This is a genomic window from Pseudomonas sp. 05N432, from assembly GCF_056396945.1.
On record NZ_JBFTMM010000026.1, the window covers coordinates 1 to 57,321 of the forward strand.

Sequence of the window (57,321 nt, forward strand, 5' to 3'; positions counted from 1 at the left end):
TCTTCCAGGTGAGTGAAGTGCGAGTTCGCCGGGTCTTGGCAGTTGTGCATGTAGTCTTTGATGTCGACGATGATCGCGTCTTCAAGTTTGGTGGTGAAGTAGTGCTCTTGGGTGCCGGCAGCCGAGGTGCGGTACCACTTGATTTCGATAGAAGTCAGACGCTCGCCGGAAGTCAGGGCAGCCAGCAGCAGTGGCGAGGACTTGTCGAAAACCTTGGTGATTTTTACTGGCTTGTGAACGCGCTGGCCGGTTGGTTGGCCGGACTGCGGGTCACGCGGGATGATCACTTCGTGTTGGAAACCCTGAACCATGACCTGGTCTTCGTGACCTTCCTGGTAGGTGTTGCCAACCGAATCAGCGGTGAATGCACCGGCGGTGATCAGGCCTTGTTTGGTGCCAGTGATGGACATATACGCTGGTGTAGCCATGGATGCTCTCCTTGCTAAATAAATGAGGGTGCCCGGGAGGCGAGATCGCCCGGTGGGTACTCCTACACATCAAGCTTCGTGCCATATAGTACATTTCGTATATAAATCAATGAGATATACGATGTCAGTGTCGGACGCACCCTTTTTTGCTGTAGGAAAAGTCGCTAAAGTGCGCAAGAAGTTGCGCAGTACTGCGCAACTTCTTGCGCACTTGGCTGCAGACCTTGTATGGCGTGGCCTGGAGCAGGAATGGTGGGTGTTTTTCAGAAGGTGAGTGCGCAACTTCTTGCGCATAGAGGCATTGCGCCATTAAGAGCATTTCCATAAAAAGCGCCGGTAGGCATTAGCAGCTAATCGCTGTTCTTTGTCCCTAACTCTAAATTGTGGAATCGGGCTTTTATAACCATCGCTACGCGATTGCGGTTTGGATCTTGAAATCAGCTGGTTCCAAGAGAGGTCCAGCTATCGGCTATAAACGGACGTTCACCTAGGTCTGCTATCGGTTAAAGTCGAGGAGGGGCTCAGGTTTTCGGGCACAATAAAGCGAAGCAAGAACATGAGCGATAAACATGAATCACGAGCTTTGGCTGGAGCCGGATGGCTGCCAAACGTTTTGTCTAGGTGGCGTTCACGGTAATGATGCTCGTACGCTTCTTCACGCCGACGCCAAGCTTGTTTGGGAGGTCGAAGCCGAAAGTCATTTCGAAGCGATGACTCAATACTATGCGTATATGAGCTGGGGAAATACCTGACTGACTTTCCCGAGCAGGACAAAACCTCCTATCGAGAGTTAGGTTGGGAATATTAACCACGGCCTAGGCAGACGGGGGCTGAAGGTCTGCTTTCGGCCGATTCTGTTGAAAAAGTCGAAGCTGCCCGGCTCAACCTGTACTGAGCTTGGTAAACGTCCGTTTTGCACGTCGCTACGTAAAATCCAAGCCGATATTCCTTTTCGTAAAGTGCGGATTTAAATCTCAGGTGGGCATTTTTCAGTCGCCGAAACTGCTGGCGACTTTTTCAACAGTATCGGCCAAAAGAAGACATTCGCAGTTATCTGCAAAACCAGGAGTGATTCACCACTAAAGTCTGTTTGCTAATCGCGACCACTTTTTAGGTGTCTGTACTGATGGGACTTGCGCACCCCCAGAGAGAGACTGACGATGACGGCCGCCGCATTGGCGATGCATCCAGCGATGTGGACATAGCCCCAATGTCCGGTGCTCGCCGAAACAAAATGATTGATCCCGAGAAAAAAAAGACAAAACACCGGTTGCGGTAATCAAGCTGTCCAAGTATTCGATTGGGCGTGTTCGCAGTTCATTAATAAGGAATAACGCGAAAAACATATCGAAGAAAGCAATCTCCCGCTGCCAGCCACTCGCCAACGGCCATGCTGTGCCGTCGGCCATGAACTCGGGCGCGATCAAGTGTGCGATGGCGCTGACGAAGGCACCGGTTGAATCCACAGCCGATTCGGGATCCTGCCAACGTCCGCGATGGGTTGCAATTTGCCAGTCAAAGGTGGCCGCTACCGCCCCCAGTGCGGTCTTGTCACTGAATCTCGTAGCAGTTGCCGAAGGCTGCTTCCGCAGGCCCCACGGTGTCGGTACCGGGCACCTCCTCCGGCAGTTGCAACTGACTGGGGCGCTAGGACTCATRCAAATATCTGCACCGACAGCGAAATTATCGCCGACCACGACGAAGGACAAGGTCCTCTGATTTTGTAGCCTCATGGGATGATGCAAGGAGGCATCATCCCGAGGTAGCGCGACTCAGAGTTGAGACTCTTCCTTCACCTGCTGGCGATTCTTGTCCGCCCGCTGGCCATTGTTAATCGCTTCTATCGTGTGTCAGCGGGTAACGCAGATGACCCGTGGAGTGCCTGCTATTGAGCTTCATCATGAGGCTCGGATTTGTATCGAAATCCAGGCGTGATTCAAAGAAACCCTAGAGCGGGGATGGGACGATACCTCTGAGTTCAGCTTTTTGGGCGCCGTATAGGGGGCTAAGGGTAACCTTCTGTATCGCTGGCATCGTGCGCTCTAAGGCGGTCGGCCTACACCTCATGCCTGTGCAGTGGCGTTTTTGTCTGCCTTGCCTTTATAAGTGCCCAGTGTAACTGTACGATTCGCCGCCTCCGCGCCTAGCGCGCTAAAACGTGGAATGAGCCCAGTTGAGGCTGGTAAGTAACGGTAGCCTTAGCCGCCATTGATTTGGTCGGCTGCGCAGGAGGCTACGCCGACGTCATCCGTTTGCCTGACCGATCACATTCATTTCAGTGTATATCAGGCATCAGCCCCCTCGGTTTAACGAACTCAATTGGATCAATACTGGGCAGGAAGCAATTAAATGCCAAACGGCAACGCAATCATTGTCGGCGTTAACCCAAGGGAAGCCAACCTAAAGCGAAAGCTTCGCGAGCACTTACATTCATTAGGCTTCACCAAGACTGCTGAAGGTGCTTTGCGAGCCCCGGGAAATAGCAAGGATGCAATCCGAACGTTGCACAGTGCTCAGCGAGAAGAGCGCCTAATCGCCAGCGAAAACTTCGTTACCAGGGTTGGTGGAAAACTGCTGCAATATTTTGCGTCAGGAACGGATGTACAGCCGGAAAAAATTTCTCCGGTGTTGGAGAGGGTTTCGTCTGGTACCTGGCAAAGCGACCTTTTCAGACTCGCTTCGATGTCATGGTCCGTCCCAGTATCCAGCGGTTTCGGTCGGCGCCTGCGTTATCTCGTTTGGGACCAAAGCAATGGGAAGCTTATGGGGATCATTGCGGTCGGCGATCCGGTTTTCAACCTTGGCGTAAGAGACAAATTCATAGGTTGGAACTCGGAAGATCGCGGCGCCAGGCTTGTCAATCTCATGGATGCTTACGTACTCGGCGCAATCCCGCCTTACAACGCTTTGCTTGGTGGAAAGTTGATCGCCTGCCTACTCCGCAGCCGCGATATCTACAATGATTTCGCCAAAACCTACGGAGCCTCGACCGGCATTATCTCGCAGAAACAAAAGAAGGCTCGCTTGCTTTCCATCATCACGACATCATCGATGGGGCGATCCTCGGTTTATAACCGACTCAAGCTAAACGGGACTGAGTATCTTAAGTCGATTGGCTATACGGGCGGCTGGGGACATTTTCACATTCCCGACTGGCTGTTCATGGAATTGCGGGACTACCTACGCCATATCGATCATACCTATGCAGATCAGCATGCCTATGGTCAGGGCCCCAATTGGCGGTTACGGACCACTCGGGCCGCCCTGCTAGCACTGGGGTTTAAAGATGATTTGATGCGACACGGGATCCAGCGCGAAGTTTTTATATGTCAAATTGCCTCCAACGCGACTAAAATTTTGCAGACTGGAAAAGGCAAGCCGGAGATCAGTTCGCTTTTATCGGTGAGAGACATTGCCGATATGGCGTTGGATCGCTGGGTAATACCGCGAGCAAACAGCACTCCGGATTTTAAGTATTGGAGGCCCAACGATCTCATTGAGTTGTTTGGCAGCCAAGCGGAAGGCCTTAGAGCCCAAGTAGAGCGAACCGAAGCGCTCGGTAAACGTACGGGAACCAGAGCCTAGGCACGTAGGGAGATGTGCATTGGACTACGCGTTTAACAAACTGGCGAACAAGGTTGAATCTGCTGATCAGGCTACAGGCCTGGACCTGTACGCGTGCCCATGCTGCAAAGCGATGATGAGTCATCACGCTGGGACCATCCGAAAGAAATACTTCGCCCACTGGCCCGGGTGGGGAACGCCTGAATGCGAAAATTTTTCACCGGGTCAGCAGACACAAAACATCCAAAGTGGTGTTTTTTCTGCGCTGACGAAACGGCGAATGGATCTGCGGCTGATCATTCCAAAGGAGCAAGGCCGTACCGGATGGTATTTTGAACTCGTGTTGCCGTCGTGCCGTGCGTGCGACGCCACTGTCACGGTGGATGTGGGGGGGCGCCTTCAGCCGATCAACATGCGTGGCATGACTGACGGCTTTCGGATCATGGCCGAGCTGTCGACGGAAAATTATCGAATAGTATCCTTTGATGGCAACCCTGATCCTCTTTTTAAAGAGGGCGTGGAGAGGGAGTGCCTAGGATTTCCATCTTTTGGTGCTGCTGCCTTTACTGCCTCAGGACGCGGAGAGGCTCGCGGGTTTCCTAGAGCTCAGGAGCTCAGAGGCTCAGAGACCTATGCGTTGCTGTGGAAGGAGCCTGAGGCACCCGATTTTCCGAATGAGCTAGTTCTCGACTGGCTTGTTGGCAGGCAAGGCTGGCACCACGCGCTCGTTACCCTCCCTGATAGGCCCTCAACAGAATGCTCACAGTGGCTTCAGTCCTTTACTGGATTGATCGTCCACCCGCCCGTGCCTTACATCATCCCCATTTGGCCGTTTCTCACGCGAAACTCCAGCGTCCACACCATTGAATATGCTGAATCATCGGTGGTTTTGCTTTCGGCTCACATGATGCCTATGAGGCTGCACGACCAGGGGCCGACGATGCAAGCGTTTGGTGGAAGTGATCGCCTTTCCGCTACAGKGGTCGATCGCTCGCCAGCGCTCTTTGCTTTGACACCGGAAAGAACGGAGCACTTCCGTGTGGGCAAGAATGAGTACCAAGATCTTCAAAGGATCTTTATCCGTGCCCCTTCGCTAGGACGTAACCAAAGAATACCTACCGTAGAGGCCATATTTAGGGAGCGGGATGGGGCATGTTTGGTAGTCCCGATTTATCAGAAGAGATGCAAGACGCTGCTCGCGGCCGTCCGAGCTCAAGAACTGTCGCTTGGTTACCTCGCGATGCCTCCTGGTATTGAAGGACTGCTTATTGCTGAAAGTCCCTCTGAGCGCCGCGAAGTTGATCTCTCATCCGGCCTAGTTCCAGCTTCCCATAATCAGCATCAGCGCCTCCTTCCACTTGAGGTGCAGGCATCTGTCATCTGCTATCTGACTGACCCAGAGTGCCATATCGACCTGGACTTCGGCGGATTCGGGCGACTACGCCTATACGGCGAACAATCCTCATCTATTGCTGAGAAGATGTTGTTGACTCTAGGCCCTAGCTTAAGGGCTAGGGTTCTCAGTTTTATGTGTCAGTTGCAAGTAAGCACGCCGATGCTCGAGTCTGCGGATGATCATTCGCTGGTTCGTGCTTTCTCTGTGGTGAGGCTGCAACCGGAACTTATCCCGCATCACCGTACGTTAGCGACGAAGATCCTAGCTTGCGGTTTTGAACTTAACATTTAGGAGTAGGTGTCTCGCCATGAGTTACCAATATGGCCAGGAGGCAAGGGATCGTATCTCAGCGCTCGGGCAGGCAGCGGTTGCTAACTTCATCGATGAAGTTCCTCTAGCGTTTCGCAAACCGTTTTACGACCGTCAGCCGGCTATGCCCGGTTTTAGGCGAGGTACGCCACCCGAGTTCAAAAAGAAGCAAGAGCGTCTGGTTGGCCATCTTGTTCACACACAGTTAGGTTCGAAAGGGGATGCCGACTGGAAGCTATTTGCCGCCCTGTGGTTGGCATGGGCGAAAAACCGGTTGGGTGTTGATTTTCCCGTGAATGATGACCCCTTTCTCACACCAGGTTCGGGGTTAGCCTTCCTGAAGAGTCTGGCGGATCAGTTTCCTGATAGTCCGAGAGAGACAGTCGAGCGCCTATTCTGCTTCAGCGGATTTGCGGATCACGCAGACGCGCTAGTTGCGTTGGGGAATTTCCACCCGGCATCGACCCTTGCCCGTGATCGCATGATCAATGAGCTACCCGGGCGTCTGGATAAGATTGAGGACTACATTGAAATCGCAGAGCCGGCGGCAGAAGAGACGGCGGAGCGGATTGACCAATTTGAGTCCGAATTAGGATCTCTGACCAAAAGAATCGAGCTGGTTGCTTCTAGCGTAAGTGATGCTGACAGTGATGTGAGTGGTTTGCGGACCTCGCTCGACGAAGTAGCTGCGAGCGTTGAGACACTCGAAAAATCGGTCCAATCTCTGGACGCTGCTGGAAAGCAGGCTTCTGAATCAATCTCTGCCTTCAACAGTCGTGCTGAATCTCTCGAACAAAACCTAGAGGCGCTTTCGGTCAAGGCAGAAAAATGGCATGAATTCTTCGCTGAGATTTCGGAACTAAAAGAGGTAATTGATCAGATCCGTCTGCATGAAGACGGTTGGACCAAGACTGCCAATGCGATTGATGTGTTGGCCGAGCGTTTGGATGCGCTGGAAGCCAATCTTTCGAAAGCAGGCGACGGCTCCTCTAAAAAATATCAGGCCCTGATTTTTGAAACGGAGCCACAGGGGCCGCTCGTTGAAATCAACTCTCTTGAGACCGCCTGTGAAACGATTGCCTGGAACCTTCAGGCGTGCGGGATTTTAAAGGGTGTCGCGACCAATACTGCTCGTCAGATTTTAGCAGCGCTCACCACCGGACAGTTGATCCAATTTTCGGGCTCGATTGCCGACTTGGTGGCGGATTCTGTCGCGGCCGCTGTGGGTGGCCCAAAGTTTCATGAGTGGCGAGTGCCTGTCGGCCTCATTTCAGATGAGGTTGCAACTGACTGCCTTGAAGTCGCTGAAGATTCGTCGGGTTGTTTGCTCATCAAGGGCGCCAACCGTTCAGCATTTGAAATTTACGGAACAGCGATTCGTGACGTCGTCGTGCGCCGTCAGTATTCCATCTTGCTCTATCGTCGCCTCGCTCTGATCGCCTCTTGGACACAAGGGCCTGCTGCATTTTCTGATGGTGGCACTCTTGCCGAACTAGGTCCTGTTTTTGATACCGACTCTTTCCGTATGCGGGGAGGAGTTGCCAGTTTGCCAGGGCTGAAGTTTGGTCATCTCATGTGCGGTTCTTGGGACCAACTCCCAGGCTTTGACGAGGATTTGCCACCAGCGCCTGTTATGGAATTGAAAGACGGTCTTCGGGAGGCAGGATTTTCTCCCGGCAATCTTTGGCTAAGAAGTGCAGAGCGCGCCTTTGTGCGTCTGAGAACATTTCCAGGCGCAAGTGCAGAGGAAGATCTACATTCTCTGCTGAGGTTTTGGGCACTGCCTTGGGCAAAGGCAACTGCGGGACCAGCCGACGACATAGCTCGATTAGCCGATCAAGTGCTCGCAGGTATGCAAAGTGAAGTTGCGCTTATTGAGGGCATCTAGATGAAGTGGCAGGCGATGTCCCGAGATGAAGCCCTAAAAGTTCTCGCGGTAAGCATCGGATGCAAAGTCTCTGGCGAAGGGCTTCGCATTGCCGCGATATCAGAATGTTTGCGAGCTGCATCATATCTTTGCTCCGCCCCGGTCGAAGGATACGGAGCCTGGAAGTCTGCGGCGTCCCTTAGCTTAACCAGCATGGTCCGCCGGCGCTTGAGCTCGATTTGGCCAGAATTGGCCGAGGAAGGTGATACTCCACATGGAGTGATGACTGTCCTTAACAGTCTAGGCGACGTTGGAGATCTGGCGAAGGTTGAGGGCAGCAGATGGCTCACATCGCCAGCTCGAGGTGTCAGAGCCGCAGATAACACGGCAGTTGTAATTGGAGGTGGCCCGTCTCAGACATTTCCTCGTTCAGTTCAGTTGATATCCAGCGGCAGGGTGCGCCTTGTAGATGCGAGATCCTGTGAGGGTTGGATTGATATTTGTGACGCTCACGAATGGATTGGCGCTCCTATGGAGGGACTGGAAGCATGGTCTGCCCGGGTGCTCGCAGCGGCAAGGGGCCGGCTAGCTGATGCTCCGGGTGAATTGAACGAAGTTTCAATTTATTCGACCGGTAGATGGGCCCAACTCGCGACGATGCCGAGCGCAGAGGGGATCTTTCTCTCCAAGTGCCAGACTGGACCGATGCTCTCTTATTTTATTGGCAATTTTTTTCGCGGTCGTCTTCGGAAAATGGCGTCTTTGGATTCTCAGGAGGCCAGGCGTCTTAGTTTTCAACTAGACATACAAGCTGGATGCCCGATGAAGGTCGAGGCTAAGACTTCGCATGGGTTCACAAAGCTTCAATTGTGGCGGCGACTACCGCGAGAAGAGGAAAAAACGCTTTTGCTTGGTTGGCAAATACCAAGCCCAGAAGGTGCGCACCCAGGCGTCACCTCCCACGTTTTACCTACAGAAATGCTACCCATTGTGCGCAGCGCGCTCGACGGGCTTGGCGTCGTTTTGCATCAGCGCTGAAGCGCGAAGGAGGGATCTGATGAGCGTCACGTCGATGATGGCTGAAGCAACTGGTGTCCATGAGACAACAAAAAGCTTGGCCGATAGCTTGAGACAATACATTGAGGCCCAATACCACATCAGGGATGAGGGACTTGTCAGAGAGCGCAAGGCGCTTCTGCAGGCAGATGGCACTGTGGCTCAAACCCCTTATGTGGAAGCGACCGCCGTCTATAAAATTGGCGCTCCATACAACAGTTTGCCTATTCCCAAAACCGCTGCCGATGTACTGACACAGCTATCGGCTATGGGCTTGGGACTTTACCCGCTGCCGTATGAGCACCAATCTCAGGCGCTCGTCTCGTTCTTGGGGGGGGACGCAAATGACCTTGTGATCGCGACTGGTACAGGCTCGGGTAAGACCGAGAGCTTTCTTATGCCCGTCATAGGGAAACTCGCAATTGAGGGCGAGGAAAGGCCAGAGTCCGCTGCGATGCCCGGCTGCAGAGCATTGCTGCTGTATCCGATGAACGCCTTGGTCAATGATCAGTTGGCACGTATTCGTCGTATGCTTGGAAATCGAGATGCATCAGCAATCATCTCCAAAGGGCGGAAATCGCCTGTACGTTTCGGTAGTTATACGGGACGCACTCCGTATCCAGGTCCCCGATCGCCCGGTCGTGATGAGCGCCTTATTAAGCCTCTCTTTGAAGAGTTCTATAAGAAGGTAGGGAGCGTACCGGCAGTTAAAAGCGAACTTGATCGGATCGGCCGGTGGCCGAGTAAGGATCTCGATGCGTTCTACGCAGAAGACACTGTCAAGATCAAAACAAACACCGCAGGAAAGCAAACTGCCTCAAATAATTGGAGAGGAAGGCTGAAAACTCAGCCAKATGACCGTGAGCTCATGACCCGCGATGAAGTTCAAACGCGCTGTCCTGAATTGCTGGTCACGAACTACTCCATGCTCGAATACATGCTTATGCGACCGATTGAGCGAGATATTTTCGACCAAACGAAGGAATGGTTGAAAAAAGACTCCCGAAACGAATTCATACTCGTCCTTGATGAAGCCCACATGTATCGTGGCGCTGGTGGGGCTGAGGTCGCCCTTCTAATCCGTCGACTGTGCGCCCGCTTGGAAATTCCTCGCGAACGCATGCGTTGTATCCTAACGAGTGCAAGTCTTGGTCGTGACGAAACGGCAGCAGCGGACGGAGAGCGTTTTGCACGCGATTTGACGGGGCTGCCAGAAGACTCTTCACGACGGATTAAAGTTATTCAGGGCACACCTGAGCCACGGTCTACCGAATACACCGTTACTCAAACACAAGTCGACGCATTGGCCGATTTTGATCTGAGTGCGTTCCAGCGATCGGCCGATGATCTCGCAACTGCGGCAAACGCCGCAGCAGTCCTAGCCAAAAGGCTTGACTGGAGTGCCCCTCAGGCAAATGACAAAGCCTCATTTCGCGATTGGCTCTTCAATAGCCTTACTGATTTCGGGCCGCTGGAAAAGCTCATCACATTGGTGTCGGGTAGAGCCGTCCGCTTGGACAAACTGAGCGAGACGCTTTTTCCTGATTACTCTCTGGACAAGGCAGAAAAGGCGACCGATGCGCTACTCGCCTTGGGAAGCCATGCGCAACGACGATCTGACAGCCGTGTACTGTTGCCCACTCGTCTTCACCTATTTCACCGTGGATTGCCAGGGCTACACGCCTGCGTCGACCCTAACTGCACCAGCCGTTTGGCAGTGCACCCTGGCCCTACTATTTTGGGGCGGCTACATACAAAACCTTTGACTCAGTGCGGCTGCGATTCTAATAGCCGTATTTTTGAGCTACTGACGCACCGTGACTGTGGAGCCGCTTTCATTCGAGGCTACGTAAGTGAGAAAATGGAATTCGTGTGGCATCAGCCAAGCGGACCTTTGTCAGAAGGTGGAACCGTTCCGCTCATGCCCATTGAGATTTTTGTTGAGGAAAATGCCCATCCCCGCAGTCGACACAGAGATATGTGGTTGCATATGTCCACGGGCATCCTCACTGATGTCAGCCCGGGTGAGAATACGGGTTACCGAAAAGTACGCATACCTGACAAGCCACCAACCGGCGGCGATCTAACCTTTGATAACTGTCCGGTTTGTATTCGCAGAGTCAGGAGTGCCAAAGGCGACCCCTCGAAAATCATGGACCATGTTACAAAGGGCGAAGCACCGTTCACCACTTTGGTCCGGACTCAAATGGCGCGGCAACCAGCCAGCCGCACTACTGATTCGCGACATCCCAACGGTGGTCGAAAGGTTCTCATATTCTCCGATGGTCGGCAGAAAGCGGCGAGGCTTGCTCGGGATATTCCACGTGACATCGAGCTCGATGTTTTTCGCCAGGCTATAGCACTTGCATGCCAACGGCTTCTCGACAACAAGCAAGATCCTCGACCTACGTCTATGCTCTATCTTGCCTTCCTCCAAATTTTGACTGAACAAGATCTGCCAATATTTGATGGACTAGATGCGAAAAGGATTGAGGAGGTACGTGCAGTTTATGAACGTGATTATGGCCCCGATTATTTGCAAGAAGCGCTTGGTGATGGGAATCCTCCAAGCGACTTTCCAGCTCGGTATCGCATCGCCCTGTTGAAGCTGCTGTGCAGTAACTATTACTCCCTTTCAGGAACCACCGTAGGTTTCGTTGAGCCATCTCAACGGAAGTTCAAAGCGCTGAAAGAAGAGTTGAAAGCGGTGGGTATCGTAATTGGTGACGAGGACGTCCGAGCTCTTGCCGTTGGATGGATTGATTCGCTCCTTCAAGATTTCGCCTTTGACTCGTCGATAGATCCGATACTCCGTTACAAGGCGGCCGGCTTCCCTAAATCCGGCTGGGGTAGCAAGGGTCAATTTGACAAGGAGTTGAGGAGCGCTTTAACCAGTCACCTCGGATGGGCCAGTACAACCTTTGAGTCCGTTGAAACGATTTTCCGCGGTCAACTGGCTGAACAGGTGGATGGTGGTTGGTTCCTGTCCCCTAACTCGTTGAGACTTGTGGTTGATCTCGCGCATGTGTGGACCCGCTGTCCCGATTGCACTTCTCTGATGCCTTTTGCGTTAGCCGGAAAGATCTGTCTGGCGTGCGGCAGTCAAGGCACTACGCCTATCGACCCTTCCAACAGTGAATATGTCAAAGCACGTAAAGGATTTTGGCGCCTCCCGGTACAAGAAGCTCTAGAACCAGATGCTCGACTTTCCAACTTGAACGTCGAGGAGCATACGGCGCAACTTTCGAATCGTGACCGTAGCAAGGTCCACGCAACAACAGAGCTCTACGAGTTGAGATTCCAAGATGTTCTGGTGGGTGAGAAGGACAGACCTATCGATGTATTGAGTTGCACGACAACTATGGAGGTCGGGGTCGACATCGGCTCCCTTGTTGCGGTTGCATTGCGCAACGTTCCCCCTCAGCGCGAGAACTATCAGCAGCGTGCTGGCCGCGCTGGGCGGCGGGGCTCTTCTGTATCTACAGTAGTGACATATTCTCAAAACGGACCGCATGACAGTCACTATTTCTTAAATCCCGCCCACATCGTAGCTGGTCCGCCACGAACTCCTGAGGTCAAAATAGACAACGAAAAAATCGCCCGTAGGCATGTGCACGCGTACCTCATTCAGACGTTTTTCCACGAAGTCATGGCACAGTGCAAAGTTCCAACCGAGAAAACGTCGCTGCTTCTGAAGGCGCTAGGTTTAACGCAGGACTTCTTTTTTGGTGCGAAGGAGACTGGGCTCAATCTCGAAAGCTTTAAAGCTTGGGTATCACGTCGTGTGATTGCGGAAGATGCCGACTTGAAGAGATCAGTGGTTGCTTGGCTTCCCCCAAATCTCGACACTCGGGGCGTTTCGCTCGGTGATTGGCTTGTTGATACTGCTGAAGGGCTTTTGCTGACTTTGCAGGAGCTCTCCGTGCATGCGCCAACACCGGAAACTCTTGATGAGCTCGTTGAAGCGGATGAGGAAGAGGGGGGGGATATAAGTGGCAGTCCAGAACCTAATCTTGAACAAAAGGAACTGCTGGAATTTCTCTTTTTTCATGGTCTGTTACCGAGCTACGCATTTCCCACAAGCCTTTGCAGTTTTCTGGTTGAAAAGCCAGAGCGAGTGAATAACAAATGGGAGATCCGTACCCTTCAGCGGCCACAGCAATCTATCTCCAAGGCCCTGAGTGAATACGCTCCTGGCCGCCTTATCGTGATTGATCGCAAAACTTATCGGTGTGGCGGTGTATTCGCGGATATGCCCGCAGCGGTTGTAGATCGCGCTCGACCACTTTTTGCAAACGCCAAGCTGCACGTTCACTGCAAGGCTTGCTCCTTTGTCAGGGATCCGAATAAAACGGGGGGTAATAGTGGAGCTTGTCCAGTCTGCGATGGGGAGCTCGTGGCAGAGCGCATGATCCTGCCAGAGGTTTTTGGTCCAGAGAAAGCAAAAGAACTGCCCGAAACCGATCGGGATCAAGAGATCACTTACGCGACCATGGCCCAGTTCCCGCAACCCGTGGATCCTGAGGTGTTTAGCTTTACCAATTGCGGTCCCTACGCGAGCTATACGCATGCAATTGACCAAACATTGGTGACAGTCAACCGAGGGAAGGAAGGCTCTGAGTTGGGCGGCTTTTCGGTTTGCATAGATTGTGGTCACGCCTCGGTTTATGACCGGGATGAGGTACTTGGCATACATGATCGGCCCTATTTTCAACAAGGTCCAAAAGGTACGYCGGAGCGCTGTAGCGGGACGTTTGATCGTGTGTTATTGGGGCATGACTTCGACACCGATCTTCTCTTGCTCAGGCTGAAAGTTGCGGATCCGTTAGTCACCAATACAGTAGATTCAATTGTTTTACGGATCCTCGAAGACGCGCTACATACGATCGCTGAGGCACTTCGTCTTGCCGCGAGTCGCCACCGGCAGTTGGACTTAGACCCGGCAGAGTTTGGGTCTGGGTTTCGTATCGAACCTGCGCTCCAAGACAACGCCCGGATGCTGGACGTGTTCTTGTACGACACCCTTTCGGGAGGAGCTGGGTATGCAGAGGTTGTCGCGAGGCACATGCCTGAAATTCTCGAGGACTCTCTTGGTCTTCTGGAGAGTTGTACCTGTGAGACATCATGTACAGAGTGCCTGAACCACTTCCACAACCAACACCTTCAGAACCGACTCGACAGACACTTAGGGGCAATGCTGCTGCGTTATGCTGTTCGAGGCGAAGTACCTGGCTGCTCATCACCGGAAGCGCAAGTCGCAACGTTGTCACAACTTCGCGCAAGCCTTGAATTGAATGGCTATCAATGTTCAGCAGTTGAAAGCAATGAGACCCCGCTGTTGGTGGCCCGCAACGGCCGTCAGGTAGCAATTGGCTGCTATCCTGGGCTGATTGGCACCCCAGAATTTGTACATCCCGTGGTGAAAGCCAAGGGGGTACATAGCTCCCGCGGACTGAATGAGTATCTGCTTCGGTCCAACCTGCCTGACGCCCAACTTATGGTTCAAGCTTTATTTCAGTAATGCTGGGGAGAAAATAAGACCGCGGTGCTTATTTCCGGTAAGTCACAGTTCACCTGTGACTTACCGCTTTTTCTTACGGTGAGCAATTAATCGAAAAATTTTCACAGAGGTGAGGGAAAGCTTTTTAAGTAGACGGCTTGAAGTTTTTTTCTGTAATGTGCTGTGCAATTAGATAACGTATAGAGAAGGAGTTCAGAGTGACTGCCAAAAAGGTGATTTATCTTGATTATAATATTTTCGAAAGCTATCGAGCGAATGACGTAGAAGGCCTTCGTGCAGTGGTAGATGGCCTGAAAGATGAGCACGTCCTTCCTTACAGTCCCGCGCATATGGAGGATTTGGCCTCCTCCTTGGCGTGGCAAGAATTTGGGGAGGATGAAATCAAGGCTGTCCTAGAGCGGTGTGAGGGTAGGCTACAGAATGTCATCGATATCTCAAAAATGGTTGAAGTGTTCCCTGGCCAGGGGCATAAGCCGACCCGAATGGTCGAGGAACATCCAGGAGCTTGCCTGGTTCGGGTCCTAGATCATTTCGACCGGAATAAATTTCTCGAAGTTCGGGAGCGCGAATTACTTGAGCAGATTAAGGCAACCGACGCCAAAGGCGAGCGCTCCACAAGAATGTCCAACCTTCCTGTGGAATTTTTATCGGATCCCGAATATGCCTTACAGCTACAGAAAAAGTTTGAAGCCAGTCGTGAGCTAATGAATAACAAGCAGGAGGCTGGCTTGACGGACTTGAAGTGGCCCAGTATCGCCCGATCACATGCGGTGTTGGAGCATGTGTTTGAGATGCTCATGAACTACCTTGAGGAAGTGCGTTTCAAGCCAGAAAAGGTCAAGAATTCACGCACGCGGATGCATGATGTTACGCATGCGATTTATGCCACCAAAGCAGACGTTTTTGTCACTGGAGATGACCGGCTCTACCATAAGGCACGTGTGGCCTACCACTATCTGGATGTGCCTACCGAGGTTTTGTCTTTGGAGACGTTTATTAAGCGTTACGGTAGCTCGTTGTAACTAATCGAGTTCGGCCTGAAAGCGGCGCTTTACGATTCTCAAGATGGTGAAGCGCCGTTCAAGTCTCGGGCGAACGGAAGCCCGAGGAGAGAGCATGACAAGAGCAGTGGACCTAAGTCATCGCTCCTGAAAATTTCGGTCAAGGCTGATAGAGGACGTAGTCGACTGGGATGGGCGCAACGGTTACGTACGCTCATCAATGCGAATAACTTGGCGGCTTCAACAGAATGCCCTCACATCAACATCAAATATTTACAATGTATGCAATCATTCCGGCTCGACTTATTCAGTAACTACTATCGAATCTCCTTGAAATTTTAAGCTTAGGCCGTCCTCTGCGTTACCGTACGTTGTGCAATAGTCGAATTTTTGACGCCAGTCGTCGCTATCCCATTTTTCATTGAATTCGCTGCGAACATTAAACCCTACAGTTGCCGGGCGATGCTTGCTATGAATGAGTATACGCGCCACTGCCTGGTCGTCGGGGTGCTGAAAGCGCGAACCATCAGTCGAGATAAGCCAGCAGCGACAATTAACACTTTCGATTAGAGCTTTGCATAGATTCCGTCGACTGCCGTGGTGTGGAACTTTGAAGGCAGTTAGTTCAAGAGGTTGACCCGGGGAAATTAATTGGACTGATTCTTTTAAGTCTGTTGAAAATGCGTCCCCAGCTAATAATATCCGTGTATCTTGATATTCCAGTAAAAGGGCAATGCTGCTAGCGTTGGCCGGGCTGTTATCTCTTGCCAGTTGTTGCTCGGCGAGATGTGCAAGCGCTGCCTTGTTTTCTAGTGTCCGAGGAGAGCTAGTGCCCATTCGCTCCAGCCCCTCGCCTGCGGTGCTTTGCTGTGTTTTTTTTAGTGCAGCCTCAACCTCTTTGCGCCATACAGACTTCAACTCACTGAGTCTTCTGGATGTTGGGCCTAGAACCGTCAATCGCATACCACCTTCAAAGTCTCGATGCGGTAGAGGCAGATTACTTTCACAACATACAGGCCCCCCTGCGAATAACTTGTTCCAATTTTGTTTGCCGAGCCAATGGCTTAAACGTTCGCCCTGAACTGCTCCCATGGACTCAAATTCGCCTTGGGGTTTGAGTCCATCTAAATGTGCAAAACCATTGAACCAAAAATCTTTCGCTGTAAAGCCAGGTAGTGGCTCTGCATCTACCAGACAAGACAGCAAGCCGCCAATGTGATCGCGGTCAATATGGGTGACAACTATAAGTTCGAATGATCGTTGATCTTCAGGCAGAGTGCTGATGCGCTCTCGCAACTCCGTTCCCGTTTCCTGGGTGCCCATATCGATCAGCATCTGGTAAGGGGCGTCAGGGGAACCCCAACGCACCCAAATGGCATCGCCCTCACGCGCGGGCAGAAGTTGCAGCGTTAGCATTGTGGTCCTCCTGCAATCGGTCGCATAGGTACGTCGAGCGCCAGTCGACAAATGGCGCACGGTTGCTTAGACGGGATAGGGCTTCGCTGCGAGTTTTACTGTCGCTTTCTTCAGGCCAATAGCGCAACAGATCAAGTAATAGTGAAAAGGTTTCTGTAAATAGGATTCGTTGTTCGCTTGCCTGACATGCGAGTTGCAGCGCCTTGTCGCGCTGCCCTGGAAGTCGTGCCAATTGTGAGGCCAGTAATATCTTGCCATCAGGCAGCCAGCCGAAACGCTTAACCAGCGAATAGAGAAGCCCCAGTTTGTCACCGAGCCGGTCTGCCTTGTAAAGGATCAGCGCTGCCAGGGCAGCACCGGTTGGATCGATGAACTTCGATAGCAAGGTTTCCAGTGCCTTGTTGGCGAGTCGAGTGGCCGATTCAAACTGACCTGCTTCTACCATTCTCTCCATTGCTGAGGCAATGCTACGGGACTGCGAGATTTTGATTTGCACTGGCTCGAACGACGGCTCGGATTGGCGGGTAACATGACAAGTTACCGAAAATCGGTGATCGCCCGCGCTGATAGGAAGGCTCGCTTGCACGGTGCTTCCTGCCCTAAATATCGTAGCCACAGGTACCTGTTCCATCTTTTGTGAGTGACGGAGGATCCAATGGCTCTCCACTTCATATACAGTGACGTCGGGACTGATGTGGACAATCTCCATGTCCGTTTTCACAGTTTGAAGTTGGTGCAATTCGCTTACCGAGCGGAAGTCACTGTCATTCTTAGAAGCCAAGGGCTCAAAAGGCAGATTAGGTTCGAGCTTGATACGGTTCGGATGATTACCGTTTACTTCTGTAACCCTGGTGGTTCGCTTCCCATCCTCCAAAACGGCACTGATTTCGTAAAGCCCGTACGGTAGATCGAAGCTTCGCTGAGTGGTTGCAGGTTGGATCAAAATCAAATCGCTATCGCGGATTTCCACGCGGATCCCTTCACCGCGGTAGTAAAGTTTTGAGTCAATTTCTATCTTCAATACACCTAGCTTTTCTCCTTCAGCAGTCATAGCGGAAGCTCCTTCTCATTGACGGGAGGTTGAAGGTTTAAGCAATCCTCATCGATACTTGGAGGTGAGAGCGTCGTTACTTCAATTGCATAGAGCCCGGCGCGAACCCTAGCTGTAAGTGGCCAGTTTGAATAGCCCTTGTACAGCGTTGAGCCACGGTGTTTAAGGTTGGCAGTATAGTTAGAGTTGTTGTGGCCTGATCGTATAGAGATGGTCAAGTCGACATCAGGGGGTGTAAGGCATTCGTGTAGCACAGCGTTTGTCATTTTGCCGGTGCACTCAACCTCCTGAGTCTTTTCTCCTACGCCGGCCAAAGCCTGCACTGCGTCCGGTAAGTATTGGAGTAAGGTATTGACCGACACTCGCCAAGGTGAGTTGCGCTCCCCCTCAGAGCGCGCTGCGTGGCCCTCTTTAAGTCCCTTCAAAAGTGCATCGCAGAAGAGCGTCAGTCCATTGGTTTTTGCAAAGGCGCTTTGGCCGGGGGATGCAGAAAGAAACAAGGGAGAAGACTTGGCTGAGCCAGTTCGGGCTACATCGCCACCCTTCACGCCTCCGAGAACTCCATATTTTTCAAGTTCCTCGGGCAGGTCGCGGCATACATCGACAAACCAAAACTGAGTCTGGGCAACATCACTCTCTTGATTCATCGCGTCATGCATCCATCTCATATCGACGGCGCCGGTATACGTTTCATAGCGATGCATTGGGTCAGCAAAATCGTTCAATAACAATACAGCGCCATTTTTACTGAACTGCACACCGTGTCCGACGACGTAGACGATAGCAACGTTCTCCTCGTGGCTTCCGGCGGCATCTCTAAAATGAGTAAACATGATGTCTACGTTTTTTCGAGTGGCTTGCCAATTACCCTTGAGGAGAGCTTGAATGCTTGGCACGATGGTTTCATTGGGCGAGGGCGATAACAACACGCGCAAGCTACGCAAGGGAAGATCAGGGCGGTTGTAGCCGTTCATCAACCACGCAGCAAATTCGGATGCGGAGCGAGCAGCGGCTGAAAGTTGGCCGATACGAAACGCGCTGCCTTGAGGGCTGCAGTTTGCGCCACCGCTTAGAAACTCGTATGCACTCACCCCTATCACCAACGCATGGGTTCCGGGCAGGCTTAAATCTTCAGGTATCAATGATGTCATGCTGGCAGCGGACTCCTTGCATTGTGCCGGGCAAAAAGTTGCAGCATAGCAACAAGCCACTATTGGTGCAGGATTTACAAAGCGTGCCAATCCACCGAAGCAGGAGATCCGAAGCAGCAGAATGTTCGGGAAGCGCCTGACAGAGCTTCCTCCCATCAAAGAGGCGGTGGTGACTTACATGATGCGTGCCTCGGATGAGCTCCGTGCCCAGGGTTCGGTATGCAAGAAGATTCGGGTGAGCATCCGTACGGGGATGTTCAATCCGGAGGAGGCAAAGTTTGCCAATGGCGTGGTGGATTTGGACAAGATCAATGGGCGGTGGGGAAGGGGAACACTGCGTGCGGCCAGTGTGCCAAGCAATCCGTATTTGGGGTAATCACTTGGTATGGGGTCGACTCCTTCTGAGAAAGACCCAAGGATAGCAGCGGTAGTGGTGAATTGGTTTAGGGCAAATTCAGGGCCGCCGTGGACCGCAGGACGCCATGAGCAAAGGACGAAAGCACCGTATTTTCTGGCCTGACGCGGTCTGCAGGGACGCAAGAAGGGGGTCGAATCCCTTGCTCAGTTTTACTCCAGCGCAGCGGTCATGGTTGCTGGCTAGTTTGAGAAGTCTTTTGGCGTCATGTCTGGGATGTCAGTCCGGTATGTCATGGATTGGACAGACTTTCGTGTAAAAAATAGCTCTTTCTGGGCTATTTCTACCTTTTTCACTGCTTGATTTTTGCTACAGCAAGGATTGTTTTGTTTTTATCATCCTGAAATATAACGAAATATTATATTAGTCAGTCCAATCCATCATCGGGGCGACGGCAAAGCAGCAGAGCAAATTTCTACGATTGAATCCAGCGTCCAACACACCACACCAGCATCGGACATTTCCTTCAACCCGCATCGGTTCTAGCCGCTTTTCCGCCAGTCACCTCACCATATAGCCTTCCCCAGTCGCTGCAAAATCAGCGGCCGGATGTGGAAGTCCGTTCTATAGCTAAAGGCGCCCAAGCGCCCATAAACACATGTCGGCGTTTTTTTATGCCAACATTGTCGTGTTATGGCGGCTGTGCGCGGGGCACTCCCGAGTGCGCCGGGATCCTTTAGCCCCGGTCTTCCACACCTGCGTACGGCTGCCACCCTCATGTGGAAGTGAGATTGGCGGTTCACTGAATTGCTAAAGGAGCTTCACCCATGAAAAAGATCACCCCCAATCCCCCCGAAACCCCAGCCGTTTCCGACCCCACCACCCACATCTTCACCATCGCCCCCAACGTCGACACCGAAACCCTGCTAATCCACACCTCCGAAACCCTCGCATCCCTGAACGCCATGACCACCGACCTGGCCTTCGAACTCGAAGGTTCGCGCCGCCATGTTGCGTTGGCGATGCAGCAACTGGTGGTACTCAGCGAGTTGTTGGTGAATCGCGCGCTGGAGCACTTCGATACGCCGGACTTGGCGTCCGGGGTTTCCTCGGCTGCTCGTCACTGAGTGCTCACGCGGGTTCATTCACTGGAGGTTTTGCCATGGCTCGATACATGCCGATCACCGGCATTGATTGCACAATTGCGTCGCTGTTGATCGACACCGAAGCGCCGGTCGATGTGCTGCATGACACGGCGGCGTACCGTATTTGCAGCGTGACGCAATTGCTGGAGACGCTTTCCTTGGGCGAGGGGCTTGGTCGTGATGCTTTGCTGTTGCGGGACTTTGCGCGGGTGTTGGTGATTCCGCTGCGCGATGGGTGTGATTTGATGGATGTGGTTGGGAGGCGGTTGCGGAGGTAGAGCAAAGGGGCGGCCGTGAGGTTGCCCCTTTTTGGTTGGGTTTGTCCCGTTCTGTAGCAGTTGTCGAGCCTGCGTCAGGCCTGGGCCGCGTTTGGATGAGGCGGTGGTGAATCAGGGAACGCGTTCCTTCACGCAAACCGCGTACTCAGGATTTGCGAGGACTTTGTCCTCGAACGCAGCCTCGCGGGCTCGGCAGCTGCTACGGGGGTGGTTTTTTCCGTGTTTCAGCTTGGTGTAGATATGTATCGGTGCAGTCAGTGGGGGCGGGTTGGTTTTTTATAATAACCAACTTTATCTGCCCACTTGTTTTTGAAAGTGACCGACAGTCAATCTACGCGCTCATTGGCCTCTTTCATGGCCTGTTCTTTCTTCCGGTTTTTTAAATCTCTTCTGGCAGCCCAAATAAGACCGATGACTGTAACGGCAACAAGGATAATGATTTGTTCAGTAGGCATTTGCTTTCCTTCATAAAGCATTCGTTGGAATAGCGACGTCCCTGAATTCGCATAAGGTTTGTCCATGCTAATCAACGAAAGGAATGCATTTGTTAAGAATGTGTACCTCAGATGTAAAAGAGTGTGATCGGAGGAGGGGGGAATAATTAAAGTGTTACAGAAGTTGTAGAAAGTATGCAGGGGCGGCCATTGCGGTCGCCCCTTGTTTATTTCACGGCTTTATATCGAGCGCTGGTTAACCCGCTTGCTCAATTCCTCGGCGCTTTCCTTGCGCTCCGAGTAGCGGTCGACCAGATCGGGGCGGTCGCGTAGCAGGAGGGTGAATTTCAGCAGTTCTTCCATCACGTCGACCACGCGGTCGTAGAGCGCGGAGGGTTTCATGCGGTTCTGGTCGTCGAACTCCAAGAAGGCCTTCGGCACGGAGGACTGGTTGGGAATGGTGAACATGCGCATCCAGCGCCCCAGCACGCGCAGTTGGTTGACGGTGTTGAACGACTGCGAGCCGCCCGAGACCTGCATCACGGCCAGGGTTTTGCCCTGGGTCGGGCGTACGGCGCCCATCGCCAGCGGCACCCAGTCTATTTGCGCCTTGAACACGGCGGACATCGAGCCGTGGCGTTCCGGCGAGCACCACACCTGGCCTTCGGACCACTGCATCAAGGTCAGCAGTTCCTGGACTTTCGGGTGGTCGCTGGGCGCGTCGTCCGGCAGCGGCAGGCCGGACGGGTTGAAGATCCGCGTTTCGGCGCCGAAGTGTTCCAGCAGCCGGGCCGCTTCTTCCACCAGCAGGCGGCTGAACGAGCGTGGACGGGTCGAGCCGTAGAGCAGCAATATGCGTGGCTTGGGGTTGTCGACCGCGGCGTGGTGCAAGGTGTCGGACAGCAGCGAGTCGAGGTTTGGCAGTTGATCGCTCATGCGGCGCTCCAGGCTAAAGGGTGGCGATGCGCTCGAGTTCGTGCTGGAGTGCAGCGGCGTCGAGGCGTTCGAAGGGCAACTGGAGGAAGGCGCGGCAACGGGGTTCGATGGTGGCCAGCGTGGCGTTGAAGGCGGCGGTGATTTGTTCTTCGCTACCGCTGACGTCGGACGGGTCTTCAAGCCCCCAATGCGCCTTGAGTGCGGGGCCGAAATACACCGGGCAGGTTTCACCGGCCGCCTTGTCGCACACGGTGATGACGATGTCTGGCGGGCTGTCTGCAAAGGCGTCGTTGCCCTTGCTGCTCAGCCCGTCAGTGGCAATGCCGGCGGCCTGCAAGGTGGTCAGGCTGCGTGGCAGGACCTGGCCTTTGGGAAAGCTGCCGGCGCTCACCGCCTCGAAACCTGCCGGGGCGAGGTGGTTGAACATGGCTTCGGACAGGATGCTGCGGCAGCTGTTGGCCGTGCACATGAACAGGACTTTCATCGGTTACTCCGTAGGGCGCCGGGCTGGGGGTAAATATATGGTTTGGCGAATATACGGATTGTCGGATATCAGGTAAAGCGCGGTGGGTAACATGGGGCGGATTTCATGGCCGAAACGAAAATGGGCGACCGCAACGGGTCGTCCATTTTTTCGGGATCGGCAGGGAAGGGTGAAACCCCGTGATGCTTCCCCGCGTGGCGCTCTAGAGCTTCAGGCCTTCCTGTATCACCGAGAGAAAGCTGTCCTCATCGAGCTCGACCGGATCCGGTCGAGGTTGTCCGCTGCGCGGGATCGTCTGGATCTGCCAGTGCGCTTCACCGTGTTCGGTCTCGGCCCGGCGCAAATACAGCTGTTGGCCTTTGGAGAGGATATCGACACGGCCCATGCCGCCAATGACGAAGCGCGCGATGGGGTCGAGGGTGATGCTGTGGTGGTTGCCCTCGATCAGCAGCTTGTCGATGGCGTAGTTGAAGGTCTCGCCGGAGGGGAGATTTTCGATAACGTGTGTGGGGATGCGGCGAATGTTCAAGCCGGCTTCGGTCAGTGGCTCCAGCCATGTTTCAAGCTGGTGGTACATCTCATAGACCTGTATCGGCCAATGCTCAATCGCCGTGTCTGCGCAGGCTTCGGCGTCCGCACGGGTTTGTTGTTTCTGTTTCAGTTTTGCAGCGAGCTCATCTGCCTTACTCATTTCGATTTCCTATCGTGACGTAAGTGTAAGCGTAGCGACTTCACGGTACTTCACCTTGGCGGGTGATGACCAGTCAGAATTCGTTGCCATTAGCGGTTCGTTTTCCCGTTCATCATGCCCAGCAGAAGCTCTTCCACCAGCGGCAATTCGGTGAACCCGTCACTGGCCAGGAAGTGCCCGCCATGCTCTAGCGCATGGAAGTGCGCCTTCAGTATCTCGCTCAGTTTTTCCGTGTGGCTGAACGGCACAATCGTGTCGTCTTTCGCGGCGATGACGGAGCGCTGTGTCGACATCTGGATGATCTGATGCGGATCGAAACCCTGTTCCACAAAACCATTGAGGCCTGGCAGCACAGACAGCGTTTCTACGAAGCCCGAGAGCAAAACCAGCCCACCCAATCGGGTCGACGCTGCTTGTTTGGCCAGGTGCGTAAGCAAGCTGATGCAGCCCAGGCTGTGGGCGACGAAGTAGGTGTTTGGGTCGTGACGGGTGATGTGCTCGTCGAGGTAATGCGCCCACTCCTCGACGTTCGGTTGCAAGGGGCTGGGCATCTCCAGGATGTCGACCCGTATCCCTTGGGTTTCCAGGCGGTCTTTCAGCCAGGGAAACCAATGGGCCTGCGGGGAGGCGCTGTAGCCATGGACGACATACACCTGAATATCGCCAGCATTTGGGGTGCTTCGTTGATCAACGGAGAACATAAGGCGACCTCAAAAGCTATTGAGCATAGAAGCCTCGATGTGGATTCATCAAGGTCGCCTCAGACAGTACTTGACCGGCCAATCACCAGAATGAGACAACCAGCCGATTTGTCCCAAAGGAGAGGGTTTATGAAAAAACTGTATGCACTGGTTGCGCTCTTTGCGCTGACGATTGGCAGCGTCGGCATGAGCGACGCTAGGTCCCATCGCGATAAACAGCAGACCGAGTCGGTGGCGGGGGTGTTTGATTACTACCTGCTGACGCTGTCCTGGTCGCCGACGTTTTGCCTGACTCACCAGAGCAACCCGCAATGCTCGGGCAAAGGCTACGGCTTTGTCCTTCACGGTCTCTGGCCGCAGTACGCCAAGGGCGGTTGGCCGGAGTCGTGTCCGCCGATGGTGCCGTTGTCGCCCGCGGAGCAGAAGCAAGGGCTGACGCTGTTTGTGACGCCAAAGTTGCTTCAGCATGAATGGTCCAAGCACGGCACGTGCAGCGGTCTTGGCGCCTCGGGTTATCTGGATATGGCGGACAAGGCGGTTGGCACGGTGAAGATCCCGGACAAGCTGAAGCCCTTGAGCACCGAGATCTACTTCCCGGCGCAGGAAATTGCGCAGATGTTCCGTCAGAGCAATCCCGGGATTCCCGAGAATGGCATCGCGATTGTCTGCAACGGACCCGAGTTGTCGGAAGTGCGCGTGTGCCTGGGTAAAGACCTGTCGTTCGGGGCTTGCGGCAAGGGCGTGAAAAGTCAGTGTCGAGCGGGTGATATTCGGGTTCCGCCAATGCGTTGATGGGGATTGTTGTCGATTTATCGGCATAAAAAATGGGCGACTTCGGTCGCCCATTTTTGTGTGTTCGTTGTATTGAATTTGTGTTGCCTGTCGGTTCGTTACGCCGGTTCGCTCAGCGCCTGCACAGGCAACCCCAGCGCTGCCAAATCTTTGCGCAGTTGCGCCGCACAGGTGAACTGCAGCGCATTGAAACCTTCCCCGCGTGCACCTTCGATATTCGGCGCGTGATCATCGATAAACACCGCATGGTGGCCTTCGAACTGGTAGCGAGATTTCAGTAGCTGGAAAATCGCCGGGTCGGGCTTGATGAGGCCTTCTTCGCCGGAGACGAGAATGCCTTCGAACGTGTGCAGAAAGGGAAAGCGCTGAAGGGCAATCGGGAAGGTTTCGGCGGACCAGTTGGTCAGGGCCAGCAGGCGGACGCCTTTGGCGTGCAGTTCATCGAGGATCAGCACGGTCTCTTCCAGCACGCCGCCGAGCGTCTCTTCCCAGCGCTCGTGGTACGCACGAATCAGCGCCTCTTGTGACGGATGCCGCGCGATGGCTTCCTCAACCCCTTCCTGCCACGACCGGCCCGCGTCCTGGCGTTCGTTCCACTCGGGAGGGCAGACCTCGGAAAGAAAGGTCTCCATGGCCTGTACGTCATCGCCGAAGATCTTTCGGAAAAGGTTTCTTGGGTTCCAGCGAATCAGGACATTGCCGAGGTCGAACACAACGGTGTCGATGGTTGTCGGGCGGTTCAGAGCATTCATGCTTTTCCTCCTTGGATTGGCAGGTGCGGTAGTGTTTGAATTCAAACGCAGGCATGTTTGAGTCGGGGCGGTTTTAGGGTAGCCCTGTTTTACCGCATCCCAAACCGAATAACACATTCAGTAAACAAACTGATCATCCATCTGAACGGCCCATACAACAAAGAGCCGCCGCCCTCGACTCGACCGGTATCACGGTGGTTCTCCTCATCTTCCAGAATCGACTGGACTGTTTCCCTAGCCGCCGAATCGTTCCRGAAGGGGCACGTAGTCCTTGCGCAGCAGCCGGGATACAAAGATCTGCGATCGGTAAATGTTGATAGCGCCGAATTCCCCGGCGTGGTTCACCTTGAGAATCTTTCTGGCGGTGTCCAGCGATGCGGTGCTGTCTTTGTATTTCATCGGGCGTGGACATTCACAGGGTTGTATTGACGGGAAGCATTGACGTTTCAAACGAGCATCAACGAGTGCGTTGAACCTTACAGGAGAAAAGGCGCAGCGAGTTTATGACTCGCACCACAATTGCCCCTCATCACCCCTGTAGGCTAAGCTCCCCGGCATTAAGGGATCTGGGCTTTTGCTCATGCCTTACCCTTCAAGGATGACGCTTTTTGCCTACCCCTATTCATGACCCTCATTACACCCCCGGCGGCCCTCTTAAACGCTTGCCGCTACGCAAGGCTGCGATGATGTTTGTTGCAGCGGTCTGCCTGTGTCTGTGCGGCTTGCTTTACCTGCAACTGGAACAGTCCCGGCGCTACGATTTGTCGTTGGCTGAAGTGGCGTCGTCGAACCTGACGCGAGCGATGGCGCAGCAGGCGCAGGACACGTTTCTGAGCGCGGACCTGGTGATGACCAGCCTGGTCGACTGGATTCAGGCAGAGGGTTTTAGTGTGCTGCAGAACCCTCGGTTGCAACAGACCTTTGCGCGGCGGGTGCAGGCGCTTGAGCAGTTACACGGGCTGTTTCTATTTGATAAAAACGGTCAGTGGGTGGTGACATCGTTTGATGACTTGCCTCGTCGCGAGGGGGTGGCCGATCGCGACTACTTCAAGTTCCATCAGCAGAACCCTTCTTTGCTCGCGCACATCGGGCCGGCAATTCGTAGCCGGCAGAACGGCGAGTGGATCATTCCGATTTCCCGGCGGATAAATGACCCGCATGGCGAGTTCCAGGGCGTGCTGCTGGCCGGGATCAAGCTGTCGTACTTCGATCAGTTCTTCAAAAGCTTCAGCCTCGATGACAATGGCGTGATGTTTCTGGCGTTGTCGGACGGTACGCTGCTGGCCAGGCGACCGTTCGAGGAAGCGCGAATAGGCGAGTCGCTGGCGCACGGGGATATTTTCCAGAAGTACCTGCCCCATGCCAGTTTCGGCAATGGGATGATCCGTTCGGTGGTGGATAACGTGATCCGGCTATATGGCTATCGTCAGCTGGACGCCTACCCGCTGGTGGTTGCCGCGGCGACCCCGAAGGAGACGATTCTTCGGGGCTGGTACGCCAACGCCTATCAATCCAGCGTCGTCGTCGCCCTGGTGGTGCTCGGTGTGGGTTTGTTCGGTTGGGTATTTGTGCTGCAGGTTCGTAATGGTGAACTTATCGAGTCGGATTTGCGGACAGCGCAAGAGCAACTGGAAGTGATCGCGACTCACGATAGCCTGACCGGGTTGGCGAACCGTCGGCTGTTCGAACGGGCGCTGGACATCGAATTTGCACGGGGTGCCCGCCAACAGAGTTCGTTGAGCCTGATCATGCTCGATATCGATTTTTTCAAACGTTACAACGATGCCTACGGTCACGTGGCGGGGGATCAGTGCCTGGCGGAAGTGGCGCGCGCAGTGAAAAGTTGTTGTCTGCGTAAGTCCGACCTGGCGGTGCGTTACGGCGGTGAAGAGTTCGCGGTGCTGTTGCCCGACACTGACATTCACGGTGCCTTTACGATTGCCGAGCAGATCCGCCTCAGCGTCAAGGACAAGCACATCCTCCATTCAGGCGCGCCTTCGGGGTATCTGACGGTGAGTCTGGGTTGTTATGCGTTTGTGCCCAGAGACGGGGATAGCATCGAAGTGTTTATCGAGCGGGCAGACGCGGCGTTGTATCAGGCGAAGAATTTTGGTCGAAACCGCACGGTGGTGGTGTCGATGGAAGGAAGTCCTGAAGTGGTCGTGCATCCAGAAGTGTGATGAAGGGGCGGGGCGCGGTTGCGCAGCGGACCCGTCTGTAATGTCTATTTTTTTACGAGGTACCGCATGAAGTATTCACCTTCACGACGCTCATTGTTGAAGGCAGGTCTGACACTGCCATTGATCACGCTGGTAGTTCCAGCCTGGGCTAACGCTTCAGCTGCGGATAAACCGCTGGCCGAGTTGTACAAAAAACTTGCCGAGTTGGAGAACAGCGCAAAAGGTCGATTGGGCGTTGCCTTGATCAACACTGCCAATGGTCACGAGATTCAGTATCGGGGCGGGGAGCATTTTCCGTTCTGCAGTACTTTCAAGTTGATGTTGGCTGCAGCCGTGTTGCACAAAAGCATGGTTCAGCCGGGATTGCTGGAAAAGCATATTGCCTATGCTGAAGCTGACTTGCTGTCTTACGCGCCCATCGCCAAACAGAATTTGAAACAGGGCATGAGCATCGCACAGCTGTGCGCCGCCACCCTGCAATACAGCGATAACACTGCCGCCAACTTGTTGATCAAGGAGGTGGGTGGCGTGGAAGCGGTTAACCAGTTCGCCAAAGGCCTGGGTGATCCGGCGTTCCGGCTGGATCGCCGCGAGCCGGAGTTGAATACCGCCATTCCTGATGACCCCCGTGACACCACGACACCGGCTGCGATGGCCGCCAGTGTGCAGAAAGTGGTGCTGGGTGATGCGTTGGCAACGCCGCAGCGCGAGCAGTTGGTGACCTGGCTCAAGGGCAACACCACTGGCGATGCGAGCATTCGAGCCGGCACACCGACGGGTTGGATCGTCGGCGATAAAACCGGTAGCGGCGACTACGGCACCACAAACGATGTGGCGGTGCTTTGGCCACAGACAGGCGCACCCGTGGTGCTCGCAGTTTATTTCACCCAACATCAAAAAGACGCCGAAGCGCGTCGTGACGTTCTGGCTACTGCCACCCGTTTGGTGATGGCGCACGTGTCCTGAGCAAGGAGTCATTGATGATTCAGACTGAACTATCGAATGTTGACCTCTACCTGAAACGCCTCGGTTACGACACACCGCCGTCGCCCACGCTCGACACTCTTCGCGAGTTGCAGTCGCGGCATACCGCAACATTTCCTTTTGAAACCCTCTCGACGATGTTGTGGGTTCCGGTGCCCATCGACCTGCCTTCGGTCGAGCGCAAAGTCCTGCACGAGGGGCGAGGTGGTTACTGTTACGAACTCAACAATATGTTCCTTGCCCTGCTTCAGCTGTTGGGGTTCGAAGCGCGGGGGATTACCGGGCGGGTGGTGATGGGCGGTCCTGAAGACGCGTTGACCGCGCGCACTCACCGTTTGAGCCTGGTCACCCTGGACGGAGTTCGTTACATCGCGGATGTCGGCTTCGGTGGCATGGTGCCCACGGCGCCGCTGCGTCTCGATACTGAGGAGGAGCAGCCGACCGGTCATGAACCGTACCGCATCGTTCGCCAGGGCAGCAGCTACGCTTTGCGCGCGAAGGTCGCGGGCGAGTGGCGGCCGATGTATGTGTTCGATCTGCAGGTTCAGTCAGACATCGACTATCAGATCGGCAATTGGTATGTCTCGACCCACCCCGACTCTCCGTTTCGGGGGCAATTGAAGGTGGCGCGCACCGGGCCAGGGGTGCGTCGAACGCTTAACAACGGTAGTTATGTCATTCACCGGATGGGCCAGGAGAGCGAGCGCCGGCAGCTCACGGATGCTGATGAAGTGATTGCGGTGCTGGAGCGCGAGTTCGACATTCGCCTGCCGCAGCATCCAGAGTTGAGGCAGGTGCTGGCGCAGCTGGTGAGCTCAAGCGAAAGACCTGACTGAGCGCTGCGTCAGGCATGGTTCAGTGTTCGAGTCGCTTTGGGTTTTGCCTTCGGGCTGTGCTCGGCTTCGAGCATCCGGTTGATTTCACTGGCTGCCACACTCAACGTCTGCTCCAGTGATTTCAGTTCAGCAGCGGTAATTCCCTTCTTCAGGTGTTTGATGCCTGCGTCAATGGCGGAGGCAGGCGTCGGACCCTGACCTTTTGCGTTCAGCAAGGCTTGGCGCAAGGTATTGTTGATCACGGTCTGATAGCCATATCCCGCACTCTCTGCGAGCTCGCGTGCTGCCTCTATCACGGCGTCATCGAGCATGATGGTGATGCGGGTCTTGCCTTTACTGGCGGCAACCGGCCCACGTTTGGCGCTGCTGAAGTCGTATTCTTCTTTCATGGTTCAAGCCTCCAGGTATTGGCGGCGCTCATTGTGGGTGGCGATGCGAGCAGAAATGATTCGAACGAAGTTCGGATCGCGGTAGGTGTAGACAACCACCAGTACCCGGCCCACAGCATCCTTACCCATAACGATCCACCGTTGCTCATCATGGTCGCTGTCCGGGAGCGTCAGGGCATTGTTGTCGTAGAAAACCGGTTCTGTGTCGGCGAGACTGATGCCCTTGTGCTTCCTTTTGTTTGCAGCGTTTTTTACTTCGTCGTACTGAATGTCGAACGTCTTCATTATGCATACTTTATATGTATAAAAAAGGCAGCGAGTGAACCGTTGATCGCTGAAGAGACTTGAAGGTTAGTCGTCGTGAGGGAGGGGCCGAGGGAAGAACTATTTCAAGGTTTTGATGTGGGACTGCAAATACCGGCCGGCAAACTGTATACAACTCTATAGACATTTGTCTTGAGTATTGAATACAGTGTGCGCATAACAAAAACCAGGGAACCCCCTCACGATGAAAACGCCCTCTGTTTCACACCAGCGGCCTGAGGATGAAAACCTCGGGGTCGGCGCGAATATGGCTTACGGCCTGCAACACGTTCTGACCATGTATGGCGGTATCGTTGCGGTACCGCTGATCATCGGCCAGGCCGCCGGGCTTTCCCCGGCTGACATCGGTCTGTTGATTGCGGCGTCACTGTTTGCGGGGGGCTTGGCGACCTTACTGCAAACCCTCGGTTTACCGTTTTTCGGCTGTCAGTTGCCGCTGGTTCAGGGTGTTTCGTTCTCGGGTGTCGCGACCATGGTGGCGATTGTCGGCAGCGGTGGTGAGGGCGGTTTTCAGTCGATTCTGGGGGCGGTGGTCGCCGCCTCGTTGATCGGGTTGCTGATCACGCCGGTGTTTTCTCGAATTACCAAGTTCTTCCCGCCGTTGGTCACCGGTATCGTGATCACCACCATCGGCCTGACGCTGATGCCCGTGGCAGCGCGCTGGGCCATGGGCGGTAACAGCCACGTCGAAAGCTTCGGCAGCATGGCGAATATCGGGTTGGCGGCTTTGACGCTGACGCTGGTGCTGATGCTGAGCAAGATCGGCAGCGCCACGATCTCCCGCTTGTCGATCCTGTTGGCCATGGTGATCGGTACGGTGATTGCGGTGTTCCTCGGCATGGCCGACTTTTCGACGGTGACACAAGGGCCGATGTTCGGCTTCCCGGCACCGTTCCACTTCGGCATGCCGACCTTTCACTTCGCAGCGATCCTGTCGATGTGCATCGTGATCATGGTGACGCTGGTGGAAACCTCTGCGGACATTCTGGCGGTCGGTGAAATCATCGGCACCAAGGTTGATTCCAGGCGTCTAGGCAACGGTCTGCGGGCCGACATGCTGTCGAGCATGATTGCACCGATCTTTGGCTCCTTCACCCAAAGTGCCTTTGCGCAGAACGTCGGGCTGGTGGCGGTGACCGGGATCAAGAGCCGCTATGTGGTGGCCACCGGCGGGGTGTTCCTGGTGGTGCTCGGGCTGTTGCCGGTGATGGGGCGCGTGATCGCCGCCGTGCCGACATCTGTCCTCGGCGGTGCTGGTATCGTGCTGTTTGGCACCGTGGCGGCGAGTGGTATTCGTACGCTGTCCAAGGTCGATTACCGCAACAACGTGAACCTGATCATCGTCGCCACATCCATCGGCTTCGGCATGATCCCCATCGCCGCTCCCAACTTCTATGACCACTTCCCGAGCTGGTTTGCGACCATCTTCCATTCCGGCATCAGTTCGTCGGCGATCATGGCGATCGCACTCAACCTGACCTTCAACCACTTCACTGCCGGTAATTCGGACCAACAATCGGTCTTTGCTGCCGGCACCGAACGGACCTTGCGTTTCCAGGATCTGGCGGCGTTGCGCGAAGGGGATTACTTCAGTCGCGGCAAGCTGCATGACTGCGACGGTAACGAAGTCCCGGTGGTGGTGGATTCATCCCACGGCCCGACGGAGCATCATGCGGAGCATGCCAAAAGCAGTGAGCATGTCTGACGATACTGTGCAGAGCGGCGCCTGACCGACGACGCGCTCACAATCGATAAACAGAAGGGCAGAGGGGATCGCATCCCTTCTGCCCTTTTTGCATGGCGCGTTTCGACTGACAGTCGACAAGTCACAGTGGAGGGCTAGGGAGACCGGCCTCGCTGGCGATCAGCATCATTGCCGCCGAGAGCGTGTGGCCATCGGTGATCTGGCCGGCGGTGATCATGGCCATCAGCTCCTGGCGGGTGATGAACAATAGATCATCCACTTCGCCATCGGTTGCGTCGGTGGCTTGTGTATCGAGGTAGACCTGGCACACCGCAACCGCACTGGCAATCAGCGATGTGTTGCTGTGCAGCAAACCCAACTCCTTGACCTTCAACGCCTGCCAGCCCGTTTCCTCCAGCAGCTCGCGGGCCGCCGCGTCGCAGGCGGTTTCGTTCTCGTCGATGGCGCCCCGCGGGAATTCGATGGACATCCCGCCAATGGCCCGACGCTTGAGGTTGACCAGCATCAGCCGGCCGTCTTCCAGGGTCGGCACGGCCACCACGCCATTGATAGCCCGGGCCTCCTTGATGATGAAGTAGCCGTTCTCGCGGACCACGTTGAAGTATGGGGTTTCCAGCAGGCATTGGGATTCGGTGACAGGCTTCATGCGCGGTATTACTCCAGAAAGCAGCGATCGAAAAGGTAGAGGTTGGCGGGTTTGAGGTTTTCCACCGTGGCTTGCGGGCGGCCACCGTCGCCGCTTTTCTTGCGCCCGGTCTCTTGCAGGTGGCCGGCCTCGATCATCTTCAGCAGGCGCTGGCGGATGCTGGTCTTGAGCACCGGTCGTTCAAGCACCAGGGAGAAAATGCTCACCGCTTCAGGCGCGCTGAACTCGTTGCCAAGGAACATCAGCGGCAGGCTGCTGTACAGCGACTTGGAGAACAGGCGCTCCTGCACCGAGGCCACCAGGCTGTTGTGATCGAAGGGCAGTCTGGTCGAGGCTTCGGCCACGTCCTTGAGCGGGAAAAATCCCTGGTGTGCGGCCGGCTGGACCGCATCGCTGACGATGGCAAGGTAGAAGGTCGACGACGACCAGCAGCGCGGATCGCGGAACGCGTCGCCGACCGTACCGACCTGCTCGATCCAGGCCAGCGGCATACCGACTTTTTTCGAGGCGCGCAGGCGCTCCACGGCGTCGTTCAGCGTGAGGTCTTCAACCCCGCCATTGACCACGATCCCGGGCAGTGCCCAATGGCCGGCGAACGGTTCGGTTTCGCGTCGGTTCAGGAGGATTTCCAGCGCCTGGGTTTCCCGGCAGTAGCGCAGCACACAAAGGTCGATGGTGTGCAGGTAGGCGCTTGGAGAGGGGATGCGGTCTGGCATGTCAGCTTCCGTGGGCAGCGTAGAGGTCATAGTTTACCGGATCCATGCCGGGTGCCATCCAGTGGGTGGGCAGCGGCTCGCCCAAGGCCAGCCGTTCGCGTAGCACCGTACTGCGTACGTGGATCTGTTCCTCGACGCAGATGATGGAAAAGCGCTCCAGCAACTCCGGGCCGCGATAGAAGGTTGGCAGCAGGTCAGCCACATCCTGGCCGACCACCAGGGCAATCTGTTTGCCGTCCATGGCCAGGCTGTCGGCGAGATGGGCGAGCAGGGTGTAGCTGTAGATCGGACCTTCGACGCCGCGCGCCACGATCTGTTCGACCCGGCTGGCACGTACTTCGGCGCAGCACAGGGGCTGTACATGCTCGACGATCGATTCCAGCCAGTTCAGGCGCAGTTCATAGTCGGCCATTCGTTTGCCGTAAGGGTGCCTGAAGCTGGGGGCCACCAGCAGACGCCTGGCCTGGCATGAGGCCTCGATCATCACCTGGGCGTGCCCGGCGTGAGGAGGGTTGRAGGCGCCGCCATAGAGGGCTATTTCATACATGGCTGATCTCCCTGTTGGTACATGACGTGTACCTTATCATCGAATCCGTTCAGACGAAACCATCTCCCATCGCCCTTATGCATATAGAACATAGGCGGGATTCTTCGCGGCAACAATATTTTCATGGTCGGGTATTGCAACAAAAGTACATGACATGTACTTTGTGGGTCATGCAAAGGAGAGACCCGATATGAGCAGCCAGACCCTGAAAACCGCTTCCTTCGATGTCGATGCGCAAAAGAGCTTCACGCCGTTGTGCCCTGATGAGCTGCCCGTGGCGGGCGGCGAGCAGATCGGCAGCGAGCTGAACTTCATGGCCACCCTGGCCAGCCTGCGTGTCGGCAGCAAGGACGCTCATACGGCTCAAGCCCCGTGGGTGGTGGCCGAGCACTCGCAAATGTTCCAGTCGACCGGCCTCGAACACGCCGATATCACTTGGGTCAGCCACTGTGTCCCTGGCACTGAAGGCTTCACCCTGCTGGACGAGTTGCCGACCCCGTACGACTACGACTACTTCGTCTGGAAGGGTGTCGAGCCGGACCTGCACCCTTACGGCGCCTGCTACCACGACCTGCACGGCAAGCTCTCCACCGGCGTGATCGAGTACCTGAACAGCCAGGGTGTGAAGCAGGTCATCGTCGGCGGCCTGGCGCTGGATTTCTGCGTCAAGACCACCGCCCTGCAACTGGTCGCCGCCGGTTTCAAGGTGATCATCCACTTGCCGGCCTGCCGGGCCATCAGTGAAGAGGGCGCGACTCAAGCCATTCAAGACATGCAACAAGCGGGAATCTCGGTGACCGCGACCCGCGAAGAAACCGCCAGTCTGGCAAGCGCATAAGGAAGAAAACATGGAAAGTGCATTCGACAGCAGCAACGGCGTCATCCAGAGTCTTCTGGATACCGATTACTACACCTTCACCATGATGCAGGCGGTGCTGCACCAGCACCCGAACGTCGAGGTGGAATACCAGTTCATCGTGCGTTCGAAAGAGCGGCTCGGGCACCTGATCCCGGACATTCGTGATGAGCTGGAGAAGCTCGCCGGCCTGCAGTTGCGCGAAGGTGAGCAGCGGTTTCTGTTCAACAAGCGTTTCCGTGAATACCTGACACCGGACTTTGAACAGTTCCTCGGTCTGTTTCGCTTCAACCTGCGCTACATCCACGTGTCGGAAGTCGACGGCCAACTGCACATCCGCGTCCGTGGCCCGATGTTGCACTGCATCATGTTCGAGCAGCCGGTGCTGGCGATGGTCAGTGAACTGCGCAACCGTGAGAAGTACCCGGAAGTCGAGCTGGCCGACGTTACCCGCAAGCTGTACCAGAAGTTCGAATGGCTGGAAAAAAACGCCAGCCGCGAAGAACTCGCCGAGTTTCGGGTTTCAGACTTCTCCACCCGCCGGCGCCTGTCGTTCAGGGCCCAGCGCGAAGTGGTCAACGTCATGCGCAGTGACTTCCCCGGGGTGTTCGTCGGTACCAGCAATGCTCACCTGGCCTACGAGTTCGACCTGCCGCTGATCGGCACCATGGCCCACCAATGGCTGATGGTGCACCAGCAGCTCGGGCGGTTGCGCGAGAGCCAGAACGCTGCGTTGGAAAACTGGGTGCGCGAGTACCGGGGCAGGCTGGGGATTGCGCTCACCGACTGCATCAGCACCGACTTCTTCCTCAAGGATTTCGACCTGTACTTCGCCAAGCTCTATGACGGCCTGCGTCAGGATTCCGGTGACCCGATCGTCTGGGCCGACAAGGTGCTGGGGCGTTACAAGGAGCTGGGCATCGATCCAAGAACCAAGGACCTGATGTTCTCCGACGGTCTCAACTTCGAGAAGTGCCTGCCGATCCTGCGTCACGTGCGTGGCAAGGCCAGATTCGGTTTCGGCATGGGCACCAGCCTGGCCTGCGATGTCGAGGGTGTCGAGCCGCTGAGCATCGTCATGAAGCTGGTGCGGGTGCATGGCGAACCGGTGGTGAAGTTCTCCGACGACCCGATCAAGAACGTCTGTGAAGACGCTTCGTTCCTGCGCTACGCGGCCCAGGTATTCAACGTCAGCCTGATCAATCCACAACTGGGAGCTTGATATGACTATGCAACAGCAAGAGCGCATCGCCCGGGAACTGGGCATCGACCGGCAACTCGCCCGGGGCGGCGAGGCCGCTGAAATCGTCCGTCGTGTCGATTTCATTAAACAGGTGCTGCGCGAGTCGGGCTGCAAGGCCCTGGTGCTCGGCATCAGCGGCGGCGTCGACTCCCTGACCGCCGGGCGCCTGTGCCAGCTGGCGGTGGAGCAGTTGCGGGCCGAGGATCATGAGGCGCGCTTTATCGCCGTGCGCCTGCCGTACAAGACTCAGGCCGATGAACGTGACGCCCAGGCCTCCCTGGACTTCATCCAGCCGGACCTGATCACCACCAGCAACATTGCCGACTGTGTCGACGGCCTGATGGCCACTATCGCCATCGACGGTTTGCAGCCGTCGGCGGAACTCACTGACTTTGCCAAAGGCAACGTCAAGGCCCGGGCGCGGATGCTGGCGCAATACGCGATCGCCAACTTCTGCAACGGGTTGGTGGTCGGCACCGATCATGGTGCGGAAGCGCTGATGGGTTTCTTCACCAAATTCGGCGACGGCGCCTGCGACCTGGCGCCACTGTCCGGGTTGATCAAAAGCCAGGTGCGGTTGCTGGCCGACGCCCTGGGCGCGCCGACGCATCTGGTGCGCAAGGCGCCGACCGCAGACCTGGAAGACCTGGCACCGGGCAAGCTGGATGAGGCGGTGTATGGTTGCAGTTACGAGGAAATCGATGCCTATTTGATGGGCGAAGCGGTGTCGCAGCAGGCGCAGCAGATCATTGAAAGCGCCTACGTCAAAACCGCTCACAAACGCGAACTGCCTCGTGTCCCCCGGACATAGGCGCTGAAGCTGCCGCAGGTTCGGGCCGCGTTCGGACGATCTTTTGATTTTCCATCTGCCACAAAAAAGCCCCTGAATCTTTCGATTCAGGGGCTTTTCGATAGTGCTGTCTGGCTCCACGACCTGGACTCGAACCAGGGACCCAGTGATTAACAGTCACTTGCTCTACCAACTGAGCTATCGCGGAATGCGCCGTATGTTACTGATTAAAAAGAACAAGTCAAGCGCGAATTGTTCGAGTGGCTGATTTTCAGGTGGGCGGTGATGATTCTGCAGGCGAGGAGGGTGCTGTCAGCCATTGGCGGTTACCAGAATCGTCGCAGAGGTCTACCATGGCCCCCCGGAAGTGGTTTCACGCGCTACCGGCCCTCAGCCGAAAAGGTACGCGTCATGACTCACCAACCACTGCTCACGTCGTCAATGCTGCGCGAGGTGTTCGTATGAGCATTGCTCAGATCAGCCTGCCCAAAGGCGTCGGGCCGCATGCCGAGAAACTCTTCGATGCGATCACTCAGGCGAGCACCGCTGATGAGCTGAATCGCGCTGGCGGCAAGGCTGAAGGGTTTGTGCTGGGGCTGGAAAGCACCAAGGCGATCAAAAGCCAGGTTGCCGAATCGTTGTATGTGGCTTATGACGACGCCGCCAGTCAGCGTTCGACCGAACTGGCGGGTTGATCGACCTTAACCGCCGAAGGTGAAGGTGCCGAGCAGGAACTTGGCGTACAGCGACGTGGCTGCCAGTTGCACCAACCACAGGGCCAGGCCACCCAGAAACACGCCCAAGGCAACCTGCCACACCAGCCCGCTGCTGCGTTTGGTCTGGGGGCGTGGCACAAAGCGGTCCAGGTCCAGGTCGTCATCGCGGTCAGCGCGTAAGTCATCGTTTTTCATGTCGGTTCTCTAAATTATCGGAAATACGCAGTACGTGTGGGAGCGAGCCTGCTCGCGATAGCGTCATCCCAGGTATTCATTGCGGCATCTAGCGCATCGCGAGCAGATGAACGTCGCCCGGCTCATCCCACATTTGATCTGTGTGCAGTCTAGAGTGCTCGTTCGCAGTACTGATAATTATCTGCTCGCCAACGAAAAGGGGAAGCCAGACGGCTTCCCCTTTTCTGTCGCGCGGGTGGCTTAGATCACCTGAACGATGGCGTTGGTCACCACGTCGATGTTGCTCTGGTTCAGCGCGGCAACGCAGATGCGGCCGGTGTCCAGGGCGTAGATGCCGAACTCGTTGCGCAGGCGAGTGACTTGCTCAACCGTCAGGCCCGAGTACGAGAACATGCCGCGTTGGCGACCAACGAAGCTGAAGTCGCGGCCGGGCGCTTTTTTCGCCAGCAGATCGACCATTTGCGTACGCATGCCGCGAATGCGCAGGCGCATTTCGGCCAGTTCCTGTTCCCACTGGGCGCGCAGCTCAGGGCTGTTCAGTACGGCAGCAACGATAGCGGCGCCGTGGGTCGGCGGGTTGGAGTAGTTGGTGCGGATCACGCGTTTGACTTGCGACAGCACGCGAGCGCTTTCTTCTTTCGATTCGCTGACGATCGACAGCGCGCCAACACGTTCGCCGTACAGCGAGAACGACTTGGAGAACGAGCTGGAAACGAAGAAGTTCAGGCCCGACTCGGCGAACAGGCGCACGGCAGCGGCGTCTTCGTCGATGCCGTCGCCAAAGCCCTGGTAGGCCATGTCGAGAAACGGCACGTGGTTTTTCGCCTTGACCACGTCCAGCACGTTGTTCCAGTCCGCCGGGCTCAGGTCGACGCCAGTCGGGTTGTGGCAGCACGCGTGCAGCACAACGATCGAGCCATTCGGCAGGGCGTTCAGGTCTTCCAGCAGGCCGGCGCGGTTCACGTCGTGAGTCGCGGCGTCGTAGTAGCGATAGTTCTTCACCGGGAAACCAGCGGTTTCGAACAGCGCGCGGTGGTTTTCCCAGCTTGGGTCGCTGATGGCGACGACGGCGTTCGGCAGCAGTTGCTTGAGGAAGTCAGCGCCGATTTTCAGTGCGCCGGTACCGCCGACGGACTGGGTGGTGACAACCCGGCCAGCGGCGAGCAGTGGCGAGTCTTTACCGAACAGCAGCTTTTGCACAGCCTGGTCGTAGGCGGCGATACCGTCGATCGGCAGGTAGCCACGGGAAGCGTGTTGAGCAGCGCGAATCGTCTCGGCTTCGACAACGGCTCGCAGGAGTGGAATTCGCCCCTCCTCGTTGCAGTAAACACCGACCCCCAGGTTGACCTTGTTGGTACGGGCGTCAGCGTTGAATGCTTCGTTGAGGCCCAGGATTGGATCGCGTGGTGCCATTTCGACAGCGGAGAAGAGGCTCATTATTGCGGCGGCTCTGAATGAAATGTGGAGGGACGTGTGGCGCTCCAGCCGAATGCACTAGAGCGGTGCACAAACGGGGAGCTAGTATAGAGGCCTACACCGGGCGCGGCGACAGGCGTTTCCGCTTTTCGGGCAGGTTTTTTCGGATTATTTTTCGGTCGTTAGCCTTATTGTCATGTCAATGGCTGAGGGGCATGTAGGACGTTTGCCTTGAAACTAGAGGTATTCGGCACCACATCAACGGTTATCATGATTTTTCCCTGCGACATTCGTCGTGAGCGACCTTCACCGTTCTGGCGCCCCCGCCAGCGCCGGAATGAGCCGCTCCTTGGAAACCAATAGGTACGATATGTCTGAATTCCAGCTAGTCACCCGCTTCGAGCCCGCCGGCGATCAGCCGGAAGCCATCCGTCTGATGGTCGAGGGCATCGAGGCCGGGCTGGCGCACCAGACGTTGCTTGGTGTGACCGGTTCGGGCAAGACCTTCAGTATCGCCAACGTGATCGCCCAGGTGCAGCGACCAACGCTGGTGCTGGCGCCGAACAAGACGCTGGCGGCGCAACTGTACGGCGAGTTCAAGGCATTCTTCCCGAATAACGCGGTGGAGTACTTCGTTTCCTACTACGACTACTACCAGCCCGAAGCCTACGTACCGTCGTCCGATACCTTCATTGAGAAAGACGCCTCGATCAACGATCACATCGAGCAGATGCGACTGTCGGCGACTAAAGCGTTGCTGGAGCGCAAGGACGCGATCATTGTCACCACGGTCTCGTGCATCTACGGTCTGGGCAGCCCGGAAACCTATCTGAAAATGGTCCTGCACGTCGATCGCGGCGACAAGCTCGATCAGCGCGCTTTGCTGCGCCGCTTGGCCGACCTGCAATACACCCGCAATGACATGGATTTTGCCCGCGCGACCTTCCGCGTGCGCGGCGATGTGATTGATATCCACCCGGCGGAATCCGATTTTGAAGCGATCCGTATTGAGCTCTTCGATGATGAGGTGGAGAAAATTTCCGCTTTCGATCCGCTCACCGGCGAAGTGATTCGCCAGCTGCCGCGTTTCACCTTTTATCCGAAGAGTCACTACGTAACGCCGCGAGAAACCCTGCTGGGAGCCATCGAAGGGATCAAGGTCGAGCTGCAGGAGCGTCTGGAATACCTGCGCTCCAACAATAAACTGGTGGAAGCCCAGCGGCTGGAGCAGCGCACCCGTTTTGACCTGGAGATGATTCTGGAGCTGGGTTACTGCAACGGCATCGAAAACTACTCGCGCTACCTCTCGGGCCGTGAGTCCGGTGAGCCGCCACCGACCTTGTTTGACTATCTGCCCGCCGATGCCTTGCTGGTGATCGACGAATCCCACGTCAGCGTGCCGCAGGTCGGTGCGATGTATAAGGGCGACCGTTCGCGTAAAGAGACGCTGGTCGAATACGGTTTCCGTCTGCCATCGGCACTGGATAACCGGCCAATGCGTTTCGATGAATGGGAAAGCATCAGTCCGCAGACGATTTTCGTCTCGGCGACCCCGGGTAACTACGAGGCGGAACACGCCGGTCGGGTGATCGAGCAGTTGGTGCGACCGACTGGTCTGGTCGATCCGCAAATCGAGATTCGTCCGGCGCTGACTCAAGTCGACGACTTGCTGTCGGAAATCACCAAGCGGGTGGCGCTGGAGGAGCGGGTGCTGGTCACTACATTGACCAAGCGCATGTCCGAAGACTTGACCGACTACCTCGCCGACCACGGTGTGCGGGTGCGTTATCTGCACTCGGACATCGATACCGTGGAGCGGGTCGAGATCATCCGTGATTTGCGTCTGGGCACCTTCGATGTACTGGTGGGGATCAATCTGCTGCGTGAAGGCCTGGACATGCCGGAAGTGTCGCTGGTGGCGATTCTCGATGCCGACAAGGAGGGCTTCCTGCGCTCCGAGCGTTCGCTGATCCAGACCATCGGCCGCGCGGCGCGGAACCTCAATGGCCGGGCGATTCTGTATGCCGACCGGATCACCGGGTCGATGGAACGGGCGATTGGCGAGACCGAGCGCCGTCGCGACAAGCAAATCGCCTTCAACCTGGCCAATGGCATCACCCCCAAAGGCGTGTTCAAGGACGTTGCCGACATCATGGAAGGCGCGACCGTGCCCGGTTCGCGCAGCAAGAAGCGCAAAGGCATGGCCAAGGCAGCCGAGGAAAGTGCCCGTTACGAAAACGAGCTGCGTTCGCCGAGCGAAATCGCCAAGCGCATTCGTCAGCTGGAAGAGAAGATGTACCAGCTCGCCCGCGACCTGGAGTTCGAAGCCGCCGCGCAGACACGCGACGAAATCACCAAGATGCGCGAGCGGTTGTTGACCGTCTGATTAGCGGTGGCTGTCAGGGCCTCATCGCGAGCAGGCTCGCTCCCACAAGGTTCGGTGTGACCCATGTGGGAGCGAGCCTGCTCGCGATAGGGGCGCCGCGGTCTCAATGCGCTTCGCCGGCCTTCAACCCGGGCGGCAACGCCTTGGTCAGCAGGATCGCCAGCATGCTCACCCCCAGCGCAATCCCGACAAAGTGAAACGCATCGTTGTAGGCCATGATCAAGGCCTGCTGATGGGTGATCTCACTGAGCTTGCCCAGCGCGGCCATTTCGCTGCCGAATCGATCGGTCATGCTCGCCATGCGCTCGGCCACCTGCGGGTTGGTCGGCACTATCGACTCGCGTAAATAATCGAAGTAGGTCTTGGTTCGCGCATCCAGCAGAGTGGCGAGCAGGGCGATGCCAATCGCGCCTCCAAGGTTGCGCAGGATGTTGAACAGGCTCGACGCGGAGCCTGCATCCTGCGGCAGGATGTAGGCGGTGGCGATCAGCGAAATGGTCACCATGATCAGCGGCTGGCCCAGCGCGCGGACGAGCTGGATCTGATTGAACTGTGGTCCGGCGAAGTCAGGGTTGAGTGAGCCTGAAAGAATACTCGCCAAGCCAAACAGGCCAAAGCCGAGCGTGCACAGCCACTTTGGTGAAACGAACTTCATCAGTTTCGGCACCAGCGGAATCAGGAACAGCTGCGGCACGCCCATCCACATGATCACTTCGCCGATCTGCAAGGCGTTGTAGCTCTGGATCTGCGCCAGGTACAGCGGCAGCAGATAAATCGAGCCGTACAGCCCCACGCCCATGCCCAGGCTGGAAATACTCGATAAGCCAAAGTTGCGGTTGCGCAAGATGCCCAGATTGATCAGCGGATTGGGCTTGGACACTTGCACGATCACAAAGGTGATCAGGCTCAACAGGGCGATGCAGCCCAGCGTCACGATCAGGCTCGACTCCAGCCAGTCCTTGCGATGACCTTCCTCGAGAAACACCTGCAAGCACCCGAGGCCAACGCCCAGCGTGAGAATGCCCATGTAGTCGGTGCTTTTGAGCAATTCCCAGTGGGCCGCTTTTTTCTCCAGGCCATACATGAGGCCGGCGATCATGATCAGCCCCGGCGGGATGTTGATGTAGAAGATGTACTTCCAGCCCCAGTTTTCCGTCAGCCAGCCGCCGAGGGTCGGGCCGATGGAGGGCGCGAAGGTCGCGGTCATGGCGAACATCGCCATGCCTTTGGCGCGATGGTGTTCGGGGAGTTTGATCAGCGTCAGGGTGAACGCCAGCGGGATCAGCGCGCCGCCGGTGAAGCCCTGAAAGGCGCGGAACACGATCATGCTCTCCAGGCTCCAGGCCATCGAGCAGAGCAGGGAGGCGGCCAGAAAGCCCAGCGAGACCCACACCGCCAGGCGTCGTGCCGAGAGCAGTTGCACCAGCCACGCGGTGAGCGGAATCATGATGATTTCCGCCACCAGGTACGAGGTGGAAATCCACGAGCCTTCTTCCAGGGTCGCTGACAGCGCGCCTTGAATGTCCTTGAGCGAGGCGTTGGTGATCTGGATGTCGAGCACCGCCATGAAGGCGCCGAGCATCACGCTCATCACCGCAATCCAGTCCCTCCGGGTCGGTTCGCCGACCGGGCGGATCAGTTGATCACCGGCCATCGCCAGGGTCTTTGATGTTGACTTTGACGGTGACCGACATGCCTGGGCGGATCTTGCCGTGCAGCGGATTGTCGGCGGCAAAGGTCAGTTTTACCGGAATCCGTTGCACGACTTTGGTGAAGTTGCCGGTGGCATTGTCCGGTGGCAGCAGGCTGAACTGCGCGCCCGAGGCGGCGAACAGGCTGTCGACCCGGGCTTCGATCGGTGTGTCGCTGTAGGCATCGAAGGTCAGTTCGGCTTTCTGGCCGGGCTGCATGTGACCAATCTGGGTTTCCTTGAAGTTGGCCTGAATCCAGATGTCCTGGTCCGGGACGATCGACAGCAGGTAAGCGCCCGCCTGGACGTATTGGCCATTGCGGGCGGCGCGCTGGCCGATCAGGCCGCTGATCGGTGCGTGGATTTCGCTGCGGGTCAGGTTCAGTCGGGCCTGCGCCAGATCGGCTTTGGCATTGGCGATCTGGGCGTCCAGGCGCTTGATCTCGGCTGTCAAGGCGTTGACCTGTTGACGCTGGCCCTGGGCGTCAGCCTGGGCCTTGGCGACTTGCGAGCGAGCGATGCGGTTGTCGGCGGAGAGGGTGGTCACCCGTTCTTCCGAGACATAACCCGGTTTGCGCAGGGTTTGCGCGCGGGACAAATCAATTTGCGAGCGGCCGAGAGTGGCCTGGCTGGCGGCGACCTGAGCTTCGCTGGCGGCGATCAGGCTGGCTTGTTGGGTCAGTTTGCTCTGGGCTTGCAGGCGCTCGGCTTCGCGGGTGGCGAGGGTCGCGTTGGCGCGGTCGACGGCGAGATGGAAGTCATCGCCTTCGAGTTTGATCAACAGTTGGCCTTTTTCGACGTGCTGGTTGTCCTGTACCAGCACTTCCTCGATGCGCGCGCCCAACTGGCTGGAGACACGGGTGATTTCACCCTGGACATAAGCGTTATCGGTGCTTTCGTAAAACCGTCCCTTGAAGAACCATTGAGCGAAGAAGCCCCCGGCAACCAGCAGGACGATCAGCAGGAAAGTGAACAGGCGACGCTTGAGTTGGGCAGGCATGAGCAGACTGTAGTCGAGAAAGTGTAAGGAGATTTATCAGTACTCGAATCTGTCATATAGCCGATAAGCGGTAAATGCCACTTATTGATAATCGGCCGTTGAGCGCTGCCAGAGCCTTTTGTAGCCCCAACGTTGGCTTAAATGCCCTGCTCACTGGAGCCGGGCGGGCAACGCCTGTTACCATTCGCCCTTTGTTTCATCTCCGCTTTTTATATTCTTTCGAGACATGCCATGACCACCGTCCGCACTCGCATCGCGCCATCGCCTACCGGCGATCCCCATGTCGGCACCGCTTACATCGCTTTGTTCAACTACTGCTTTGCCAAGCAGCATGGCGGTGAGTTCATCCTGCGGATTGAAGACACAGACCAATTGCGTTCGACCCGCGAGTCCGAACAGCAGATTTTCGATGCCTTGCGCTGGTTGGGCATCGACTGGAGTGAAGGCCCGGATGTCGGCGGCCCACACGGTCCGTATCGCCAGAGCGAACGTGGCGACATCTACCAGAAGTACTGCCAGCAACTGGTCGATCTGGGTCACGCGTTCCCGTGCTTCTGCACCGCTGAAGAACTGGACCAGATGCGCGCCGAGCAAATGGCCCGCGGCGAAACCCCGCGTTATGACGGCCGTGCGCTGTTGCTCTCCAAGGAAGAAGTGGCGCGCCGTCTGGCCGCTGGCGAGCCGCACGTCATCCGCATGAAGGTCCCGACCGAAGGCGTCTGCGTGGTGCCGGACATGTTGCGTGGCGACGTCGAGATCCCGTGGGATCGCATGGACATGCAAGTGTTGATGAAGACCGACGGCCTGCCGACCTACTTCCTCGCCAACGTGGTCGACGACCACCTGATGGGCATCACCCACGTATTGCGCGGCGAAGAATGGCTGCCATCGGCGCCGAAGCTGATCCTGCTTTACGAGTACTTCGGCTGGGAGCAACCAGAGCTGTGCTACATGCCGTTGCTGCGTAACCCGGACAAGAGCAAGCTGTCCAAGCGCAAGAACCCGACCTCGGTGACGTTCTACGAGCGCATGGGCTTCATGCCGGAAGCGATGCTCAACTACCTCGGTCGCATGGGGTGGTCGATGCCGGACGAGCGCGAGAAGTTCTCGCTGCAGGAAATGGTCGACAACTTCGACCTGAAACGCGTTTCCCTTGGCGGGCCAATTTTCGACATCGAGAAGCTGTCGTGGCTCAACGGCCAATGGCTGCGTGATCTGCCGGTGGAAGAGTTCGCCAGCCGCGTGCAGGCCTGGGCGCTGAACCCTGAATACATGATGAAGATCGCGCCGCACGTGCAGGGTCGGGTTGAAACCTTCAGCCAGATCGCACCGTTGGCCGGATTCTTCTTCGCTGGCGGCGTGACCCCGGATGCCAAGCTGTTCGAATCCAAGAAGCTCTCGGGCGATCAGGTTCGCCAGTTGATGCAGTTGATCCTGTGGAAGCTCGAAAGCCTGCGTCAGTGGGAAAAGGACAGCATCACGGCGACCATTCAGGCGGTGGTCGAATCCCTGGAGCTGAAGCTGCGTGATGCCATGCCGCTGATGTTCGCGGCCATCACTGGCCAGGCCAGCTCGGTGTCGGTGCTGGATGCGATGGAAATCCTTGGGCCGGACCTGACGCGTTTCCGTCTGCGCCAGGCGATCGACTTGCTCGGTGGCGTGTCGAAGAAAGAAAACAAAGAGTGGGAAAAGCTCCTGGGCGCTATCGCCTGAGGTGTTTGACCCCGTGCAGGAGTCGCCGGAGGCTGCGATCTTTTGATCTTGCTCTTCGGCGTCACCCCCATTTTTCGGGGGGAGGGCGGTAAGTGATTGTTATGGCGGCAAAAAATTTTGAAAATTGTTAAAAATAAGTTTGACAGCTTTCCGATCCGCCATTAAGATTCGCCCCGTCCTCAGCGATGAGGGGCTATAGCTCAGCTGGGAGAGCGCTTGCATGGCATGCAAGAGGTCGACGGTTCGATCCCGTCTAGCTCCACCAATTTACACTTCAAGGCCTGGCCACACCGGCCTTGAAGCGATCAACACTCAGCGTTGGTCAGTTGTATAGAAGGGTTTGCGTCCCCTTCGTCTAGTGGCCTAGGACACCGCCCTTTCACGGCGGTAACAGGGGTTCGAGTCCCCTAGGGGACGCCAGTTTTACAGAAGTGATGTTGCAAGACATCGCTCCGCCGCGAGGCGAAAAATCCGGGGCTATAGCTCAGCTGGGAGAGCGCTTGCATGGCATGCAAGAGGTCAACGGTTCGATCCCGTTTAGCTCCACCAATTTTACAGTTCAAGGTCTGGCCACACCGGCCTTGAATCGATCAGTACTCAGCACTGATCAGTTGTATAGAAGGGTTTGCGTCCCCTTCGTCTAGTGGCCTAGGACACCGCCCTTTCACGGCGGTAACAGGGGTTCGAGTCCCCTAGGGGACGCCACGATTACCCGCTCTGCGGGATTTATAAGGGTCATTCAATTGTTGAATGGCCCTTTTGTTTGTCTGGCGTTTGGCCAATCCCTCATTCTCCTCACACTGTTCTTCTGACCAATGGTCATATCAGCGACTTGCGAATAATTATTATGAGAATAATATTCTATTCGTAATATTCGGAGGCAACGATGAACGATAAAAAAGCTCAAACCCGTGAACGCATTCTCCAGGCCGCCAGCTCTGCGCTGGTCCAGCGCGGCCCGGCAGAGCCTAGTGTGGGTGAAGTGATGGGCGCTGCCGGCCTTACCGTCGGCGGCTTCTACGCCCACTTCGAAAGCAAGGACGCGATGATGCTGGAGGCCTTCACGCAATTGCTCGGCCAGCGTCGGGCGCTGATCGCCGAAATGGACCCCTCGCTGACCGGCGAAGAACGCCGGGCGCTGGTCGCTGCGTTTTACCTGTCGCGCAAACACCGAGACTCCACCGATCACGCCTGCCCGATTCCGGCATCGATAGGCGAGCTGGGGCGTCTGCCGGACGATTTTCGTCTGGCCTTGAATGAACACATCGAGCTGATGGTCGCGCAGTTGGCCGCCAGCCCGGAAGACACCGACAAGGCGTTGGCTGACTTGGCGCTGATGGTCGGTGGTTTGGCCCTGGCACGGGCACTGGGTGCCGGTGAGTTGTCCGATCGATTGCTGCGTGCCGCCAAGTCGGCGGTGCTATGACCTGAAGCACAAGCCTTTGGAGATGAGCGATGAGCACGTTAAGTTGGGTTCGTGGCGTTAACGGCACCTTGGGCTGGGTTGCACCGCAATGGGTGGCGAGCAAGATGCGTTCGGTGTTCATGACGCCGCGCGAGCTGCCTTTGCGTGATTGGGAAATGCCGCTGCTGGCGAAGTCCGAGCGGATCACCCTGCGCTTCGGTCTTTCAGCGTTGCGCTGGGGCCAGGGCCCGACAGTGCTGCTGATGCACGGCTGGGAAGGTCGGCCGACACAATTCGCCAGCCTGATCACGGCGCTGGTAGACGCCGGCTACACCGTGGTCGCGCTGGATGGTCCGGCTCACGGTCGCTCGCCTGGCCGCGAGGCCAATGTGGTGCTTTTTGCTCGGGCGATGCTCGAAGCAGCGGCAGAACTGCCGCCCTTGCAAGCGGTCATCGGCCACTCCATGGGCGGCGCCAGTGCGATGCTTGCCGTTCAATTGGGTTTGCGCACAGAAACATTGGTCAGTATCGCCGCACCGGCACGGATTCTCGCCGTGTTGCGCGGTTTTGCCCGCCATGTTCGCATGCCGCCCAAGGCGCGTTCGGCGTTTATCCGCAAAGTCGAACGGGATGTGGGTATCCAGGCCTCACGACTCGACGTCACCCACTATCAACTGGATATGCCAGGGCTGATCGTGCACGCCGAAGACGACGTCTTTGTCTCGGTCAATGAGTCGCAATTGATTCACGACGCCTGGTTCGACAGCCGGCTGTTGCGCCTGGAGGAGGGCGGTCATCAGCGGGTGCTGGCGGATCCGCGAGTGATCGAAGGCGTGCTCTCGTTGCTGTCCGGTCGGAGCTTGCAGGCGCGCCAATCGGCCTGATCATCCGTTACACTGCCCCGGTCGAATAATCTGACCGGGAGTGGGGCATGGGCTGGGATCGGGCAACGCCGTTTATCATTGATCTGCAGGTGGCTGCCGAGGACATCGATGGGTTGGGGCACGCCAATAATGCGGTGTACGTCACCTGGCTCGAGCGCTGCGCCTGGCGCCACTCGCAGCGCCTAGGGCTGGACCTGACCGAATATCGGCGATTGGACCGGGCGATGGCTGTGGTGCGCCACGAGATCGATTACCTGGCAGCCGCCTATGAAGGTGACGAGTTGCAGTTGGCGACCTGGATCGTCGACTGGGATCAGCGCCTGAAGATGACCCGGCACTTCCAGCTGAAACGCCCGAGCGACAACGCCACACTGCTGCGGGCACAAACCACGTTTGTCTGCATCGAGCTGTCCAGCGGCAAGCCGAGGCGCATGCCAGCGGAATTCATCGAAGGCTACGGCCCGGCGTTGATCCAATGTGGGAGCGAGCCTGCTCGCGATGAACGATAACGCGGTGTACTTGATAAACCGCGCCGCCTGAATCGCGAGCAGGCTCGCTCCCACAAGGGATCAGCGATGTCCTGCGAATTCCTCGCGTAATCCAGTAAACTGCCGCACGTTTTTCGTTGAGTGTTTTCCATGCAAATTGCTTTGGCGCCCATGGAGGGGTTGGTCGACAACATCCTGCGGGACGTGTTGACCCGTGTTGGCGGTATCGATTGGTGCGTGACCGAGTTCATTCGGATCAACGATCAACTGCTCACGCCTGCCTATTTCCACAAATTCGGCCCTGAACTGCTGAACGGCGCCAAGACCGCTTCAGGCGTGCCGTTGCGCGTGCAATTGCTCGGTTCCGATCCGGTGTGCCTGGCAGAAAACGCGGCGCTGGCCTGTGAGCTGGGCTCGGAGGTGATCGATCTGAACTTCGGTTGCCCGGCGAAGACCGTGAACAAGTCGCGTGGCGGTGCGGTACTGCTCAAGGAGCCGGAACTGCTCAACGAAATCGTCGAACATGTGCGCCGTGCAGTGCCGGCGCATATCCCGGTGACGGCCAAGATGCGTTTGGGTTTTGACAGCCCCGACGGCGCTCTGGTCTGTGCCACCGCGTTGGCAGAGGGCGGTGCTGCGCACATCGTCGTGCACGCACGGACCAAGACGGACGGCTACAAACCGCCAGCGCATTGGGAATGGATCCCGCGGGTGCAGGAAGTAGTCAAGGTGCCGGTGTTCGCCAACGGCGATATCTGGAGCGTTGAAGACTGGCGCCGTTGCCGCGAAATCAGCGGCGTGGAAGACATCATGCTGGGTCGTGGCCTGGTGTCACGCCCCGACCTGGCGCGGCAAATCGCTGCTGCACGGGCCGGCGAAGAGGTGGTCGAGATGACCTGGGCCGAGCTGCTGCCGCTGATTCAGGACTTCTGGCTGCAAGCCAAGGCGCAAATGACACCGCGCCAGTCGCCGGGTCGCTTGAAGCAGTGGCTGGCGATGCTGACCCGCAATTATCCCGAAGCGGTGGAGCTGTTCACGGTCCTGCGCCGTGAAACCGAACTGGATCAGGTCTCGCGCTTACTAGGTCTGCAGGCGTGCGAAGCAGCCTGAAACCGTTGTTGAAAAAAACACAAAATAATCTCTTGAAATGCAATCGGCGGTCCTTATCTAAGGATTACGCGATGCCGAATTCGGGTCGCGGAGACAAAAAAACTTGCTGATTGTTTTCAGGAGATTTGAATCATGAGTACTGCATTTTCCATGGCGCCACTGTTCCGTTCCTCGGTGGGCTTCGATCGTTTCAACGATCTGTTCGAGTCGGCGCTGCGCAATGAGCCAGGCAGCACCTATCCACCGTACAACGTCGAAAAACATGGCGACGACGAATACCGCATCGTCATCGCGGCGGCTGGTTTCCAGGAAGAAGACCTGGAGCTGCAAGTAGAAAAAGGTGTGTTGACCATCAGTGGCGGCAAGCGTGACACCAATGAAGACGTCACCTACCTGTACCAGGGCATCGCGCAACGCGCCTTCAAGCTGTCCTTCCGGCTGGCGGACCACATTGAAATCAAGGCCGCAGAGCTTCGCAACGGTCTGTTGAGCATCGACCTGCTGCGCGTCATACCGGAAGAAGCGAAAGCCAAACGTATCCCGATCAACGGGACGCAAAAACCAGCGTTGCAGCACTGAGTCATCGCGATGAGAAAGGGCGCCACCGGCGCCCTTTTTTGTGTCCGTCATTTGAGCAGTTTCAGGAAGCCCTCCAGCGGCAGCGGCTGGCTGTGCAAGTAGCCTTGATACAAGTGGCAGCCCAGCCCTTGCAGGAAATCGAGCTGTTCGGTGGTTTCGACCCCTTCGGCAATTACCGTCAATTCCAGGCTGCGGGCCATGGCCACGATCGCGCGGATGATTTCCGCGTCGTTCGGATCGCTGGTCGCATCGCGGATGAACGACTGGTCGATCTTCAAGGTGTCCACCGGCAGGCGCTTGAGGTACGTGAGCGAGGAGTAGCCGGTGCCAAAGTCGTCCATGGCGAAGCTGACGCCAAGTTTCTTCAGGCGACGCATCTTGCTGATGGTGTCGTCCAGGTTCTGGATCACGATGCCTTCGGTGACCTCCAGTTTGAGCAGCGAATACGGCAGTCCGTGGCTGCTCAGGGTTTGTTCAATCCGTTCGACAAAGTCGTTCTGGCGAAATTGCCGTGGGCTGATGTTCACGCAAAGGCTGAAGTTCAGCGGATCGATCAGGCCTCTATCGATCAATTGCCTGAAGGCCTGGCAGGTCTCATCGAGGATCCAGGTGCCGACCTCCAGGATCAGCCCGCTGTCTTCCAGTACCTTGATGAATTCGCTGGGCGATTGCTCCCCCAGTCGCGGGTGGCGCCAGCGCACCAAGGCTTCGGCACCGATAATGCGACCGTCCAGGGCGTCCACCTGAGGCTGGTATTGCACGCTGAACTCACCACGCGAAAGGGCCAGGCGCAGGTCGGTTTCCATCCGCAGGCGTTCACTGGCGGCTTTTTGCATGGTGTTGTGGAACATCTGCGTGGCATTGCGTCCCGAATCCTTGGCTCGGTACAGGGCAATGTCGGCACGCTTGAGCAGGTCCGTCGGGGTTGAGCCGTGATCGGGGATCAAGGCCACGCCGATGCTCGGGGTGACTTGCAGGCGCTGACCGTCGAGGAACATCGGCTCGGACAGCAACTCGCGAATCGTGTCAGCCAGTTGGCGAACCTGTTCGCTGACCTCGTTGCGTGTACCTTCCAGACCGCTCAACAGCACCACAAACTCATCGCCGCCCAGTCGCGCCACAGTGTCTTCCATGCGCACGCTGGCTTCGAGGCGCGCAGTGATGATTTTCAGCACGGTGTCGCCCACCGGGTGCCCGAGCGAGTCGTTGATGTGCTTGAAATGGTCGAGATCGAGGAACAGCAAGGCGCCGCGCAGGTTGTGGCGTTTCAGCAGGGCGATCTGCTGGCTCAGGCGATCCATCAGCAGGGCGCGGTTGGGCAGATTGGTCAGTGGGTCGTGGTAGGCGAGGTGACGGATCTGCGCTTCGGCGTTTTTCAGCAGGCTGACGTCCCGGGCGGTCATCAGCAGGCAGGCGGTTTCGTTGAGAGTGATGGGTTCGATCGAGACCTCGACGGTGAGAATTTCGCCGCGTTTGTTGCGACCAAGCATTTCCTGGTGATGCACCCGGCCTTTGGCTTTCAACTCGGCCAGCAGGGTTGAGCGTTGTTTTTCTTCGGCCCAGATGCCGACCTGATAAACGGTTTTACCTACTACTTCGTCGGCGCGATAGCCGGTCAAGCGGCAGAAGCCGTCGTTGACCTCCAGGTAGCGTCCGCTGTCGCGCTCGGTGATAGTGATGGCGTCGGGGCTGGAGTGAAACGCCTTGGCGAATTTCTCTTCACTGGCCTTCAGTGCAGCCTCGGAGCGCTGTTGCTGGGTGATGTCACGCAAGGTGGTCACGATGCATGGCTCGTTGCCGACGCTGATCTGACGGCTGGAAATCACGCAGGTCAAGGGTTGCCCGTCCTTGTGGTGAACGATGATTGCGACGTTGTTGAGCGCCTGTTCGCGAATCACCTGCTCGATGCGTTGCTGGCGCTTCACCGAAGCGTCCCAGAGGCCAATCTCGTCGGCACTGCGGTCGATGACGTCGGTGGTGGTCCAGCCGAAGGTCTGAGTGAAGGCGGGGTTGATCTCGATGAACTGGCCGGTGTCCTGGCGCGTCACGCAGATCGGGTCCGGGCTGACCTGGAACAGGCTGGCGAATTTTTCTTCGGAGGTGATCAGGCGCTGCTCGCGCTCCACCTGGTCGGTGATGTCGAGCAACGTACCGGCCATGCGCAGGGGCGCGCCGGACTCATCGCGATAGAGCCGTGCACGGCTTTCCAGGTAGCGCGAACTGCCGTCGGGCAATTGCACGCGGTAGGTCAGTTGATAATTGCCGGCAGGGCCTTCGCGCAAGCTGCGATAGGCGTCGCGCATGCTGTCGCGCTCGTCGTCCGGCACGCCTTCGAAAAACGCATCGAAGGGCTCGTGGAAGGGCACCGGGTCAAGGCCGTGCAACTGCGCGGCGCGGGCCGAGCCATAGAGCATGCCGCTGGGGATGTGCCAGTCCCAGGTGCCGAGTTGCGCCGAGTCGAGGGCCAGGTCCAGGCGCTCCTGACTGTCTTTGAGCGCTTGCTCGGCGAGTTTGCGTTCGCTGGTGTCGAGGAAAGTGCTGAGCAGGTAGGGCTGGCCTTCGAGTTCAACCTTTTGCGCGCTGAGAATGCCATCGTGGACCTGGCCGTTGCTGGCGCGAAACTGCACCTCCATGCTGACCAGTTCACCCTTGGCCTTGGTTGCCTTGACCAGTTTGGCGCGTTGTTGCGGGTCTACCCAAAGGCCCAGTTCCAGCGTCGTGCGGCCGATCACGCTGTGCACGGGCCAGCCAAACAGGCTTTCGAAGTATTGATTGGCTTCGCTGATCAGGCCGTCTTCCTGACGGGTCAGCAACACCATGTTCGGGCTCAGGTGAAATAGTGTTGCGAAACGTTTCTCCGAGCTGCTCAGGGCCTGTTCACGCTGGCGTTGATGGGTGATCTCGCGGATCACCCCGATCATCCGTGGCCGGCCTTGTTTATCCGGTATCAGGCTGCCGTTGATCTCCAGCCAGTGCAGGCTGCCGTCGGGCCAGCGGACCCGGTGATGCATCGCTTGTTCCAGCGGTGCGCCGGCCACTACGGCGTTAAAGGCTCGCAGGGTTTTGGCTCGATCCTCCACCGGCAACAGATCCAGGTATTCCATGTCGGCCGGCAGTGGTTTTTTGGGGTCAAACCCGAACAGGGCTTGAGTCCCCCGCGACCAGCTGATCAGTCCGCGTTCAATGTCCCAGTACCAGGCGCCCAAACGTGCACCGTTCAAGGCGGCGAGCAGTTGTGGTGCGCTCTCCCAAATCTGCTCCGAGGTCCGCGGGTCGAGCGCCTGAATGCGCGGCATTGGGGGCGTGCGTGAGCGAGTGCGGTCAGCAGATTTGGGCATGGGTAACAAGCCTTGGGCTGAATTGGGTGTTTGGCGCTGGGATTTTCGACCTTAAAGGATTAGCACAACTTAGCCGTGAGTCCGTGGCAAATCGATTTGTGCGTCCAACAAGGCCATGAAAGCCCGTGCAGCATTCGACAGCGTCCGTTCGGTGTGCACGATATAGCCTAGCTGGCGAGTGAGTTGTATGCCCGGTAAAGGAATGCGTGCCACTTGATCGTCGAGCATGGTGCGCGGCAATACGCTCCAGGCCAGGCCAATGGAAACCATCATCTTGATAGTTTCCAGATAGTTAGTGCTCATCGCGATGTTCGGTGTCAGCCCCTGGGCTTCGAAAAGTCGTTGCACGATGTGGTGGGTAAAGGTGTTGCCGCCGGGAAAAACCGCCGGATGGCGGGCGATATCGGCCAGGCTGACTGCGCCGTTGCTGATCAGCGAGTGTTCGGGGGCCGCCACGAAGTCCAGCGGGTCGTCCCATACCGGCGTGGCTTTCACCAGCGTGTGCGGCTCGGGTGCCAGGGTAATCACTGCCAGTTCGGCGCGGCCGTGAAGAATTTCCTCGTAGGCGACTTCCGAATCGAGGAACTGAATATCCAGCGCGACCTCGGGATAGCGTCGGGTGAACGCCCGCAGCAAGGGCGGCAGGCGGTGCAGGCCAATGTGATGACTGGTCGCCAGTGTCAGGCGGCCAGTCACTTCGCCGGTCAGGTTGGTCAACGCCCGGCGCGTGTCATCCAGCACATTCAGAATCTGATAAGCGCGCGGCAACAGGGCGCGTCCAGCCTCGGTCAGGCTGACTTCCCGGCCCAGTCGATCGAACAGCCGCACATTGAGCTGCTGCTCCAGCCCGGCGATGCGTTTACTGATGGCTGGCTGGGTCAGGTGCAGCCGTTCGCCCGCGCCGGAAAAGCTGCCGGTCTCGGCGATGGCTATAAAAGCATTGAGGTTGGCCAGGTCCATGGTTGTATTCCAGTTGGTTATCCAAAGCATAAAAAATATGAATTTGAGTTATTTAATGTAACCCCATAGGATCGACCTCACAAGCCAAGGGGTTATTGAATTGCTTCAAGCCCGGGGCATAGAAACAAGCTGATGAGGAAACGTCTGATGGCCGGCAAAACGCTCTACGACAAGCTCTGGGATTCGCATTTGGTCAAGCAGCGCGACGATGGTTCGGCGCTGATCTACATCGATCGTCACATCATTCACGAAGTGACCTCGCCGCAAGCCTTCGAAGGGCTGCGTCTGGCCGGGCGCAAGCCGTGGCGCATCGATGCCAACATCGCGACCCCGGACCACAACGTACCGACGACTCCTGAGCGCAAGGGCGGCATTGCTGCCATCGCTGACGAAGTCTCGCGTTTGCAGGTTCAGACCCTCGATGACAACTGTGACGAATATGGCATCGTCGAATTCAAGATGAACGACGTGCGTCAAGGCATCGTCCACGTCATCGGCCCGGAGCAGGGCGCAACCTTGCCGGGCATGACCGTGGTCTGCGGTGACTCCCATACCTCGACCCACGGCGCTTTCGGCGCGTTGGCTCACGGTATTGGCACTTCCGAGGTCGAGCACGTGCTCGCCACCCAGTGCCTGGTCGCCAAGAAAATGAAGAACATGCTGGTCCGCGTTGAAGGCAAATTGCCGTTCGGCGTGACTGCCAAGGACATTGTCCTGGCTGTTATCGGCAAGATCGGCACCGCCGGCGGTAACGGCCACGCGATCGAATTCGCCGGTAGCGCAATTCGCGAGTTGTCGGTCGAAGGCCGCATGACCATCTGCAACATGTCCATCGAGGCCGGTGCGCGAGTTGGTTTGGTTGCCGCTGACGAAAAGACCGTTGCCTACGTCAAGGGTCGTCCGTTCGCACCGAAAGGCGCTGAATGGGATATGGCTGTCGAAGCCTGGAAAGACCTGGTGTCCGATGCGGACGCGAAGTTCGACACCATCGTTGAGCTCGACGCTGCGCAGATCAAGCCGCAAGTCAGCTGGGGCACTTCCCCGGAAATGGTCCTCGCCGTCGATCAGAACGTGCCGGACCCGGCTAAAGAGATGGACCTGGTCAAGCGCGACTCCATCGTCCGCGCCTTGAAGTACATGGGTTTGACCGCCAATCAGGCGATCACCGACATTCAACTGGATCGCGTGTTCATTGGCTCCTGCACCAACTCGCGGATCGAAGATTTGCGCGCTGCGGCGGTGATCGCCAAGGGCCGCAAAGTGGCCTCGACCATCAAGCAAGCCATTGTGGTGCCGGGTTCGGGCCTGGTGAAGGCGCAAGCCGAAGCCGAGGGGCTGGACAAGATCTTCCTCGAGGCCGGTTTCGAATGGCGTGAGCCAGGTTGCTCGATGTGCCTGGCAATGAACCCGGACCGTTTGGAGTCTGRTGAGCATTGCGCATCGACCTCCAACCGTAACTTCGAAGGCCGTYAGGGCGCCGGTGGCCGTACGCACCTGGTGAGCCCGGCAATGGCCGCCGCCGCCGCTGTCAACGGCCGTTTCGTCGACGTCCGTGAATTGATCTGAAGGAGCGCAGCATGAAAGCTTTTACCCAGCACACTGGTCTTGTCGCGCCTTTGGATCGTGCCAACGTCGACACCGACCAGATCATTCCCAAGCAGTTCTTGAAGTCGATCAAGCGCACCGGTTTCGGTCCGAACCTGTTCGATGAGTGGCGTTACCTGGATGTCGGGCAACCGTATCAGGACAACTCCAAGCGTCCGTTGAACAAGGACTTCGTGCTCAACGCCGAGCGTTATCAAGGTGCCAGCGTGTTGCTCGCCCGGGAAAACTTCGGCTGCGGTTCGAGCCGCGAGCACGCGCCATGGGCCCTGGAAGAGTACGGTTTCCGCAGCATCATCGCGCCGAGCTACGCCGACATCTTCTTCAACAACAGCTTCAAGAACGGCTTGCTGCCAATCATTCTGAGCGACGCTGAAGTCGACGAGTTGTTTGCGCAAGTGGAAGCCAACCCGGGCTACCAGTTGCAGATCGACTTGCAGGCCCAGACCGTGACCCGTCCTGACGGCAAGGTCCTGAGCTTCGAAATCGATGCTTTCCGCAAACACTGCCTGCTCAACGGCCTGGACGATATCGGCCTGACCTTGCAGGACGGCGATGCGATTGCTGCGTTCGAAGCCAGGCACCGCGCCAGCCAGCCGTGGTTGTTTCGCGACGCGTGATTTTGCGTAAGGCGTAACAAAGCCATCGCGAGCAGGCTCGCTCCCACACTGGATGTGCGGCGTTCACAAAACCCCTGTGGGAGCGAGCCTGCTCGCGATGAGGCCCCAATAAACACCCCAAGACTCACCCCCTTAAGGAAGTCACCATGACCAGCACCGCCCACCACAGCGACGTCGTACAAAAGCAATTCGGTGAACAGGCTGCCGCTTACCTGAGCAGCGCAGTACACGCCCAGGGCACCGAGTTTGCGTTGCTACAGGCCGAACTGGCAGGTCGCGGTGATGCACGAGTGCTGGACCTGGGTTGTGGCGCCGGTCATGTGAGTTTTCAGGTGGCTGCGCTGGTCAAGGAAGTGATCGCCTACGACCTGTCGCAGCAGATGCTCGACGTGGTGGCTGGCGCCGCGGTTGATCGTGGTCTGAACAATGTGACTACCGTGCTGGGTGCAGCGGAGCGCCTGCCGTTTGCCGAGGGTGAATTTGATTTCGTCTTCAGCCGTTATTCGGCGCACCATTGGAGCGACCTTGGCCTGGCCCTGCGCGAAGTGCGCCGGGTGCTCAAGCCGGGTGGGGTAGCAGTGTTCATTGATGTCTTGTCGCCGGGCAGTCCGTTGTTCGACACTTACCTGCAAAGTGTTGAGGTGCTGCGCGACACCAGCCACGTGCGCGATTATT

At 56.8% G+C, this 57,321-nt stretch carries 49 protein-coding genes, 5 tRNA genes and 1 pseudogene (1 of these 55 only partly in view); 32 read left to right on the plus strand and 23 right to left on the minus strand.

Annotated elements, in window-relative coordinates:
* On the minus strand, positions 1 to 428 hold a 428-nt coding region (locus AC1DHT_RS26780; protein WP_477761531.1), incomplete at its 3' end, for an Hcp family type VI secretion system effector.
* A gap of 569 nt (positions 429 to 997) precedes the next feature.
* Here AC1DHT_RS26780 and AC1DHT_RS26785 point away from each other — a divergent pair.
* From AC1DHT_RS26785 to AC1DHT_RS26810, 6 genes are all read left to right on the plus strand, one after another.
* Positions 998 to 1,180 carry a hypothetical protein gene (locus AC1DHT_RS26785; protein WP_477761532.1) on the plus strand — a complete coding sequence of 61 codons (183 nt, stop codon included), beginning with the start codon at positions 998 to 1,000 and terminating at the stop codon, positions 1,178 to 1,180.
* A 1,597-nt stretch (positions 1,181 to 2,777) separates the two neighbouring features.
* Complete coding sequence (locus AC1DHT_RS26790) at positions 2,778 to 4,013, plus strand: Druantia anti-phage system protein DruA (RefSeq protein WP_477761533.1); 1,236 nt, start codon at positions 2,778 to 2,780, stop codon at positions 4,011 to 4,013.
* 19 nt (positions 4,014 to 4,032) lie between these two features.
* Positions 4,033 to 5,679 (plus strand): hypothetical protein, encoded by a 1,647-nt coding sequence (locus AC1DHT_RS26795; protein WP_477761534.1) that lies wholly within the window; start codon positions 4,033 to 4,035, stop codon positions 5,677 to 5,679.
* A gap of 16 nt (positions 5,680 to 5,695) precedes the next feature.
* Positions 5,696 to 7,585, plus strand: a complete 1,890-nt coding sequence (locus tag AC1DHT_RS26800; protein ID WP_477761535.1) for a hypothetical protein — start codon at positions 5,696 to 5,698, stop codon at positions 7,583 to 7,585.
* A gap of 1,051 nt (positions 7,586 to 8,636) precedes the next feature.
* The gene (locus AC1DHT_RS26805) at positions 8,637 to 14,141 is read left to right on the plus strand and encodes a DEAD/DEAH box helicase (protein ID WP_477761536.1); all 5,505 of its coding nucleotides are present in this window, start codon (positions 8,637 to 8,639) and stop codon (positions 14,139 to 14,141) included.
* A 197-nt stretch (positions 14,142 to 14,338) separates the two neighbouring features.
* On the plus strand, positions 14,339 to 15,163 hold the full coding sequence (locus AC1DHT_RS26810) for a hypothetical protein (protein WP_477761537.1): 825 nt from the start codon (positions 14,339 to 14,341) through the stop codon (positions 15,161 to 15,163).
* 282 nt (positions 15,164 to 15,445) lie between these two features.
* On the opposite strand, the gene AC1DHT_RS26815 is transcribed toward AC1DHT_RS26810, so the two are convergent.
* The 3 genes from AC1DHT_RS26815 to AC1DHT_RS26825 are packed head-to-tail and all read right to left on the minus strand — an operon-like array spanning position 15,446 to position 18,760.
* Positions 15,446 to 16,558 carry a ComEC/Rec2 family competence protein gene (locus tag AC1DHT_RS26815; RefSeq protein WP_477761538.1) on the minus strand — a complete coding sequence of 371 codons (1,113 nt, stop codon included), beginning with the start codon at positions 16,556 to 16,558 and terminating at the stop codon, positions 15,446 to 15,448.
* Positions 16,527 to 17,609: a hypothetical protein gene (locus AC1DHT_RS26820; protein WP_477761539.1), complete on the minus strand. Its 1,083-nt coding sequence runs from the start codon at positions 17,607 to 17,609 to the stop codon at positions 16,527 to 16,529. The genes AC1DHT_RS26815 and AC1DHT_RS26820 overlap by 32 nt, the downstream gene beginning before the upstream one ends.
* The gene (locus AC1DHT_RS26825; protein ID WP_477761540.1) at positions 17,606 to 18,760 is read right to left on the minus strand and encodes a caspase family protein; all 1,155 of its coding nucleotides are present in this window, start codon (positions 18,758 to 18,760) and stop codon (positions 17,606 to 17,608) included. Before AC1DHT_RS26825 ends, AC1DHT_RS26820 begins: the two co-directional genes overlap by 4 nt.
* A gap of 88 nt (positions 18,761 to 18,848) precedes the next feature.
* Between AC1DHT_RS26825 and AC1DHT_RS26830 the strand changes: the two are divergent.
* The 3 genes and pseudogenes from AC1DHT_RS26830 to AC1DHT_RS26840 form a co-directional block, all read left to right on the plus strand.
* Positions 18,849 to 19,133: pseudogene (locus AC1DHT_RS26830) on the plus strand (DinB/UmuC family translesion DNA polymerase); the annotation flags it as partial.
* An 809-nt stretch (positions 19,134 to 19,942) separates the two neighbouring features.
* Complete coding sequence (locus AC1DHT_RS26835) at positions 19,943 to 20,242, plus strand: DUF6124 family protein (protein WP_427544180.1); 300 nt, start codon at positions 19,943 to 19,945, stop codon at positions 20,240 to 20,242.
* 35 nt (positions 20,243 to 20,277) lie between these two features.
* The gene (locus AC1DHT_RS26840; protein ID WP_427544177.1) at positions 20,278 to 20,538 is read left to right on the plus strand and encodes a hypothetical protein; all 261 of its coding nucleotides are present in this window, start codon (positions 20,278 to 20,280) and stop codon (positions 20,536 to 20,538) included.
* Between the two features lie 326 nt (positions 20,539 to 20,864).
* Here the strand turns inward: AC1DHT_RS26840 and AC1DHT_RS26845 are convergent, their stop codons facing one another.
* The 5 genes from AC1DHT_RS26845 to AC1DHT_RS26865 form a co-directional block, all read right to left on the minus strand.
* Entirely contained in the window at positions 20,865 to 20,993 is a 129-nt protein-coding gene (locus AC1DHT_RS26845; protein ID WP_427544174.1) for a hypothetical protein, read from the minus strand.
* Between the two features lie 219 nt (positions 20,994 to 21,212).
* Positions 21,213 to 21,908: an arsenical resistance protein ArsH gene (arsH, locus tag AC1DHT_RS26850; RefSeq protein WP_103319236.1), complete on the minus strand. Its 696-nt coding sequence runs from the start codon at positions 21,906 to 21,908 to the stop codon at positions 21,213 to 21,215.
* Positions 21,909 to 21,921: 13 nt separating this feature from the next.
* Positions 21,922 to 22,392, minus strand: coding sequence for an arsenate reductase ArsC (locus AC1DHT_RS26855; protein WP_427544170.1), 471 nt, complete (start codon positions 22,390 to 22,392; stop codon positions 21,922 to 21,924).
* Positions 22,393 to 22,594: 202 nt separating this feature from the next.
* Complete coding sequence (locus AC1DHT_RS26860) at positions 22,595 to 23,083, minus strand: hypothetical protein (protein WP_427544167.1); 489 nt, start codon at positions 23,081 to 23,083, stop codon at positions 22,595 to 22,597.
* 89 nt (positions 23,084 to 23,172) lie between these two features.
* Entirely contained in the window at positions 23,173 to 23,784 is a 612-nt protein-coding gene (locus tag AC1DHT_RS26865; RefSeq protein ID WP_427544165.1) for an RBBP9/YdeN family alpha/beta hydrolase, read from the minus strand.
* Positions 23,785 to 23,913: 129 nt separating this feature from the next.
* Between AC1DHT_RS26865 and AC1DHT_RS26870 the strand changes: the two genes are divergently transcribed.
* Positions 23,914 to 24,576, plus strand: coding sequence for a ribonuclease T2 (locus AC1DHT_RS26870; RefSeq protein ID WP_427544162.1), 663 nt, complete (start codon positions 23,914 to 23,916; stop codon positions 24,574 to 24,576).
* A 98-nt stretch (positions 24,577 to 24,674) separates the two neighbouring features.
* On the opposite strand, the gene AC1DHT_RS26875 is transcribed toward AC1DHT_RS26870, so the two are convergent.
* Both AC1DHT_RS26875 and AC1DHT_RS26880 read right to left on the minus strand, forming a co-directional pair.
* Entirely contained in the window at positions 24,675 to 25,328 is a 654-nt protein-coding gene (locus tag AC1DHT_RS26875; RefSeq protein WP_427544159.1) for an HAD family hydrolase, read from the minus strand.
* A gap of 234 nt (positions 25,329 to 25,562) precedes the next feature.
* Positions 25,563 to 25,727, minus strand: a complete 165-nt coding sequence (locus AC1DHT_RS26880; protein WP_477761541.1) for a demethoxyubiquinone hydroxylase family protein — start codon at positions 25,725 to 25,727, stop codon at positions 25,563 to 25,565.
* A 209-nt stretch (positions 25,728 to 25,936) separates the two neighbouring features.
* On the opposite strand from AC1DHT_RS26880, the gene AC1DHT_RS26885 reads away from it, so the two are divergent.
* From AC1DHT_RS26885 to AC1DHT_RS26895, 3 genes are all read left to right on the plus strand, one after another.
* Positions 25,937 to 27,508, plus strand: a complete 1,572-nt coding sequence (locus AC1DHT_RS26885) for a sensor domain-containing diguanylate cyclase (RefSeq protein WP_427544153.1) — start codon at positions 25,937 to 25,939, stop codon at positions 27,506 to 27,508.
* 66 nt (positions 27,509 to 27,574) lie between these two features.
* Positions 27,575 to 28,474 (plus strand): class A beta-lactamase, encoded by a 900-nt coding sequence (bla, locus tag AC1DHT_RS26890; protein WP_427544150.1) that lies wholly within the window; start codon positions 27,575 to 27,577, stop codon positions 28,472 to 28,474.
* Between the two features lie 14 nt (positions 28,475 to 28,488).
* Positions 28,489 to 29,328, plus strand: a complete 840-nt coding sequence (locus AC1DHT_RS26895) for an arylamine N-acetyltransferase family protein (protein WP_427544147.1) — start codon at positions 28,489 to 28,491, stop codon at positions 29,326 to 29,328.
* An 8-nt stretch (positions 29,329 to 29,336) separates the two neighbouring features.
* Here the strand turns inward: AC1DHT_RS26895 and AC1DHT_RS26900 are convergent, their stop codons facing one another.
* Together AC1DHT_RS26900 and AC1DHT_RS26905 are read right to left on the minus strand one after the other, a co-directional pair.
* On the minus strand, positions 29,337 to 29,717 hold the full coding sequence (locus AC1DHT_RS26900) for a BrnA antitoxin family protein (RefSeq protein WP_054596596.1): 381 nt from the start codon (positions 29,715 to 29,717) through the stop codon (positions 29,337 to 29,339).
* Between the two features lie 3 nt (positions 29,718 to 29,720).
* Positions 29,721 to 30,002, minus strand: coding sequence for a BrnT family toxin (locus AC1DHT_RS26905; protein ID WP_427544143.1), 282 nt, complete (start codon positions 30,000 to 30,002; stop codon positions 29,721 to 29,723).
* A gap of 223 nt (positions 30,003 to 30,225) precedes the next feature.
* Between AC1DHT_RS26905 and AC1DHT_RS26910 the strand changes: the two genes are divergently transcribed.
* Positions 30,226 to 31,746: a nucleobase:cation symporter-2 family protein gene (locus AC1DHT_RS26910; RefSeq protein ID WP_427544140.1), complete on the plus strand. Its 1,521-nt coding sequence runs from the start codon at positions 30,226 to 30,228 to the stop codon at positions 31,744 to 31,746.
* A 121-nt stretch (positions 31,747 to 31,867) separates the two neighbouring features.
* On the opposite strand, the gene AC1DHT_RS26915 is transcribed toward AC1DHT_RS26910, so the two are convergent.
* The 3 genes from AC1DHT_RS26915 to AC1DHT_RS26925 are packed head-to-tail and all read right to left on the minus strand — an operon-like array spanning position 31,868 to position 33,655.
* The gene (locus tag AC1DHT_RS26915; protein WP_427544137.1) at positions 31,868 to 32,392 is read right to left on the minus strand and encodes an NUDIX hydrolase; all 525 of its coding nucleotides are present in this window, start codon (positions 32,390 to 32,392) and stop codon (positions 31,868 to 31,870) included.
* A gap of 8 nt (positions 32,393 to 32,400) precedes the next feature.
* Positions 32,401 to 33,108 (minus strand): NUDIX hydrolase, encoded by a 708-nt coding sequence (locus AC1DHT_RS26920; protein ID WP_427544134.1) that lies wholly within the window; start codon positions 33,106 to 33,108, stop codon positions 32,401 to 32,403.
* A gap of 1 nt (position 33,109) precedes the next feature.
* Positions 33,110 to 33,655, minus strand: coding sequence for a nucleotidyl transferase family protein (locus AC1DHT_RS26925; protein WP_477761542.1), 546 nt, complete (start codon positions 33,653 to 33,655; stop codon positions 33,110 to 33,112).
* Between the two features lie 190 nt (positions 33,656 to 33,845).
* On the opposite strand from AC1DHT_RS26925, the gene AC1DHT_RS26930 reads away from it, so the two are divergent.
* Genes AC1DHT_RS26930 through nadE form a run of 3 tightly spaced genes read left to right on the plus strand, consistent with a single transcriptional unit; the run spans position 33,846 to position 36,565 of the window.
* Complete coding sequence (locus AC1DHT_RS26930; protein ID WP_427544131.1) at positions 33,846 to 34,493, plus strand: nicotinamidase; 648 nt, start codon at positions 33,846 to 33,848, stop codon at positions 34,491 to 34,493.
* Between the two features lie 10 nt (positions 34,494 to 34,503).
* Complete coding sequence (pncB, locus tag AC1DHT_RS26935; protein WP_054596603.1) at positions 34,504 to 35,733, plus strand: nicotinate phosphoribosyltransferase; 1,230 nt, start codon at positions 34,504 to 34,506, stop codon at positions 35,731 to 35,733.
* 1 nt (position 35,734) lies between these two features.
* The gene (gene nadE, locus AC1DHT_RS26940; protein WP_427544128.1) at positions 35,735 to 36,565 is read left to right on the plus strand and encodes an ammonia-dependent NAD(+) synthetase; all 831 of its coding nucleotides are present in this window, start codon (positions 35,735 to 35,737) and stop codon (positions 36,563 to 36,565) included.
* Positions 36,566 to 36,676: 111 nt separating this feature from the next.
* Here the strand turns inward: nadE and AC1DHT_RS26945 are convergent.
* A tRNA-Asn gene (locus AC1DHT_RS26945) sits at positions 36,677 to 36,752 on the minus strand.
* A gap of 253 nt (positions 36,753 to 37,005) precedes the next feature.
* On the opposite strand from AC1DHT_RS26945, the gene AC1DHT_RS26950 reads away from it, so the two are divergent.
* A complete protein-coding gene (locus AC1DHT_RS26950) occupies positions 37,006 to 37,239 on the plus strand; it encodes a hypothetical protein (RefSeq protein WP_019692692.1) in 234 nt (77 codons plus the stop codon).
* A gap of 6 nt (positions 37,240 to 37,245) precedes the next feature.
* Here the strand turns inward: AC1DHT_RS26950 and AC1DHT_RS26955 are convergent, their stop codons facing one another.
* Positions 37,246 to 37,455 carry a hypothetical protein gene (locus AC1DHT_RS26955; RefSeq protein WP_427544125.1) on the minus strand — a complete coding sequence of 70 codons (210 nt, stop codon included), beginning with the start codon at positions 37,453 to 37,455 and terminating at the stop codon, positions 37,246 to 37,248.
* Between the two features lie 240 nt (positions 37,456 to 37,695).
* Positions 37,696 to 38,892 (minus strand): amino acid aminotransferase, encoded by a 1,197-nt coding sequence (locus tag AC1DHT_RS26960; RefSeq protein ID WP_427544122.1) that lies wholly within the window; start codon positions 38,890 to 38,892, stop codon positions 37,696 to 37,698.
* Between the two features lie 349 nt (positions 38,893 to 39,241).
* Between AC1DHT_RS26960 and uvrB the strand changes: the two genes are divergently transcribed.
* Positions 39,242 to 41,257, plus strand: coding sequence for an excinuclease ABC subunit UvrB (gene uvrB, locus AC1DHT_RS26965; RefSeq protein ID WP_019692689.1), 2,016 nt, complete (start codon positions 39,242 to 39,244; stop codon positions 41,255 to 41,257).
* 103 nt (positions 41,258 to 41,360) lie between these two features.
* On the opposite strand, the gene AC1DHT_RS26970 is transcribed toward uvrB, so the two are convergent.
* Both AC1DHT_RS26970 and AC1DHT_RS26975 read right to left on the minus strand, forming a co-directional pair.
* Complete coding sequence (locus tag AC1DHT_RS26970; protein WP_477749047.1) at positions 41,361 to 42,911, minus strand: MDR family MFS transporter; 1,551 nt, start codon at positions 42,909 to 42,911, stop codon at positions 41,361 to 41,363.
* Entirely contained in the window at positions 42,901 to 43,947 is a 1,047-nt protein-coding gene (locus AC1DHT_RS26975; RefSeq protein WP_427544119.1) for an HlyD family secretion protein, read from the minus strand. The genes AC1DHT_RS26970 and AC1DHT_RS26975 overlap by 11 nt, the downstream gene beginning before the upstream one ends.
* A 231-nt stretch (positions 43,948 to 44,178) precedes the next feature.
* Here AC1DHT_RS26975 and gltX point away from each other — a divergent pair, with 231 nt between their 5' ends.
* From gltX to AC1DHT_RS27025, 10 genes are all read left to right on the plus strand, one after another.
* Positions 44,179 to 45,660: a glutamate--tRNA ligase gene (gene gltX, locus AC1DHT_RS26980; RefSeq protein WP_427544116.1), complete on the plus strand. Its 1,482-nt coding sequence runs from the start codon at positions 44,179 to 44,181 to the stop codon at positions 45,658 to 45,660.
* Between the two features lie 189 nt (positions 45,661 to 45,849).
* A tRNA-Ala gene (locus tag AC1DHT_RS26985) sits at positions 45,850 to 45,925 on the plus strand.
* 79 nt (positions 45,926 to 46,004) lie between these two features.
* Positions 46,005 to 46,080, plus strand: a tRNA-Glu gene (locus tag AC1DHT_RS26990).
* Between the two features lie 53 nt (positions 46,081 to 46,133).
* Positions 46,134 to 46,209, plus strand: a tRNA-Ala gene (locus AC1DHT_RS26995).
* An 80-nt stretch (positions 46,210 to 46,289) separates the two neighbouring features.
* A tRNA-Glu gene (locus AC1DHT_RS27000) sits at positions 46,290 to 46,365 on the plus strand.
* Between the two features lie 181 nt (positions 46,366 to 46,546).
* Entirely contained in the window at positions 46,547 to 47,086 is a 540-nt protein-coding gene (locus AC1DHT_RS27005) for a TetR/AcrR family transcriptional regulator (protein WP_427544113.1), read from the plus strand.
* Positions 47,087 to 47,115: 29 nt separating this feature from the next.
* Positions 47,116 to 47,949: an alpha/beta fold hydrolase gene (locus AC1DHT_RS27010; RefSeq protein ID WP_427544110.1), complete on the plus strand. Its 834-nt coding sequence runs from the start codon at positions 47,116 to 47,118 to the stop codon at positions 47,947 to 47,949.
* A 47-nt stretch (positions 47,950 to 47,996) separates the two neighbouring features.
* Entirely contained in the window at positions 47,997 to 48,458 is a 462-nt protein-coding gene (locus tag AC1DHT_RS27015) for an acyl-CoA thioesterase (RefSeq protein ID WP_427544107.1), read from the plus strand.
* A gap of 129 nt (positions 48,459 to 48,587) precedes the next feature.
* Positions 48,588 to 49,547: a tRNA dihydrouridine synthase gene (locus AC1DHT_RS27020; RefSeq protein ID WP_427544104.1), complete on the plus strand. Its 960-nt coding sequence runs from the start codon at positions 48,588 to 48,590 to the stop codon at positions 49,545 to 49,547.
* 132 nt (positions 49,548 to 49,679) lie between these two features.
* Positions 49,680 to 50,126, plus strand: coding sequence for an Hsp20 family protein (locus AC1DHT_RS27025; RefSeq protein WP_427544101.1), 447 nt, complete (start codon positions 49,680 to 49,682; stop codon positions 50,124 to 50,126).
* Positions 50,127 to 50,173: 47 nt separating this feature from the next.
* Here the strand turns inward: AC1DHT_RS27025 and AC1DHT_RS27030 are convergent, their stop codons facing one another.
* On the minus strand, positions 50,174 to 53,464 hold the full coding sequence (locus AC1DHT_RS27030; RefSeq protein WP_427544098.1) for a PAS domain S-box protein: 3,291 nt from the start codon (positions 53,462 to 53,464) through the stop codon (positions 50,174 to 50,176).
* 69 nt (positions 53,465 to 53,533) lie between these two features.
* Positions 53,534 to 54,424: a LysR family transcriptional regulator gene (locus AC1DHT_RS27035; protein WP_145022637.1), complete on the minus strand. Its 891-nt coding sequence runs from the start codon at positions 54,422 to 54,424 to the stop codon at positions 53,534 to 53,536.
* Positions 54,425 to 54,571: 147 nt separating this feature from the next.
* Between AC1DHT_RS27035 and leuC the strand changes: the two genes are divergently transcribed.
* The 3 genes from leuC to AC1DHT_RS27050 form a co-directional block, all read left to right on the plus strand.
* Positions 54,572 to 55,990, plus strand: a complete 1,419-nt coding sequence (gene leuC, locus AC1DHT_RS27040) for a 3-isopropylmalate dehydratase large subunit (RefSeq protein WP_477761543.1) — start codon at positions 54,572 to 54,574, stop codon at positions 55,988 to 55,990.
* Between the two features lie 11 nt (positions 55,991 to 56,001).
* Positions 56,002 to 56,646, plus strand: coding sequence for a 3-isopropylmalate dehydratase small subunit (leuD, locus tag AC1DHT_RS27045; RefSeq protein WP_054596619.1), 645 nt, complete (start codon positions 56,002 to 56,004; stop codon positions 56,644 to 56,646).
* 146 nt (positions 56,647 to 56,792) lie between these two features.
* Positions 56,793 to 57,321 carry the 5' portion of a class I SAM-dependent methyltransferase gene (locus AC1DHT_RS27050; RefSeq protein WP_427544092.1) on the plus strand. 239 nt of this gene lie beyond the right edge of the window, so 529 of the gene's 768 nt are visible here — the first part of the coding sequence; its start codon is at positions 56,793 to 56,795; its stop codon lies off the right edge, out of view.

Coding starts and splice junctions, on each gene's coding strand:
- AC1DHT_RS26785 (WP_477761532.1), top strand. CDS start 998: ATGAATCACGAGCTTTGGCTGGAGCCGGATGGCTGCCAAACGTTTTGT.
- AC1DHT_RS26790 (WP_477761533.1), top strand. CDS start 2,778: ATGCCAAACGGCAACGCAATCATTGTCGGCGTTAACCCAAGGGAAGCC.
- AC1DHT_RS26800 (WP_477761535.1), top strand. CDS start 5,696: ATGAGTTACCAATATGGCCAGGAGGCAAGGGATCGTATCTCAGCGCTC.
- AC1DHT_RS26815 (WP_477761538.1), bottom strand. CDS start 16,558: ATGCTAACGCTGCAACTTCTGCCCGCGCGTGAGGGCGATGCCATTTGG.
- AC1DHT_RS26820 (WP_477761539.1), bottom strand. CDS start 17,609: ATGACTGCTGAAGGAGAAAAGCTAGGTGTATTGAAGATAGAAATTGAC.
- AC1DHT_RS26825 (WP_477761540.1), bottom strand. CDS start 18,760: ATGACATCATTGATACCTGAAGATTTAAGCCTGCCCGGAACCCATGCG.
- AC1DHT_RS26835 (WP_427544180.1), top strand. CDS start 19,943: ATGAAAAAGATCACCCCCAATCCCCCCGAAACCCCAGCCGTTTCCGAC.
- AC1DHT_RS26840 (WP_427544177.1), top strand. CDS start 20,278: ATGGCTCGATACATGCCGATCACCGGCATTGATTGCACAATTGCGTCG.
- AC1DHT_RS26845 (WP_427544174.1), bottom strand. CDS start 20,993: ATGCCTACTGAACAAATCATTATCCTTGTTGCCGTTACAGTCATCGGT.
- arsH (WP_103319236.1), bottom strand. CDS start 21,908: ATGAGCGATCAACTGCCAAACCTCGACTCGCTGCTGTCCGACACCTTG.
- AC1DHT_RS26855 (WP_427544170.1), bottom strand. CDS start 22,392: ATGAAAGTCCTGTTCATGTGCACGGCCAACAGCTGCCGCAGCATCCTG.
- AC1DHT_RS26860 (WP_427544167.1), bottom strand. CDS start 23,083: ATGAGTAAGGCAGATGAGCTCGCTGCAAAACTGAAACAGAAACAACAA.
- AC1DHT_RS26865 (WP_427544165.1), bottom strand. CDS start 23,784: ATGTTCTCCGTTGATCAACGAAGCACCCCAAATGCTGGCGATATTCAG.
- AC1DHT_RS26870 (WP_427544162.1), top strand. CDS start 23,914: ATGAAAAAACTGTATGCACTGGTTGCGCTCTTTGCGCTGACGATTGGC.
- AC1DHT_RS26875 (WP_427544159.1), bottom strand. CDS start 25,328: ATGAATGCTCTGAACCGCCCGACAACCATCGACACCGTTGTGTTCGAC.
- bla (WP_427544150.1), top strand. CDS start 27,575: ATGAAGTATTCACCTTCACGACGCTCATTGTTGAAGGCAGGTCTGACA.
- AC1DHT_RS26895 (WP_427544147.1), top strand. CDS start 28,489: ATGATTCAGACTGAACTATCGAATGTTGACCTCTACCTGAAACGCCTC.
- AC1DHT_RS26900 (WP_054596596.1), bottom strand. CDS start 29,717: ATGAAAGAAGAATACGACTTCAGCAGCGCCAAACGTGGGCCGGTTGCC.
- AC1DHT_RS26905 (WP_427544143.1), bottom strand. CDS start 30,002: ATGAAGACGTTCGACATTCAGTACGACGAAGTAAAAAACGCTGCAAAC.
- AC1DHT_RS26910 (WP_427544140.1), top strand. CDS start 30,226: ATGAAAACGCCCTCTGTTTCACACCAGCGGCCTGAGGATGAAAACCTC.
- AC1DHT_RS26915 (WP_427544137.1), bottom strand. CDS start 32,392: ATGAAGCCTGTCACCGAATCCCAATGCCTGCTGGAAACCCCATACTTC.
- AC1DHT_RS26920 (WP_427544134.1), bottom strand. CDS start 33,108: ATGCCAGACCGCATCCCCTCTCCAAGCGCCTACCTGCACACCATCGAC.
- AC1DHT_RS26930 (WP_427544131.1), top strand. CDS start 33,846: ATGAGCAGCCAGACCCTGAAAACCGCTTCCTTCGATGTCGATGCGCAA.
- pncB (WP_054596603.1), top strand. CDS start 34,504: ATGGAAAGTGCATTCGACAGCAGCAACGGCGTCATCCAGAGTCTTCTG.
- nadE (WP_427544128.1), top strand. CDS start 35,735: ATGACTATGCAACAGCAAGAGCGCATCGCCCGGGAACTGGGCATCGAC.
- AC1DHT_RS26950 (WP_019692692.1), top strand. CDS start 37,006: ATGAGCATTGCTCAGATCAGCCTGCCCAAAGGCGTCGGGCCGCATGCC.
- AC1DHT_RS26955 (WP_427544125.1), bottom strand. CDS start 37,455: ATGAAAAACGATGACTTACGCGCTGACCGCGATGACGACCTGGACCTG.
- AC1DHT_RS26960 (WP_427544122.1), bottom strand. CDS start 38,892: ATGAGCCTCTTCTCCGCTGTCGAAATGGCACCACGCGATCCAATCCTG.
- uvrB (WP_019692689.1), top strand. CDS start 39,242: ATGTCTGAATTCCAGCTAGTCACCCGCTTCGAGCCCGCCGGCGATCAG.
- AC1DHT_RS26970 (WP_477749047.1), bottom strand. CDS start 42,911: ATGGCCGGTGATCAACTGATCCGCCCGGTCGGCGAACCGACCCGGAGG.
- AC1DHT_RS26975 (WP_427544119.1), bottom strand. CDS start 43,947: ATGCCTGCCCAACTCAAGCGTCGCCTGTTCACTTTCCTGCTGATCGTC.
- gltX (WP_427544116.1), top strand. CDS start 44,179: ATGACCACCGTCCGCACTCGCATCGCGCCATCGCCTACCGGCGATCCC.
- AC1DHT_RS27005 (WP_427544113.1), top strand. CDS start 46,547: ATGAACGATAAAAAAGCTCAAACCCGTGAACGCATTCTCCAGGCCGCC.
- AC1DHT_RS27010 (WP_427544110.1), top strand. CDS start 47,116: ATGAGCACGTTAAGTTGGGTTCGTGGCGTTAACGGCACCTTGGGCTGG.
- AC1DHT_RS27015 (WP_427544107.1), top strand. CDS start 47,997: ATGGGCTGGGATCGGGCAACGCCGTTTATCATTGATCTGCAGGTGGCT.
- AC1DHT_RS27020 (WP_427544104.1), top strand. CDS start 48,588: ATGCAAATTGCTTTGGCGCCCATGGAGGGGTTGGTCGACAACATCCTG.
- AC1DHT_RS27025 (WP_427544101.1), top strand. CDS start 49,680: ATGAGTACTGCATTTTCCATGGCGCCACTGTTCCGTTCCTCGGTGGGC.
- AC1DHT_RS27030 (WP_427544098.1), bottom strand. CDS start 53,464: ATGCCCAAATCTGCTGACCGCACTCGCTCACGCACGCCCCCAATGCCG.
- AC1DHT_RS27035 (WP_145022637.1), bottom strand. CDS start 54,424: ATGGACCTGGCCAACCTCAATGCTTTTATAGCCATCGCCGAGACCGGC.
- leuD (WP_054596619.1), top strand. CDS start 56,002: ATGAAAGCTTTTACCCAGCACACTGGTCTTGTCGCGCCTTTGGATCGT.